This is a genomic window from Frondihabitans sp. GW821-FHT04F02, assembly GCF_059420045.1.
This window is the reverse complement of sequence record NZ_JBWKSZ010000003.1, coordinates 500785-555437: the sequence shown is the minus strand read 5'-3', so window position 1 is coordinate 555437 and position 54653 is coordinate 500785. Positions and strand designations below refer to the sequence as shown.

Below are 54653 nucleotides of genomic sequence, written 5' to 3'. Positions count from 1 at the left end.
CGACGAGCTCGCGGACTCCCTCGCCGATCTCGACGTCGCCGTCCTGCCCTACGGTCACGGCACGCACTCCGGCTGGGTCGAGCTCTGCTTCGACCTCGGAGTCTCGGTCGCAGGCCCGCCGGTCGGGCACCTCCGCGACCAGCACCCCGAGTCGTTCGCCGAGTTCGCGCGCGATGACGCCGCGGCACTCGCCGACGCCGTCGAGCGTCTCCTCGCGGACGGAGCCACGCGCCCCGGGTCGGCGTCCCGCCGCGCGCTGGTCGCACGGAGACGCGAGGATCGCGGGCGACAGCGCATCGACATCCAGCTCGCCCACCGGGCGGCCTACGAGTCGGCCGGGGCCAGCGCGTGACCCGCCCCCGGCTCCGTATCGCCGTGATGGCGCCCATCCGCTACCCGATCTCGCAGCCCCACGCCGGAGGCCTCGAGTCGTCCGTGTGGAACGAGGTGCGGATCCTCCGCGCCCGCGGACACGAGGTGATCCTCTGCGCAGTCGAAGGCTCGGACTTCCTCGAGCAGTCCCCGAGCGAGTTCGTCCTGCCCGCCCTCCACTGGGACGACCCGAGCGAAGCCACCGACACCACCTATCCGGCCGGGTACCTGGAGCGCGCCCTCCCCGCCGTGGGTCGAGCGCTCGAGTACGTCCAGCGCACTCCCGGCCGCTTCGACCTGGTCGTCAACCACTGCCTGCACGGTCTGCCGCTCGAGTGGGCCGATCGCCTCGGCGTCCCGATGGTGTCGACCCTGCACACCCCGACCCTCCCGTCGCTGCTCGAGGCGAACGCCTCGTGCTCCGAGCCGCGAAGCGCGTTCCTCGCTGTCAGCGACCACACCGCCGCCGAATGGCGGGCGGAGGGCATCGAGGCGACCGTCGTGCCGAACGGCGTCGACACCGACGTCTGGCGCCTCGGCTCAGGCGGCGGCGACTTCGTCTGGACCGGCCGCATCGTCCCCGAGAAGGGCACCCACCTCGCCCTCGAGGCCGCTCGCATCGCTGGCCGCCGTATCGTGCTCGCCGGTCGCATCGGCGACAGCGACTACTTCGAGCGTCTCGTCGAGCCGCAGCTCGGTGCCGACGCGGTCTACGCCGGAGTGCTCGGGGCGCAGGAACTGGCAGCCCTCGTCGGCCGAAGCGCCTGCGCGCTCGTCACCCCCGTCTGGCAGGAGCCGTTCGGCCTGGTCATCGCCGAAGCGCTCAGCGCCGGCACCCCCGTCGCCGCCTTCCGCACCGGCGGCATCCCCGAGGTCGTCGGGTCCATCCCCGGCACCGCCCTCGTCGACATGGGCGACGCGTCGGCGCTCGCCGCGGCGGCGACCGCGCTCGCCGACGCCACCGCGGCTCGACCCGGCGTGCGCGCGAGCATCCGGGCCGCGGCCGAGGCCCGCTTCTCGCTCCACCACCGGGTCGAGCGTCTCGAAGGCATCTACGGCGACCTCATCCACGACTTCGACCGGGCGGCGGTCCTCGCGTGACGGTCGTGGGCTGGTACGTCCACCATCACGGGGCCGGGCACCTCACCCGCTTCCTCGCCGTCCGGCCGCACCTCGACGCCGAGATCGCGGTGCTGAGCTCCCTGCCGGCACCGGCGGTCCTGCCTCCCCGGACCACGTGGACCGTCCTCCCGCGCGACGACGAGCCCAGCGTGCGTCCTGACGGAACCGTGCGGCTGCCCCAGGACTCCTCGCCGACGGCCAGCGGGCTCCTGCACTGGGCGCCGCTTCGCCACGCCGGCCACACGGCGCGTCTCGCGGCCATCGCGCAGTGCATCGCCGAGCGCGACCCCAGCGCCTTCGTCGTCGACGTCTCGGCTGAGGTCACGCTCTTCGTGCGCCTCCTGGGTGTGCCCATCGTCCTGATGACCCAGCCGGGCGAGCGGAGCGACGAGCCGCATGCGCTGGCCTTCCGGGCCGCGGAGCGCATCGTGGCGCCGTGGCCCGACGGCGTGCACCCCGCGGGGCCGCTCGACGCGGTGCGGGGGGCAGTCCGCTGGGTCGGCGGCGTGTCCCGGTACGACGGCCGCGGAGACAGCGACGTCGAGCCCGGACACGTGGTGGTTCTCGGAGCTGCCTCGGCAGGGCAGGTCGCCGCTGCGGCGGCGGCGACCCCGACGGCCCGGTGGACGACGCTCGGCGGCCCCGGCGGCGTGTGGGCGGACGAGCCGTGGGACTTCCTGCGCCGGGCGGAGATCGTGGTGTCGGCGGCCGGACAGAACAGCGTGGCCGATCTGGCTGCCGTCGGCGCCCGGGCCGTGATCGTCGCGCAGGATCGGCCCTTCGGCGAGCAGGCCGCCACCGCGCGCGCCCTCGCCTCGGCGGGGCTGGCCATCGTCGTCGACGCGTGGCCCGAGGCCGAGGACTGGCCCGCCCTGCTCGAGCGGGCCCGAGAGCTCCGGCCGGAGTGGGAGCGGTGGCAGACGGCCGGCGCCGCCCGTCGCGCGGCCGACGTCATCGCCGAGGTGGCCGAGTGAGCGCGCCGTCGCTCGACGCTCAGGCAGTCGTCGTCGTGACGATGTGCTCGGAGGCGCGGCTGCGACACGTCCGAGCGCAGCAGCGGCTGCTCGAGGAGTGGGCGCCGGAGGCCGGCCGTGTCGTGGTGTGGCTGGACGATGCCGAGGCTCCTCCCTTCGACGGCGCCATCGTCGTGCGGGTGCCCCCGGGCCAGCACGGCCTCCGTCTGGCGGCCGGTCGCAACGCCGGCGCCCGAGCGGCGATCGAGGCGGGTGGACGCGTGCTCGTGTTTCTCGACGCCGACTGCGTTCCCGGCCGATCGCTCGTGGGCTCGTACGCCGAGGCGGCCGCTCGACTGCCGGAGGCGCTCCTGGTCGGCGCCGTGACGTATCTCGCCGAGGGGGTCGGGGTCGGCGACGGCTCACGACTCGACGAGCTCACGAGGCCGCACCCGGCGCGACCGGCTCCGGCACCCGGGACGCTGTCGCGCTCCGGCGAGTACTCGCTCTTCTGGTCGCTCTCGTTCGCCGTCACCGCCGCGACCTGGGAACGCGTCGGCGGGTTCGACGAGGCGTACGAGGGCTACGGCGGAGAGGACACCGACTTCGCCTACGGCGCGAGGGACCTCGGCGTTCCGCTCGTCTGGGTGGGCGGCGCCGACGCGTACCACCAGCATCACCCGACCTCGTCGCCGCCGTGGCAGCACCTCGACGACATCCTCCGCAACGGCCGCATCTTCGCCCAGCGGTGGGGTGCCTGGCCCATGGGCGGCTGGATCGACGCGTTCGCCGACGCGGGGGCCATCGTGCCGTCGGCGTCGCGGGGCTGGGTGCGGGCCGCCGGCTGACCCTCGGTCAGAACGACTGCCGTTCGCGCTCCTGGGCGACGACGGCCTCCCGGTCGGCCAGTCCGCGGAGCCCCGCGAGCGGCTGGGCCATGCGGTGGTTGCCGGCGAGGTGGCCCTCGTTGCGGTCGAGGAAGGCCCAGTAGCCCGCGGTGTAGGGGCAGGCGTCCGGGCCGAGCCGCTTCGACGGCGTGAACCGGCAGCCGCCGCAGAAGTCGGTCATGCGGTTGATGTACGCGCCACCCGAGGCGTAGGGCTTGGTCGCGACGATCCCGCCGTCGGCGTGCTGCGACATCCCGACGACGTTCGCCGGCATCACCCACGGCGTGCCGTCGACGAACATGTCGATGAACCACCGGTTCAGCTCGGCCGGGTCGTAGCCGCGCTGGAGCGCCCAGTTGCCCAGGACCATCAGCCGCTGGATGTGATGCGCCCAGCCGTGGTGCCGGACGCCGTCGACCGCGTGGTGCAGGCAGTTCTCCTCGATCGCGTCGGGTGCCAGCTGCCAGAACGCCTCCGGCAGCGGAGTCGTCGCGTCGAGGGCGTTGCGCGTGACGGCGTAGTCCTCGCCGAGGTACCAGTAGAGATGCCACACCCAGTCGCGCCAGCCGGTGATCTGCCGGACGAATCCCTCGACGCTCGCGAGGGGAGCCGTGCCGCGGGTGTGCTCCGCGGCGACCCGCTCGACCACGGCCATCGGGTCGAGCAGACCGAGATTGAGGGGTGCGCTCAGGAGGGAGTGCGCCATGGTCCAGTCGCCGGTGAGAGTGGCGTCCTCGAACGGGCCGAAGTCGCCCAGCCGGACGTCGATGAAGTCGTCGAGCGCGGCCTCGGCCTCGGCGGCCGTGACCGCGAACCGGCGAGGGCCGTCGTCGCCGACGAGCTGCACGCTGCCATCGGCCTGCCAGGCGTCGAGATCGCGGCGAACCTCGTCGTCGATGTCGTCCTCGGTCGGCCACCACGGCTCGGGAAGCCCCAGCGTGACCGCGCCCTTCGGCGGTGCCGCTCGGTTGTCGTGGTCGTAGTTCCAGCGCCCGCCCGCCGGCTGGTCGCCCTCCATCAGCAGTCCGGTGCGCTCGCGGACGGTCCGGTAGAAGTCGTCGAGCAGGAGCCGCTTCCCGGCGCGGGCGTCGGCCCACTCGCGGAAGACCGCCTCGGAGGTGACGAACCCCCTCGACTCGAGCACGCGCGCCCCCGTCGACCGGACGAACTGCCGAGCCGCCCAGGACGGCGGGTCGACGACCTCCAGGTCGGAGCGATCGTGCAGGCCGCCCGTGGCGATCAGGGCCTCGTCGTAGTCGTCGACCCGGTGGTACTCGCAGCGGTCGCCGAGCTCGCGCGCGCGGTGCCGCAGGGCGCTGAGGAGCAGGTGGGCCTTGGCGCGATGGATGGGCCTGCCCGCGATGAGCGACTTCGCCTCGATGAGCAGGATCCTGCCGCCGTCGTCGAAGAGGGGGCCGAGCTGGCCCGAGAAGAGCCACCTCGTCATGGTGTCGTCGGGTTCCTGGGAGCGGGATGCCATGGCGTGTACGGTATGCGCTCTCTGCTGAGCGGCACGGGGTACGCGCTTCTGCCAACTGACCGGGTAACCAGGCCAGTCCGGGCGGCGATGGCCGGCGCGACCTACCGTCGACCCCACGCGGACACCCCGTGCGTGCGAACACCCAGCAGAGGAGCACCCCATGGCCCAGGCCATCGAAACCGTCGACGTGAACGTCCCCGTGTCCGTCGCCTACAACCAGTGGACCCAGTTCACCGAGTTCCCGAAGTTCCTCGACGAGGTCGAGTCGATCGACCAGGTCACCGACACCCTCACCGTCTGGCGGGTCAAGGTCGGGCCCGTCGAGAAGCAGTTCGAGGCCGAGATCACCGAGCAGCACCCCGACGAGCGCGTCGCCTGGAACTCCACCGGCGGCGAGGTCGACCACGCCGGCGTCGTCACGTTCCACAAGCTCAGCGACACCGAGACGCGCCTCACGGTGCAGATCGACTGGGAGCCCACCGGATTCCTCGAGAAGGTCGGGTCGACCCTCGGCGCGGACAACCACGCCATCAAGAAGGACCTCCAGAACTTCAAGGAGTACATCGAGTCGAAGGGCTCGGAAGACGGCGGCTGGCGCGGCGACGTCGAGGCCTGACCCCGCGCGATAGCGTGGCGGCGTGGCCTCCTTCGTCGTCCTGGTGAACGGGGTGCCCGGCGCCGGCAAGACGACGCTCTCGGCCGAGCTCGGTCGCGTGCTGGCGGTACCCGTCGTGTCGAAGGACGCCGTCAAGGAGGCGCTGGCTGACGCGGTGGACGCCGTCTTGCCGACCAGCCCCCTCGGCGCCGTCGCGTCAGACGCCATGTGGTCGATCGCGGCCCTGGTCGACGGAGCGGTCGTCATCGAGTCGTTCTGGTTCGCCGGGCGCGACGACGCGTTCCTGGCCGCAGGCCTGCGTACGGCAGGTGCCATCCGCGGCGTCGAGGTGTGGTGCGAGGCCCCGGTCGACGTGATGCGGATGCGGTTCCGGACGCGGGCCCGTCACGCCGCCCACGACGACGCCGCGCGGACTGCCGAGTGGGAGGTCTTCGCGCAGGCGGCGGCACCGCTCTCGGGCTTCCCGGTCGTCCGGGTGGCGACCGACGGGCCCGTCGACGTGGCCGCGCTTGCGGCAGCGATCGACAGCGTGAGGGGCCGGAGCGACGGCTAGACACCCTCGTCCGGCCCCTTCGCCGGCACGCGGGGTTCAGCGGCCCAGGTGCGGCTATGGCACCAGCACCCAGGCCGTCGCGTCCTGCGCCAGCGTCGGCCCGGCCGTGCCATCGCTCGACACGAGGATCTCGCCGTCGACGCCTATGGGCGACGTCCCGAAGTTCGAGACCACGCGCACCGAGCCGTTCGTGAACCCGAATCCGTCGGCGTCCCACGCGAGCGATCCCGAGCCGAGGCCGTACCGGGCTCGCAGCTCGAGGGCCGTCCGGTAGAGGGAGTACGTCGAGGAGGGGTCGTCGACCTGCTGGTCGGCGGCGAGCGGTCCGTACGAGTCGGGCTGGGGCAGCCAGACGTCGGCGCTCGGGCCGAAGCCGAACGCGGGGGCGTCCTTCACCCACGGCAGCGGGATCCGGCAGCCGTCGCGGCCTGCCTCGGCGCCGCCGGTGCGGGCGAACGTCGGGTCCTGTCGCACATCGCCGGGCAGCTGAGTGGCTTCGGGCAGGCCGAGCTCCTCGCCCTGGTAGACGTAGGCCGAGCCGGGCAGGGCGAGCATCATCAGCGTGGCGGCGCGGGCGCGGCGCAGGCCGAGGGCGGCGTCGGGCTGCTCGTCGTCGGGTGCGATGCCGTTGGGCCACGAGGTCGGGTCGGCGAGGCCGAAGCGCGACGCGTGCCGCACGACGTCGTGGTTCGAGAGCACCCAGGTCGTCGGAGCCCCGACCGACTCGTTGGCCTCGATCGACTGGTCGATCACGGCGCGGAGGCGCGCGGCATCCCAGCCGGCGACCATGTACGGGAAGTTGAAGGCCTGGTGCATCTCGTCGGGGCGCACGTAGCGGGCGAGCCGCTCGGGCGGCGACACCCAGGCCTCCGCGACGAGCAGCCGGTCGCCGTCGTACTCGTCGAGCACGGCATGCCAGCGCCGATAGACGTCGTGCACGCCCTCCTGGTCCCACATCGGGCCGGTGTCGCCGGCCGGGACCTTCTCGCGGTCGTCGATGTCGGGCAGGTTCTCGGCCTTGATCAGCGCGTGCGCGACATCGACCCGGAACCCGTCGACGCCGCGGTCGAGCCAGAAGCGCAGCACGTCGTCGAAGAAGTCGGCGACCTCGGGGTTGGTCCAGTCGAAGTCGGGCTGCTTCGTGTCGAACAGGTGGAGGTACCACGAGCCGTCGGCGATGCGCGTCCACGCCGGGCCGCCGAAGTTCGACTGCCAGTTGTTCGGCGGAAGCTCGCCCTGCGCGCCGCGGCCCTCGCGGAACACGTAGCGCGCGCGTTCCTGCGAGCCCCGCTCCGCCGCGAGTGCGGCCCTGAACCAGGCGTGCTCATCAGACGAGTGGTTCGGCACGAGGTCGACGACCACCCGGATTCCCACTTCGTGGGCAGTGCGCAGGAACTCGTCGAAGTCGTCGAGCCCGCCGAACAGGGGGTTCACGTCGCAGTAGTCGGCCACGTCGTAGCCGGCATCGGCCTGCGGAGAGACGTAGAACGGCGAGAGCCACACGGCGTCGACGCCGAGCTGCCTGAGGTAGGGGATCTTGGACGTGTAGCCCGGGAAGTCGCCGATCCCGTCGCCGTTCGAGTCGGCGAACGAGCGCGGGTAGATCTGGTAGATGACGGCGTCGCGCCACCATTCGCGAGCCGTCTGGAGCTCGGTGGCGGTGTCGGCCAGGGGGAGGGTGCTCATCGTCGAGGGTCCTTCTGTGTCGGTCAGCCTCCGACACTAGTGAGAGACAACCGGTTGCTGCAACCGGTTGCACGCCTTAACCCAATCGGGTTACATTGACCTGGCACCAAGCACAGAAGCAGATGCGATCTCAATGAGGAGAAGGTATGAAAACCAGGCGATTTGCCGCCGTGGCCGGAATCGCGGTCATCGGATTGGCGCTGGCAGGCTGTTCCGGAGGGTCTTCGGGCGGTAGCGGCGGCGGGGGAGACGCGGCGGCGGGGCAGGACAGCAGGGGCCCCATCACGTTCGTCCAGGGCAAGGACAACAGCAACATCGTGCGCCCGACCATCGCACGATGGAACAAGGCTCACCCTGATGAGAAGGTCACCTTCAAGGAGCAGTCCGATCAGGCGGACCAGCAGCACGACGACCTCGTGCAGCACTTCCAGGCGAAGGACTCCGGCTACGACGTCGTCGACGTCGACGTCGTGTGGACGGCAGAGTTCGCGGCCAAGGGCTGGCTGACACCGCTCACCGGCAAGATGAAGGTCGACACGAGCGACCTCCTGCCCTCGACCGTCGCCACTGCGACCTACAACAAGGTGCTGTACGCGGCACCGCAGTCGTCGGACGGCGGTCTGCTCTACTACCGCAGCGACCTCGTGAAGACCCCGCCGAAGACGTGGTCCGAGATGATGGGCATGTGCACCATCGCCAAGGCGAAGGACATGGGCTGCTACGCGGGCCAGTTCGCCAAGTACGAGGGCCTGACCGTCAACACGGCCGAGGCCGTCAACGGTGCCGGCGGATCGATCCTGGCCTCGGACGGCTCGACCCCCACGGTCGACACCGCCAAGGCGAAGGCCGGCCTCCAGAACCTGGTCGACGCCTTCAAAGACGGCAACATCCCCGCCGAGGCCATCACGTACCAGGAGGAGCAGGGTCGTCAGGCGTTCGAGGCCGGCAAGCTGCTGTTCCTGCGCAACTGGCCCTACGTCTACTCGCTCGCCAAGACCGACGGCTCGTCCAAGGTGAAGAACGACTTCAAGGTCGCCCCGCTTCCCGGCGTCGACGGAACCGGCGCCTCGTCGCTGGGCGGCCACAACGCCGCGATCAGCGTCTACTCGAAGCACAAGGCGACGGCGCACGACTTCCTCGAGTTCCTGGAGTCGGAGCAGACGCAGAAGTTCTTCGCCACGAAGGGCTCGCTGGCTCCGGTCATCGCGAGCCTCTACACCGATCCGACGCTCGTGAAGCAGCTGCCGTACCTCCCGACGCTGCTCACCTCGATCCAGAACGCCGTGCCCCGCCCGGTCACGCCGTTCTACCCGGCCGTGACGGCCGCCATTCAGGACAACTCCTATGCGGCCCTGAAGGGATCGAAGACGGTCGACCAGGCGATGACCGACATGCAGGCCGCCATCAAGGCAGCCGGCTGATCTCCTGATCCAGTGACGGGGCGGGAGAGTCCGACTCTCCCGCCCCGTCCCCTCCCTCTCACCTGATCCCGAAGCACCGCACTCGGCAAGGAGGCCCCGTGTCCGCTCTCACCGATCTTCCGAGCGATCTCGCTCGACCCCGCTCCACCCCGCCCCGCAAGAAGGGCGGTCTCAACGAGGCCCACGGCCGCTGGGCGTTCTACCTCATCGTCCCCACGGCGATCCTGCTGCTGATCGTGATCGGCTACCCGGTCGTCTCGGCCGTCGTCATGTCGTTCAAGAAGGACGCCGGTCTCGACGCCGCGACAGGGCTGTTCGTCTCGGGCGGGTTCGCCGGTCTCGCGAACTACGCGCACTGGCTGTTCCAGCAGTGCACCACCGCGGCCGGGACCGGAGCGTGCCCTCCCGGCACGATCGGCGCCGTCTTCTGGGAGGCCGTCGGCAACACGTTCTTCTTCACGGTCGTCACGGTCGTGCTCGAGACCGTCATCGGCGTGTGGATGGCCATCATCATGAACCGCAACTTCCGGGGCCGCGCCCTGGTGCGCGCGGCGATCCTGGTGCCGTGGGCGATCCCGACGGCGGTCACCGCGAAGCTCTGGTACTTCATCTTCGCCTACGACGGAATCCTCAACAACGTGCTCGGGACCCACATCCTGTGGACGTCGAGCGAGTGGGCGTCGAAGTTCGCCATCATCATCGCCGACACCTGGAAGACCACGCCGTTCATGGCGCTGCTCATCCTCGCCGGCCTGCAGCTCATCCCGGAGGACGTCTACGAGGCGGCCTCCATGGACGGCGCATCCACGCTGCAGCGCTTCTTCCGCATCACGCTCCCGCTGGTCCGTCCGGCGCTCATGGTCGCCGTGCTGTTCCGCGTGCTCGACGCGCTGCGCATGTACGACCTCCCGGCCATCCTCACCGGCGGAGGCGGTGGCGGCGGCAACGCGACCACGACCCTGTCGATCCTCGTCGTGCAGCAGATCCGAATAGGTTTCAACTCGGCATCAGCCCTCTCGACGATCACGTTCCTCATCGTCTTCCTCGTCGCCTTCCTGTTCGTGCGCTTCCTCGGCGCGAACGTGGTGCAGACGCAGGCGGCCCAGCAGAAGGGTGAGCTCAAATGAGCGTCGCCGTCGACCGACCCCGCAGCACCACCCGCGACCGCTCGCGCGACAACGACGTCGTCGCCGTCCGTGTGCGGAAGCACCGCGGTCCGCGGGCACGGACCCTCATCCAGGCCGCGATCATCACGATCTGGTGCCTGCTGCCGTTCTACTGGATGATCGTCACCGCCTTCCGCGACGTGGGCTACACGTTCGACACGAACCCGCTGCCGAGCCACGTCACCCTCGACAACTTCAAGACGGCCTTCTCGACCGAGCTGGGCAACCACCTCGGCCGGGCCCTCCTGAACAGCCTGTTCATCGGCGTCTGCGTCACGGCGATCGCCCTCCTGGTCGGCATCAGCGCCGCATACGCGCTGGCCCGCCTGGACTTCAAGGGCAAGTCGTTCATCGCCGGCGGCATCCTCGCCGCGTCGATGTTCCCCGGCGTCGCCCTGATCTCGCCCCTCTTCCAGCTGTTCACCGACATCCACTGGTTCGGGTCGTACCAGGCGCTCATCCTGCCGAGCATCTCGTTCGTGCTGCCGCTGACGGTCTACACGCTCACCTCGTTCTTCCGCGAGATGCCGTGGGACCTCGAGGAGGCCGCCCGGATCGACGGCTGCACGCGGATCCAGGCGTTCCGACGGATCATCCTGCCGCTCGCGGCACCGGCCGTGTTCACGACCGCGATCCTGGCGTTCATCTCGTCGTGGAACGAGTACCTGATCTCGAACCAGCTCTCGAGCGCGGCGACGCAGCCGGTCACGGTCGCCATCGCGCAGTTCGCGGGCAGCCAGCCGCACCAGGAGCCGTATACCGCCGTCATGGCGGCCGGCACCATCGTGACGATCCCGCTCGTGATCCTGGTGCTGGTCTTCCAGCGCCGCATCGTCGCCGGCCTCACCGCCGGCGGAGTGAAGGGGTAGCCATGGCACGCATGTCCCCGGCGAAGCCGACCGACGGCATCGACGGCCTCATCGGGTTCCTCGGCTTCTTCGGGGTCGTGCTGCTGGTCGCCACGGTCGTCTGCGAGCTCACGGGCAGGCCCGCCCTCGGCTGGGCCCTCGCCCTGCTCGCGGCGGTCGTCTGCATCCTCGTCGCCGTGCGGCGTCGAGCCGCTCTGCTCCGTCGTCCCGTGCGCGAGACGGCGGATCAGCTCGATCAGCAGTGACCGCTAGATTCATACCGTGAGCGGCATCCAGGAGATCGCGAGGGCGACGGGGCTGTCGAAGTCGACGGTGTCGAGAGCCCTCCGCAATCTCCCGAGCGTCGCCCCCGCGACCATCATGACCGTCCGGCGGGCGGCCGACGAGCTGGGCTACGTCCCTTCGTTGGCCGCCTCCGGCCTGGCCACCGGTCGCAACCACGCCGTCGGCGTCGTCGTGCCGGTCATCGACCGCTGGTTCTACATCCAGACGATCGAGGGCATCGACGCCGAGCTGCGGCGCGAGGGCTACGACCTCATCCTCTTCAACCTCGCGGGCCGCACCGGCAACCGCGAGCGGGTGTTCCACCGGTCGATCCTGCGCAAGCGGGTCGACGCGCTCGTGCTCCTCTCGCTCGTGTTCGACGACTCGGAGCGCGAGCAGCTCGAGCTCAGCGAGTACCCGACCGTCGTCATCGGCGGGCGTGCGCCAGGGGTGCGGCACATCGGGATCGACGACTTCGACGTGGCACAGAGGGCGACCCGGTACCTCCTCGGCCTCGGCCACCGGCGCATCGCTCACATCGGCGGTCTGGACGAGGCGGGAATGAACTTCCTGGTGCCGGGCGAGCGCCACGACGGCTACACCGAGGCGCTGAAGTCGGCGGGCCTGCCCCTCGTGACCGACTGGAGCCGCAACGGCGCGTACACCTTCGCCGGCGGGCACTCGTCGATGCGGAGCATCCTCGCCTCGGGTGACGTCCCGACCGCGGTGTTCTGCGCCTCCGACGAGATGGCCTTCGGTGCGATGCAGGCGATCCGCGAGGCCGGCCTGAGCGTGCCCGGCGACATCAGCGTCATCGGGATCGACGGCCACGTCTACGGTGAGACCCTCGGCTTGACCACCTTCGCGCAGGACCCCCGGGCCCAGGGCACCCGGGCCACCCGCGTGCTGCTGGGCGAGCTCGCCGGGCAGCCTCCTCAGCCGTGGTTCGAGCCGGAGCCCGTCACCTTCATCGATCGCGGCTCGGCCGGCCCCGTCGCCTCCTGAGAGGCCGCGGGCGCAGGAACTGCGAGACCCCGCCTAGCTCCGAGCCCCGGCCGCGTACCACGCCGCCAGCCGCGCGAACCCGTCGTCCAGTGACACCTCGGGCGTCCACTCCAGGTCGCGCCTCACCCGCCGCTGGTCGAACCAGTGCGCCGTCGAGAGCTGCTCGGCCAGGAACCGCGTCATCGGCGGCTCGTCAGCGCCGGGCCGCAGGCGCCAGGCCCGCTCGATCAGGGAGCCCGCCGCGAGGGCGACGCCCGCCGGCACGCTGCGGGTCGGCGCCGGGACGCCGGCCGCGCGGCAGATGCCGGCGAGGAGCTCCGCCACGGGCCGAGGCTCGCCGTTGGTCAGCACGTACGCGTTGCCGTGGACGGCGTCGACACGGGCGAGCGCTTGCGCGATGCCGGTGGCGGCGTTGTCGATGTAGAGCGTGTCGATGAGGGCCGTGCCGTGGTCGAGCAGCGGCAGCCGCCCGACACGGGAGCGCTCGACGATGCGGCCCACGAGCTGGGTGTCGCCGGGGCCCCAGACGAGGTGCGGGCGCACCGCGACGACGCGGAGCTCGGCGGAGTCGGCCCCGAGGGCGAGCAGCTCGGCAGCGGCCTTGGTGCGGGCGTACTCGCCGCGGGCGGCGCCGGGGTCGGCGGGCTCGGCGTCGACGCCGACGAGGGAGGAGCCGGCGTGGGCGACGGAGGGCGACGACACGAAGACGAAGCGACCGACGGCCGCGCGGCGGGCCCCCTCGACCAGAAGCCGCGTGCCGCCGACGTTGACCGTGTCGAACTCGGCGGGGTCGCCGGCCAGCGACACCTTCGCGGCGAGGTGCACGACGGCGTCGACACCGGCGAGGGCGCGCGCGACGGTCGCGGGGTCGGTGATCGTGCCCGCGAGTTCCTGCGCACCGTCGATGCCGGCCGGTCGACGCTGGAGCGTGCGCACCTCGTCGCCCCGGCGGAGGAGCTCGGTCGCCACTGATCGCCCGAGCAGGCCGGACGCCCCCGTGACGAGGACCCTCATCGGCCGCCCGCGAGCACCTCGCCCGCCCACTCGCCGAGGGCGGTCCGGTCGATCTTGGAGTTGTGGCGCACGTCGGTCGGCAGCTCCGGCACGGTCAGCACGGCGGCGACCGAGACGCCCGCGGCGCTCCGGACGACCGACGAGATCGCGGGCCCGGCGAGCCCGGCACGGGCCGCACGCGGCGTGGTCTCGACGACGGCGACCACCTGCTGCGTGCCCTGCGGGCCGGTTCCGACGACGGCGGCGCGCACGACGGCCGGCACCGACTCGATGCGCTGCTCGGCGGCGACCGGGGTGAGAGCGCCTTCGGGCGTGGTGATGACGTGGGGGAGCCTCCCCTCGACCCAGAGGCGACCCGAGGCGTCGAGGTGGCCGACATCTCCGGTGCGGTGCCAGCGCTCGCCGGCCGTGACCCCGCGACGCGAGGCCCGGTCGGTCAGCCAGAGCCGGTCGTAGTGGTCGAACAGGTGCGGCGCCGAGACGACGATCTCGCCGGTCACGCCCGCCTCGTCGGATGGCGTGCCCGTCGCGGTGCCGTCGGCGTCGAGGGCGCTGATGCGAACGCGGACGCCCGACGTCGGGGTTCCGACGCAGACGCCGTTGCCCGGCTCGAGCCCGTCGAGGCTCACGTCGGTGAGCAGCAGGCACTCCGTCATCCCGTAGGGGGTGTGCGCGCTCGCCGCGGGCATGAGCCGCTGCGCCTTCTCGAGCAGGGCGGCCGAGACCGGGGCCCCGGCCGAGAGGAAGGTCTGCACGCGGTCGAGCGCCTGCCGCCGCCCGGGCGACAGGCCGTCGGAGGTCGCGACGACGTTGGCCAGCGCCGCCGGCGAGAGGAACACCACGGTGGCGTCGATCTCGGCTGCCGCGGCGGCGACCGCGTCGGCGGTCAGCGTCTTCGGGTTCGTGACGTCCATGTCGGGCGTCACCGAGCGGGCGCCGAGCGCGGGCCCGAGCAGGGCGAACGGGGCGAACCCGGCGACGATGCCGGTCTCGGAGCCGACGTCGTACGTGTCGGCGAGCACGGAGCAGACGGCGGCGAGCTGTGCGTGGGTGTACGCGACGCCCTTCGCCGGGCCGGTCGAGCCGGAGGTGAACAGGATCGCCGCGGGGTCGCTCGCCGCCGGCATCGAGGGCATCGGGCCCGCGTCGGCCGCCCCGATCGACTGCAGCTCGGGCAGCGAGTGCTTGACGTCGAGAGCGGCGGCGGCTGCGGCAGGCAGCGCCTCGGTCGAGATCTTCTGGCCCGGCCAGCCGAACGCGCGCGCCGCCGACAGCCCCGGGAGCGCGCCGATCAGGTGCTGCGGATAGGCGCCGCGGACCGCGCGGGTCAGTCCCTTGGCCCCGAGCCCCGCATCGGCGACGACGACCACCGCGCCGATGCGCAGGCAGGCGTAGAGCACCGCCGTCAGGTCGGCGCCCGGAGGCACTAGCAGCGACACCCGGTCACCCGGGTTCACACCGGCGAGCACGAGGCCCTTGGCGAGGCGTTCCACGCGCCGGTTCAGCGAGCGCCACGACACGGTCGCGCGGGGAGGCCGGTCGGCGGCGGCCATCTCGACGACGGCCGTGGCGTCGGAGGTGCGGCGGGCGTCGAGCGGCGCGAAGAGGGTGGTGGGGGCGGCGGGGGCGAGTTCCTGCGCTTCAGGCCTCTCGGCCGTGCCGGCGAAGCGGTCGTCGAGCCAGGTGAGAGCGGCGGCGGCGAAGTCGACGTCTTCGGCGATCAGGTGGCCCGCGCCCTCGAAGCGGTGCACGTCGGCGTGCGGCAGCCGGTGCACGAGGTCGTCCAGGTAGCGGTCGCTGAAGATCGGGTCGCGGGGGCCCCAGAGCATCAGCGCAGGAACTCGCAGCCCCGCGACGGCCTCGGCGATCCGTCGGCGCTCCGGCTCGCTGACGTGGCCCGCGTCGGCGGGGATGTCGGCGACGAATCCGCCGATGCCGCCTCGGCGCCGCGCTCCGCGGTACGGCGCCCGGAAGGCGTCCTTGACGTCGACGTCGAGTGCCGGATGCGCCAGCGCGAGGGTGGTCTCGAGGAACGCCGACGTGGTCACCGTCGCGCGGCCGAGCACACCGCGACCGAGCGCGAAGCGCAGGGGCGCTGGGATCTTCGACGACTCCGGCTGGTGGATCGCCGTGTTGAGCAGCATCGATGCGGCGAGCAGGTCGGGGTGGTCGACGGCCCAGCCGAGCGAGATGATGCCGCCCCAGTCGTGGCCGAACGTCACCACGGGGCCGGAGAGGCCGAGCTCGTCGGTCAGGTCGCCGAGGTCGCCGACGCGGCGGGTGAGGTCGCGCTCGACGCCGGTGCGCTCCGAGAAGCCCATGTCGAGCTGGTCGACCGCGATGACGCGCCAGGCCGTGCCGCCGGCCAGCGCCTGGTCGGCGGCCTGGGCGACGAGGGAGCGCCAGAGGTACGACCAGGTGGGGTTGCCGTGCACGCAGAGCACCGTGCCGACCGGCTCGATGCCGTTCGCCGCGAGAACCGGCCCGCTGTCGAGGACGTGCCACGTGCGCGACGCGGCCGTCACGAGCCGAGAGAACTCCGACCGCATCCCGGGCAGGCCCGGCGGCGGCAGCTGGGCGGGAGCACTCGTCCTGGCCGCGCCCGGGAGCCGGGAGGTCACCAGGCGAGCTCGGTCATGGCCGTGTTGATGCCGGACCCGACGCCCATCAGCAGCACGCGGTCGCCGCGGTTCAGCGACTTCTGCTCGTGCGCGAGGGTGATCGGGATGGACGCCGAGCCCACGTTGCCGAGGGTCGGGTACGTGAGCGGCACGCGGTCGCGGTCGATGCCCGCCGACTTCACGAGGTCGGCGGTGTGGATGTCGGAGACCTGGTGCATGACGTAGCGGTCCATGTGCGACCAGTTCCACTCGGTCGACGCGTCGCGCCAGGCCTGCACCACGAGCTCCATGCCGTGCTTGAGCAGGCCCTTGGCGTCGGTGAACATGCCGTTGACCGTGCCGACGCAGAGGTCGTTGTACTGGCTGGCCGAGCGGGTGATCCCGCCGAGGATCCGATGGCCCTCGGGGTGCCTGTCGGCCCGGCCGAGCACCGCCGCCGCGGCGCCGCTGCCGAGGGTGAGCGACGCGAACTCGCTCATGAAGTCCTTGCGCGCGATGTCGCCGTTAAGGAGTCGGTCGACGGTGTTCGACTGCACGTCGTCGAAGTCCTCGCCATCGATGACGATTGCGTACTCGACCTGGCCGGCGTCTATCAACGTCGCGGCGAGGTTCATGCCGTTGACGAAGCCGAGGCACGCGTTGGCGATGTCGAAGTTGGTGGCGGCCGATCCGAGTCCGAGACCGTCATGCAGGTGCACGGCGACCGATGGCTCGAGGTTGCGGCGGGTGATCGACGTGTTGATCAGGAGCCCGACCTGGTCGGCGCGGATGCCGGCCTCGTCGAGGGCGCGCTTGCCGGCGATGATCGCCGCCTTCTCGAACGTCTGCGTCTCGCCCCAGTTGCGGCGCTCGAGAACCCCCGCGACCCGCTGGAGGAGACCCCTCGGAAGCTTCAGGCGCTTGAGGACCGGCTGCAGGCGGCGGTCGAGCTCATCGGACGTCGTCACGCGGTCGGCCAGTTCGCTCGTCACGGAGAGAAGAGCGACGTTCTTGTGCCGCGTGTTTGCATTTCCGTCCAACGGAACTCCCTATCCAGTTGTCGCAGGCGCTTTTGTACCCGTTCGAGTGTACGACCGCGTCGACTGGATGGATGCCGGGTGTCCCCCGGGGAGATATTCCGTTACGGGAATACTATTTCTTGGTCGTCGTCTTCTTGGGCGGCGTGAACTCGAAGTGCCAGGCCTCTCCGAAGCTGTTGCCGACCGGGTACCAGCCGTACGAGGGGCCGTACTTGTCGGCCCAGCGCTTCTGGATGCTGCCCGACTCGTTGACGTGCGAGTTGAGGTCGACCGCCAGGCCCCAGCCGTGGATGCTCGTGCCGGGCACTGCGGCGACCGAGACGTTCTTCTTCTTCGTCCAGTACTTGCCCTTGTACTCGATGCTGTTCTTGACCTTCTTCGAGTGCGCCACGTAGCGGGCGTTCCAGATCTTCACCTGCGTGCCGTAGGAGCGGTACGCCTCGGTGATCCCGAGCTCGTAGCCGAAGCGCTTCTTGAAGGCCGCGTTCATGGAGCCGTAGCCGGCCGCCGCATCGATTCGCAGGTGGCCGTTCGGAACCGCGATCATCTTCGAGAGCGGGATGTTGCCGTTGGAGTAGCCGCCCCAGGCGCCGTTGGCGTGAGCAGGAGTCGCGGACTGGCCCAGGACGATGCCGAAGGCGAGCAGGAGGCCGAGCACGATGATGACGAGCCGACGCCGCGACGAGGAGAGTGTGATCGTCGAAAAAGTCATGCCTCGAGGCTCGCATCATCCTTCAGGATGATCTCCCCCCAGAGCGGGCGGCCCCAGTACAGGGGGAGCGACGGCGTGGCGCCTTGAATCGTGGGGCCGACTGCGGGACTTGAACCCGCAACCTGCTGTTTACAAGACAGCTGCGCTACCAATTGCGCCAAGTCGGCAAGTGCCGCAAGTCTAAACGACGCCGGCGGGCCCTCGCGATGCGAGCGGCCCGCCGGAGGGCTTACGCTAGAGGCAGTTCGAAGCCTGAGGAGCCCCGTTTGTCTAACATCGTCATCGCCGTTGTCGCCATCGCGCTGTTCATCTTCGGCATCTTCTGCTTCGGCCTCGCGTTCCAGGTGCCCGAGGCGTGGCGCATGCTCACGTTCTTCGGCGGCATCATCGCCTGCACCGTCGCGCTCTTCATCCCGATGACGTTCGTCGGTCGCAGCAACCGCTCCTGGTAGGCATCGGGCCCGTGCTCGTCAGAGCCCGCCGATGAAGTCGGCCGCGTCGATCAGCTTCCGCGGCTTGCGGTCTGCCTCGTTGGAGCCGCCCACGTAGAGCCAGCCCAGCAGCTTCTCGTTCTTCGAGAGCTTGTGCGCCTTCGCGACCTTCTTGTCGCGGGTGTGCGACCCGGTGCGCCAGAACACGCCCCACCCGGCCTCGTCGAGCAGCAGGCTCAGGAGATGCGCGACGCCGGACGTGACGGACTCCTGCTCCCACTCGGGCACCTTGCTGCTTGAGCGCGGCGACGACACGACGGCGATCACGAGTGGCGCGCGCAGCAGACGCCTCGCGCCGCGGTCAGCCTTGTCGCCCCTCGCGCCGCCGGCCTTGGCCAGTGCACGGCCAACCGTCAGGCGGTCGTCGCCGCGGAGCTCGATCAGCCGCCAGGGACGAAGACCCGAGTGGTCGGCCACGGTGCCCGCCGCGGTCACGAGCTCGAGAAGCTCGGCCCGCGTCGGCGACTCGTCGTTGACGCGCGACCGCGAGCGGCGCCGCAGCGCCGCCTCGCGGACGGGCGCCGCGGTCGCTGAAGCGTGGCTCACGCCTCGTCGGCCTGGAAGTTCAGCGAGATGCTGTTCATGCAGTAGCGGTCGCCGGTCGGCGTGCCGAAGCCGTCGTCGAAGACGTGGCCCAGGTGCGACCCGCAGTTCGCGCAGCGGACCTCGGTGCGGACCATGCCGAGCGACTTGTCCTCGATGAGCTGGACCGCCTCGGGGCGGATCGACTCGTAGAACGACGGCCAGCCGCAGCCGGAGTCGAACTTCGTGCCGGCCTTGAACAGCTCGGCGTTGCAGGCGGCACAGGTGTACAGGCCGGCGCGGCTCTCGTCGAGCAGCTCGCCCGTCCAGGGGCGCTCCGTCGCAGCCTGGCGCAGCACGGCGAACTCGTCGGCGCTGAGCTCCTCGCGCCATTCGGCGTCCGACTTGGCGACCGCGTAGTTGGTGGTCTCGGCGTCCATGGGGATGCTCCTTCGTCTCGGGGCCGGCGTCTCCCGTGGCTCGGGAGTTTTCGGCCTCCCCATTCAACACTGAATGCCCGCCGATGATTCCGTGAGTCGGCCCGGCGTCGGCTGAGTGGCCCGTACGGTGTGGGGGTGAGTCTTGCCCAGCGGTTCCTGTCGTTCGCCGAGGCGTCCGAGGCGTCGGGTTCGCCCCTGTACGCGGAGTGGGCCCGCGGCGTCGCCTCCGATCCGGAGCTCCTGGCCGTCGTCGAGCGGGCACCGGCGGCCAAGCGGCAGCCGGCCCTCGTCTTCGCTGCGACGAGGTACCTGGGCGGTCCGGTCGACGCGTTCCCGGTCGTCCGGGCCTGGATGCTCCGGAATGCCGTCGCGATCGTGGCCGAGCTCGAGATCCGCTTCACGCAGACCAACGACGTCCGGCGCACCGGCCCCGTCGCGGCAGCCCTGGCGCTCGCCGGGGTCGACGGCCCGGTCACGCTCCTCGAGGTCGGAGCCTCCGCCGGACTCGGCCTCTACCCCGACCGCTACGACATCCGCGTGGGCGCCGCCCGGCTCGGCGACCCCGAGAGCCGAGTGCACGTCGCGGTCGACGTCCTCCCCGGGGCGCGGGAACCCGCCCTCCCCGCCCTCCCGCCCATCGCCGCGCGCTTCGGCCTCGACCTCGCCCCCGTCGACCCGAGGCGCCCGGGGGAGCTCCACTGGCTCGAGATGCTCCTCCCGCCCGAGCGCACCGACCGGGTCGAGCTGCTCCGCGACGCCGTCGACGTGCTCCTCGACGACCCGGCCCCGGTGATCGCAGGCGATGCGGTGCAGGAACTCCCCGACCTCGTCGCCCTCGCCCCTCCGGGCACCACGCCCGTCGTCGTCACCTCGGGCACCCTCGTCTACCTGCCCGGCGCGCGGCGGCAGGCCTTCGTCGACCTGGTCGCCGGGCTCGGCGTGCGGTGGGTGTCGTACGAGAGGTCGGGCCTCTTGACGGGGGTGGCCTCGACGGTGCCCGTTCCTGCGCCCTCTGCTTCTGACCCCGACGCGTTCGCGACCCTCGCGCTCGACGGGACGGCACTCGCCGTCGGCGACGCCCACGGCACCCGCCTGCGGTGGCTCCCTTCTGCGTCGCCCGACGCGTGTCGCCACGGTGGCGGAGCCCGGCCGACCTAGGATGTGCGGGACCGAAGGGTGAGACGATGCAGCAGGGCGAGGCACGATCGGCCGGTCTGAGCGACCGCGACCGGCGGATCCTCGACTTCGAGCAGCACGCGCCCGTCTCGCCCCCGCGCAAGGCCGCCGCGATCCGCTCGGAGCTGGGGCTCACGGCACCGCGGTACCAGCAGCTGCTCGGCTCACTCATAGAAAAACCGGGTGCACTGGCCTACGCGCCGATGCTGGTCGGGCGGCTGCTCCGTCTCCGCGACGCCCGGGACCACGCGCGCAGCACCCGGACCTTCGGGCGCTGACTTCGAACGGCACCTGCCCGAACCACGAAAAGACCTGACACGCATGGCCAAGTTCCCGACCGACCGCTTCGACGGCGTGCCCGACTCCCTGCTGCGCGTCGGCGCCCACCGCACCGGTGCGAAGCGCCACACCGGCCTCATCGTCTTCGCCTGGGCGGCCCTCGCCACCGGGATCCTGGTCGGCGCCGGCATCATCACGCTGACCGCCTTCAACGGCAGCTTCCAGTTCACCAGCGGATCGTCGAGCGCCTCGTCGGCTACGACGACGGCCACGGCGACCGCGACGTCGACTCCCAGCCCGACGGCCTCGGCGCTGACCGACCCGTCGAAGGTCGACCCCGCGAAGACCACGATCACGATCCTCAACGCGACCACCACCCCGGGGCTCGCCTCGGGCGCCGGCACGACGCTGAAGAACGCCGGCTGGACGGTCGGCAACGAGGGCAACGCGTCGTCGCAGGTGTCGACCTCGGTCGTGTACTACGACGACTCCGCGGCCGACAACGAGTCGATCGCCCTCGGCGTCGCGAAGAGCCTCGGCATCGACACCGTGCAGGCATCGACGGCCTTCCCGGGTGCGACCATCACGGTCGTGCTGGGAGCGGACTTCACCGCCTCGTCGTAGCGTCAGCACCGGGCTGTACCCCTCGATTGCGCCGCTTGTATGACGCGAAATGACGGGTGTGGTTACGTCCGTGTAAACAACCCTCGTCGGGGTACGTGAACGGCTCTCGTCTTTCATTACTATCTGGAACCAATCGGCACCCCGCGCCTGGGCTCGTGCCGTCTGCCAGACAGCTAGGGAGTACGAAAATGGCCAACGGAACCGTCAAGTGGTTTAACGCCGAGAAGGGCTACGGGTTCATCACCGTCGAGGGGGACGGACAGGATGTCTTCGTCCACTACTCGGCCATCGACATGAGCGGATACAAGGTTCTCGAAGAGGGTCAGGCCGTCGTGTTCGAGGTCGGCACCGGCAACAAGGGTCCTCAGGCGGAGGCAGTGCGCCTCGCCTGACCCGCGGAACCCTCGAGACGGCGTCGCTCCCCACCGGGAGCGGCGCCTTTTCGCTTGCTGTCGACGCGCGCGGATTCGCTTGCACTCGATAGGTGAGAGTGCCAGAATCAATTGGCACTCGTGATTATCGAGTGCCAATGGCTCACCTGTTTCACGGCACCAGCCGGGGCTACCTGCCCCACGACGTCCGGGAGGGACGAAAAACCACATGGCTAAGATCATTGCTTTTGACGAAGAGGCCCGACGCGGCCTCGAGCGCGGCCTGAACATTCTCGCCGACGCTGTGAAGGTCACGCTCGGCCCGCGCGGTCGCAACGTCGTCCTCGAGAAGAAGTGGGGCGCCCCCACGATCACGAACGACGGTGTCTCGATCGCCAAGGAGATCGAGCTCGACGACCCGTATGAGAAGATCGGCGCCGAGCTGGTCAAGGAGGTCGCCAAGAAGACCGACGACGTCGCCGGTGACGGCACGACGACGGCCACCGTCCTCGCCCAGGCTCTCGTCCGTGAGGGCCTCCGCAACGTCGCCGCCGGCGCCGACCCGATCAGCCTCAAGCGCGGCATCGAGAAGGCCGTCGCGGCCGTCTCGGCCCAGCTGCTCGAGAACGCCAAGGAGATCGAGACCAAGGACGAGATCGCTGCGACCGCGTCCATCTCGGCCGCCGACCCCACCATCGGCGCGCTCATCGCCGAGGCGATCGACAAGGTCGGCAAGGAGGGCGTCGTCACCGTCGAGGAGTCGAACACCTTCGGCACCGAGCTCGAGCTCACCGAGGGCATGCGCTTCGACAAGGGCTACCTGTCGCAGTACTTCGTCACCGACCCCGAGCGCCAGGAAGCCGTCTTCGAAGACGCCTACATCCTGATCGTCAACTCGAAGATCTCGAACATCAAGGATCTCCTTCCTGTCGTCGACAAGGTCATCCAGTCGGGCAAGCAGCTCCTCATCATCGCCGAGGACGTCGACGGAGAGGCTCTCGCGACCCTCGTCGTCAACAAGATCCGCGGCATCTTCAAGTCGGTCGCCGTCAAGGCCCCCGGCTTCGGCGACCGTCGCAAGGCGCAGCTGCAGGACATCGCGATCCTCACCGGCGGCCAGGTCATCTCGGAAGAGGTCGGCCTCAAGCTCGAGAACGCCACGCTCGACCTGCTGGGCAAGGCCCGCAAGGTCATCATCACCAAGGACGAGACGACCATCGTCGAGGGTGCTGGCGACGAAGAGATGATCGCCGGCCGCGTCAAGCAGATCCGCGCCGAGATCGAGAACACCGACAGCGACTACGACCGCGAGAAGCTCCAGGAGCGCCTCGCCAAGCTCGCCGGCGGCGTCGCTGTCATCAAGGCCGGAGCCGCCACCGAGGTGGAGCTCAAGGAGCGCAAGCACCGCATCGAAGACGCAGTGCGCAACGCGAAGGCCGCCGTCGAAGAGGGCATCGTCGCCGGTGGTGGCGTCGCCCTCATCCAGGCCGGCAAGACCGCGCTCGAGACCCTCGTGCTCGAGGGCGACGAGGCGACCGGCGCGAACATCGTCAAGGTCGCCATCGACGCTCCGCTCAAGCAGATCGCCTTCAACGCGGGCATGGAGCCCGGCGTCGTGGCCGACAAGGTCCGCAACCTGCCCGTCGGCTGGGGCCTCAACGCCGCCACCGGCGAGTACGTCGACATGCTGGCCGCCGGCATCATCGACCCCGCCAAGGTGACGCGCTCCGCTCTGCAGAACGCCGCTTCGATCGCCGGCCTCTTCCTCACCACCGAGGTCGTCGTCGCCGACAAGCCCGAGAAGGTCTCGGCTCCGGCCGGCGACCCCACGGGTGGCATGGACTTCTAAGTCCGACTGCGTCGAAGGCCGGTTCCCCCTCGGGGGAGCCGGCCTTTGTCGTTGGCGCGGGTCGGCGTCGTCGCCCAGGCAAGGATTCGCGGGGTAGACGTCCTTGTGGCGGGCGCAGGAACTAGCCGTTCTCCTTGTGGGGCGTACAGACGCGGGGAACGATCCTGTCCTACGAGCACAGCGTCCTTCGCAGAGGACCGCGCGCGCGGCTACGCGGCGGGGGCGGCGGGGAGCAGGGGCAGCGAGACGCGGAAGGTGGCGCCGCCGCCGGGGGTGTCGAACACGTCCACCTCGCCGTGGTGCGCGGCGACGATTCCCGAGACGATGGCCAGGCCGAGGCCCGAGCCGCCCGTGTCGCGGGTGCGCGACGAGTCGGCGCGCCAGAAGCGCTGGAAGATCTTCTCGCGGATCTGCGGGGGGATCCCCTCGCCGTGGTCGATGACGTCGATCGTCGCCATGCCTCGCCCGGGGTCGGCCTGCACGGCCAGCTCGATGGGCGCATCGTGGTCCGTGAACCGCATCGCGTTGCCCATGAGGTTGGTGACGACCTGGCGGATCTTGTTTTCCTCGCCGAGCACGACGGGGTTCACGACGGGGCGGCGCTCGAGGCTGAGGCGGGGACCTCTGAGCCCCGGACGGCCGGGCTCGGGAGCTGTCTCGGCGCCCGCCTCGGTGGCGCGGGCTCTGCGGCTGCGAAGGCGCGCGAGAGTGGCGCCGGCGAAGGCGATGGGGCCGGTCGCGCCGGGAGGCGACGCCGGGAAGGACGCGTCGGACCCGAACACGTACTCCTCGCCGATGGCTCCGCCGCCCGGCATCACGGGCTCGCGCACGATGACGCGGATCTCGCGGTCGGTGTTCGAGGCCATGGTGTCGAGCGCGGAGTCGCGGGCGATCGTGACCAGGTCGACGGGGCCGAGCTCGAGCGGCTTCGACTCGTCGAGGCGTGCGAGCTGCAGGAGGTCTTGCACGAGGCCGCCCATGCGGATGGCCTCCTTCTCGATGCGGTCCATCGCCTGGGCCACGTCTTCGGGCTTCGTCAGCGCGCCCATGCGGTAGAGCTCGGCGTAGCCGCGGAGCGAGACGAGGGGGGTGCGCAGCTCGTGGCTGGCATCGCCGACGAAGCGCCGCATCTGGTCGATGGTCTTCGCGCGGTCGTCGAACGAGCGGTCGATCCGCGCGAGCATCGTGTTGAGCGACCGGTTGAGACGGCCGACCTCGGTGTGGGGCGAGGTCGTGTCGAGCCGTTGGCTGAAGTCGCCGTCGGCGAAGCGCGCTGCGGTGTCTTCGACGTCGCGCAGCGGCGCGAAGGTCGACGTCACCAGGAGCCGCGTGATCGCGGCGCCGAGCACGACGACCGACAGGCCGAAGCCCAGGAAGATGTAGGTGAACCGCGAGATGGTCGAGTTGGTCGTCGCGAGGTTCTGGCCGGTGATGATCGTGGCGGAGATGGTGCCGTTCGTCGCCTGGTTCTGGAGATCGGGGTGCGACGCCGCGTACAGGCGCCACTCCTGCGTGCCGCTCTTGTTGTAGCCGTTGAAGGCAGCGTCGTGAGTCGCCGCGACCTTGCCAGTGAAGTCGGGAAGGTACGGCGCGGAGCCGAGAGGGACGAGGTCTTTGGCGTTGTCGCAGATCAGTGTTCCGTCATCAGCGACGAGCGCGATGTAGCTGGTCTTGTAGCTGCCGAACTCGGCGGTGCAGTAAGCGCTGTCCTCGCCCGTCCAGGTCGAGTAGCCGGTCGCGGCGGCCTTCAGGTCGCGATCCACCTGCCCGTAGAGATAGGTGCTCAGCACGGTCATCGTGCCGAGACCCGCGACGAGCAGCCCGAGGGTCACCAAGCAGACCGTGATCCCGGTGATCTTCGTGCGGATGGAGATCTCGCTCCACCACTGCGACAGGCGTGAGTGCATAGACGGACGAGATTAGGCGATGAGCCTGGGATTTCGGCTCAGCACGCGTCAGGCCTTGGCGGCCTTCAGCATGTAGCCGAAGCCGCGCTTCGTCTGAATGATCGGCTCGGCCGAGAACTGGTCGAGCTTGCGGCGCAGGTACGAGATGTAGCTCTCGACGATGCCGGCGTCGCCGTTGAAGTCGTACTCCCACACGTGGTCGAGGATCTGCGCCTTCGACAGCACGCGGTTGGGATTGAGCATGAGGTAGCGCAGCAGCTTGAACTCGGTGGGGCTGAGCTCGATTGCCGTGTCGCCGATGGTGACCTCGTGGGTGTCCTGGTCCATCGTGAGCTCGCCGGCGCGGATGATCGCGTCTTCGTCCTCGTTCATGGTGCGGCGCAGGATCGCCTTGATGCGCGCGACGATCTCGTCGAGGCTGAACGGCTTGGTGACGTAGTCGTCGCCGCCGACGGTGAGGCCGGTGATCTTGTCCTCGGTGTCATCCTTGGCGGTGAGGAACAGGATCGGCGACGTGTAGCCCGACGAGCGGAGGCGCTTCGTGACGCCGAAGCCGTTCATGTCGGGGAGCATGACGTCGAGGATGATCAGGTCGGGCTCTTCTTCGAGAACGGCCGAGATCGCCTGGGCTCCGTTGCCGACGGCACGGACCGCGAAGCCGGCGAAGCGCAGGCTCGTGGTCAGCAGGTCGCGGATGTTGGGCTCGTCGTCAACGATAAGGATCTTGGGGCCGTCGCTCATGCCTCTTAGTATCTGCGCGGCGCCTAAGCGTTTGCTGGGAGGGGGTGGGGCGGGGGGTGGTAGCGCGCTGGCGGCTGGCCGGGGCGACGGGTGTCGCAGTTCCTGCGCCCGCCGTGTCGGAGCCGGGCTGGACGGCTCGGGCTCAGGCGGCGAGCAGGGGGCTGTCGAGGATCGTGTAGCTGTAGCCCTGCTCGGCGAGGAAGCGCTGACGGTTCTGGGCGAAGTCCTGGTCGACGGTGTCGCGGCTCACGAGCGTGTAGAAGCTGGCGGGGATGCCCGACTTCTTGGGTCGGAGCAGACGGCCGAGGCGCTGCGCCTCTTCTTGGCGGGAGCCGTACGAGCCGGAGACCTGGATCGCGACCGTCGCCTCGGGGAGGTCGACCGAGAAGTTGGCGACCTTCGACACGACGAGCACCTTCACCTCGCCGTCGCGGAACGCCTGGAAGAGCCGCTGACGCTCGTCGACCGGGGTCGCGCCGGTGAGCTTCGGGGCGTCGAGGGTCTCGGCCAGCTCGTCGATCTGGTCGAGGTACTGGCCGATCACGAGGATCTGCTCGCCCTCGTGCCGCTTCACGAGCTCCTTGACGACGTCGAGCTTGATCGGCGCCGTCGCCGCGAGGCGGTAGCGCTCGTCGTCGGCCGAGGCCGCGTACTCGAGCCGGGCCTCCTGGGGCAGGTCGACGCGCACCTCGTAGCAGCTGGCGGGGGAGATGTAGCCCTGGGCCTCGATCTCCTTCCACGGGGCGTCGAAGCGCTTCGGTCCGATGAGGCTGAACACGTCGCCCTCGCGGCCGTCCTCGCGCACGAGCGTTGCGGTGAGGCCGAGGCGACGGCGGGCCTGGAGCTCGGCGGTCAGCTTGAACACGGGCGCGGGCAGCAGGTGCACCTCGTCGTAGACGACGAGGCCCCAGTCGTTGGCGTCGAGGAGGGAGAGGTGGGTGTACTTGCCGGCCCGTCGCGCGGTGAGGATCTGGTAGGTCGCGATGGTGACCGGCTTGATCTCCTTCACGGCGCCGGAATACTCGCCGATCTCGTCTTCGGTGAGCGTGGTGCGCTTGAGCAGCTCGTCGCGCCACTGCCGGGCGCTGACGGTGTTCGTCACCAGGATCAGCGTGTTCGTCTTGGCCTGCGCCATGGCACCCGCGCCGACGAGGGTCTTGCCGGCGCCGCAGGGGAGCACGACGACGCCCGAGCCGCCCTCGAAGAAGTTGTCGACGGCCTTCTGCTGGTAGTCGCGGAGGTTCCAGTCGGCGGTGTCGAGGTCGATCGCGTGCGGCGTGCCCGGGGTGTAGCCCGCGTGATCTTCGGCCGGCCAGCCGAGCTTGATGAGCTGCTGCTTGACCTCGCCGCGTGCCCAGGGCAGGAGCTCCCACAAGTCGTCGGCCCGCTTGACGCCGAGCAGCTCGCCGATCTTCTTGGAGCGGGTGACCTCGTTGAGCACGGCCTTGTCGGTGCCGCGCAGGAGCAGCTGGTCGCCGTCGCGCTCGATCACGATGCGGCCGTAGCGACCCACCGTCTCGGAGATGTCGACCGTGACGCTCTGCGGCACCGGGAACTTCGAGTACCGGTTGAGCGTCTCGAGCATGTCGTCGGACGAGTGGCCGGCGGCCCGGGCGTTCCACAGGCCGAGGCGCGTGATCCGGTACGTGTGCACGTGCTCGGGGGCGCGCTCGAGCTCGGCGAAGACGGAGAGGTCGTGCCGGGCGTCCTCGGCATCGGGGTGAGCGACTTCGAGGAGCACGGTGCGGTCGCTCTGGACGATGAGGGGGCCTGTCACAAAGAATCAGTCTATGCAGGGCTGCTCCGCGCCAGCCGGGTGGGGGTACGTGTTCGCGGTGGGCGTCTCTGTGGCCCGCTCGGGCTCGCCCCGGGCCCGCCGCTAGTCGTGATCGGGCGTGGCGACGCCGACGATGCTCGACAGCGGCAGCGTCCGCTCGATGTCCGACTTGCGGTCGCGCCCCCGGAGGCGTCCGCCGCCGACGCCGGTCGGCTCGATCTGCAGGTCGGTGGTCGTGCCGTCGGGCATCGCGACCGACACGACGACGGTCATGCGGCTCTTCACGGCGGCGTCGAGCTGCCGGGCGATCCAGGCGCGCTCGGTGTCGTCGTCTGTGGCCGTCGCGGTCACGCGCTCGACCAGGCCGTCCAGAGGATCCGGCGACGGAGCCGACGCAGGTCGACGACCACGTCGCCGAGCCGGGGGCCGGACGGGATCGCCCGCCGCATCCTCGATCAGCACGGGGTACCGCTCGTCGCTCAGGGCCCAGTACACGGTCTCGGCGCTGAACCGGCACAGCATGCGGTGCGCGTCGACACGGATGAGCCCGAGCGGGTGCAGCGCCTGGTCGACCGAGACGGTGTCGAGCAGGGCGGCGTCGTCGCTCCGGAGCCGGCTCACGGCGCCGATGCGCCGGGCCACCTCGTCGAGCTCGGACGGCTCGAGGTCGTGCGCCCGGTACCGGCCGTGTCGCTGCGCGGTCTCGGTGATGAGGTAGTCGACCGGCTGCGGCATCCCCGTCGAAGACAGGGAGCGCAGGAACTCGCGCACCCCGTCGGCCGACTCGCCCTCCGTGAGCGCCTGCCGGATCCGCGCCTCGCTGATCCGGTACGTCGCCGCGAGCCCGGCGCTCTCGACGTCGGCGATCGTGCGGAGCCGCGCGTCGAGCGCGGGCGCCAGCGGGCCCGGCGCGACGACCGTGAGATCGTGCTGGAGGTAGACGTTCTCGATCGGCTCGGGCAGGAGCGCGCGCACGACGTCGGTCGCCGCCTCGAGGCCGTCGCCGAGGAGTGCGACCGCGGCGCTCGTCGGGCGCGAGTCGACGGTGAGCCCGAACAGCGCCGCCGAGCGCGCGAACGCCTCGAGCCGCTCGGTCACCCAGGCGCCGCCCGCCGGGAAGTACCAGGCGCTGAACGTGCGGAGCGGCTCGCCCCACGACGTCGAGCTGCGCTGGTCGAGCACGGTGCGGATCTCGCCCGGCAGCGCGCCCAGCCACGCGGCCACGAGCGCCGCCCAGCGGTCGGCCCACTCGGCGAGCAGCCAGTCGTCGGCGCGGGAGGTGGGGGCCCAGCCGTCCGGCCCCACGTCGACCAGGCCGGCGGAGCGCGCGGCGTCGAGGAGAGGGGCGACGTCGTCGACGTCGATGCGGGCGGCCTCGGCCAGGCGCCGCGTCTCCGGCAGCGCCAGACCGCCGCGCGCCAGCTGGCGCGCCGGGCTCTCGGACACCGCGCGCACGATCTCGGCGACCTCGACGACCACGGCGAAGAGGCGCTCGGCGCTCGCTGCGTCCTGCGCCGACCGGTCGACGTCGTCGACGGCCTCGAGGACGACCGGGGGAAGCGTCTCGGCCAGGGCCGGGAGCGACAGCGCGGGGTCGTCGTCGAGCGCCTCGATGACGGGCTCGTACGTGGTGATGACGCCGTCGCGGTCGAGCACGAGGAAGAGCCGCGTGAGCCGCTCGAGGGCGCGCTCGACGTCGGGCGGCGCCGTGGTGAAGGCGGGGTGGGCGGTGGCGGGGAGTTCCTGCGCCCGAGTGGGATGGGCGGCCGCGCGGAGCACCAGGAGCGCGACGCGGTCGAGCCGGGTGACGACCTCGCGCACCGACGGGCGGTCGAGCAGGACGTCGGCGAGATCGAACGCGTCTTTCACTGCGTTGGGGCGTGAGACCTGTCGCTCGCTCAGGCGCTCGGCGAGCTCGGAGCTCGGAAGGCGGCGGAGCTCGCCCGCGAGGTCGAGGGCGCTAGCCACGAGGCGCCTCTGCCTCGCCGTGGCGGCCGCGGATCAGCGTGAGGTCTCTCGGTTCTCTCGGCTGCGGCGCACCAGGCTGACGATGACGTACGAGATCAGCAGGAGCACTGCGATGGGGAACGCGAGGGCGGGGAGCACGGTGACCGTGGGCCAGATGCCGCTGTCGCGGTTGCCGATGCCGGCGGCGGCGCCGATCAGGATGATGGCGATGCAGACGACGCCCAGGCCGGCCACCGAGATGGCGGCGTACGACAGCACGCGCTCGACGCGGCGGATGCCGGTCGCAGCGTCGGCGGAGAGAGTCTTGGTAGCCACAGGCCCCAGCGTAGTCGGGGCGGCCCTGGCTGTGGCCCCGTATGCTGTAGGTCGCCCGCAAGGGCGCCCCGCAACCAAGGAGTTCAGTCATGCCCACCGGCAAGGTCAAGTTCTACGACGACGAGAAAGGCTTCGGCTTCATCTCCGGCGATGACGGCCAAGAGGTCTTCCTCCACGCGTCGGCCCTGCCCGCAGGCACGACCGGGGTGAAGGCCGGAGCCCGCCTCGAGTACGGCATCGCCGACGGCAAGAAGGGCGCGCAGGCGCTCTCGGTCCACGTGCTCGAGAAGGCCCCGAGCCTCGTCGAGCGCAACCGCCGCTCGGCCGAAGACATGGCGGTCATCGTCGAGGACCTCGTGAAGATGCTCGACGGCGTCGGCAACCGACTCCGCCGCGGCCGCTATCCCGAGAACGGCCCGCAGGTCGCCGCCGTGCTCCGCAAGATCGCGGACCAGCTCGATGCCTGAGGCGTTCGACTCGGCACGGGCCGACGACTACTACTCGCTCGCCCGCACGGCGCTGCTCGAGATCACGCGCGACGACACGATCGGCGAGCCGTTCGAGATCGTCGACGAGGGCGAGGGCGTCTCGACGGTCCGCTTCGAGAACACACTCCCCGGCTACCCGGGCTGGCTCTGGACCGTCAGCATCGCCGAGCTCGACGGCGAGGCGCCGAACGTGCTCGAGACCGAGCTGATTCCGACTGGCGACGCGCTCCTCGCACCCGACTGGGTGCCGTGGGTGGAGCGCCTCGCCGAGTACGAGGCCTCGCAGGAGGCTGCGGCCCACGCCGACGAGTCAGGTGAGGACGGCTCCGACGACTCCGACGACGACGACTCCGACGAGTCGGATGACTCAGGCGACGACGACGATCCCGACGACGATGACTTCGACGACGAAGACGACGACGAGTCGGACGACGAGGACGAGTCGGACGACGAGGACGAGTCGGACGACGAAGAAGAGAACGAGGACGGCGATGACCTCGCCCCTCGCGAGGAGTTCGACGGCATCGACGTCGAGGAGGCGGCTGAGGCCGCCGGCTTCGACCCGGCTGCGACCTCCGACGAGAAGTAGCCCCGACTCGGCGCATTCCCGAGGAGATCGGCGCGCCGACGGCGCCGGATCGGCATGCGCTGGCGGGATCCCGCGCCGGGCTCCTCGAGATCGGGAGGAGCCCGGGGCGGAGCACGCCTCGTGACGGCTAGAGCGCGCCGACCACGAACTCGATCGACTTGATCAGCTGACGCACGTCGTCGGGCTCGATGGCCGTGAACGTCGCTACGCGGAGCTGGTTGCGGCCGAGCTTGCGGTACGGCTCGGTGTCGACGATGCCGTTGGCGCGCAGTGCCGTGGCGACGGCGGCTGCGTCGATCGCGTCGTCGAAGTCGATCGTCGCGACGACCTGCGAGCGGTGGTCGGGGTCGACGACGAACGGCGTCGCGTAGTCGGAGGCGGTCGCCCAGTCGTACAGCGCCCCGGAGGACTCCCTGGTGCGGGCGTCGGCCCAGGCGAGCCCGCCGTTCTCGAGGATCCACCGCGTCTGGTCTTCGAGGAGGAGCAGGGTCGCGAGCGCCGGGGTGTTGAGGGTCTGGTTGAGACGCGAGTTGTCGACCGCGTTCTTCAGGCTCAGGAACTCGGGGATGTAGCGGTCGGTCGCGGCGATGCGCTCGATGCGCTCGATTGCCGCCGGCGACATGAGGGCGAACCACAGCCCGCCATCGGAGGCGAAGTTCTTCTGCGGCGCGAAGTAGTAGACGTCGGCTTCGGCCGCGTCGAACGCCGCTCCGCCCGCCGCACTGGTCGCGTCGATGACCGTGAGCGCCCCGGCGTCGCCGGCCACGCGCGTGACGGGAGCCATGACGCCGGTGGAGGTCTCGTTGTGCGGCCAGGCGTAGACGTCGACGCCCTCGACGACCTCGACCTCGGCGCGCGAGCCGCCGGCCGCGGTGATCACGTGCGGGGCCTCGAGCCAGGGGGCGCCGGCCGCCTTGGCGAACTTGGAGCCGAACTCCCCGAACGAGAGGTTCTCGGCGCGCTTCTCGATCAGGCCGAACGACGCGGCGTCCCAGAAGGCGGTCGAGCCGCCGTCGCCGAGGACGACCTCGTAGCCGTCCGGCAGGTCGAACAGGGTGCCGAGGTCGGCGCGGACGCGGCCGACGAGGTCTTTCACGGGAGCCTGGCGGTGCGAGGTGCCCAGGATCGACGCCCCGGAGGTCACGAGGTGCTCGAGCTGGGCTCCGCGGATCTTCGAGGGGCCGCAGCCGAATCGGCCGTCGGTGGGAAGGAGGTCGCGAGGAATCTGGATGTCCGCCATGCGAACGATGGTATCGATCGCAGGGTACCGGTCGGCCACCCTCAGACGACCCCCAGGTGATCCGGCCCTAAGGCGGGGGCCGGTAGGATCGGGTCCACGCGCGCGGACACCGGGGGCCCGGTGCCAGCAACGACCAGGAGGCACCGTTGACCGATCTCGTCGACACCACTGAGATGTACCTTCGCACGATCCTGGATCTCGAAGAGGAGAACATCGTGCCTCTTCGCGCCCGGATCTCGGAGAGGCTCGGTCACTCCGGCCCCACCGTCTCGCAGACCGTCGCCCGCATGGAGCGCGACGGCCTCGTCATCGTCTCGGGCGACCGCCACCTCGAGCTGACCACTGCCGGTCGCACGAAGGCGACCCATGTGATCCGCAAGCACCGCCTCGCCGAGCGCCTGCTCGCCGACGTGATCGGACTCGACTGGGCTCTCGTCCACGAAGAGGCCTGCCGGTGGGAGCACGTGATGAGCGAGCAGGTGGAGCGCCGTCTGCTCGACATGCTCGACCACCCGACCGAGTCGCCCTACGGCAACCCGATCCCGGGCCTCGACGAGCTCGGCGACTCGCCCGCCGGCCGCTTCATGGACGGCGTGATCTCGATCGTCGACGTGGCCTCGCAGAATCCCAGCGGAAAGTCAGGAACGATTCGTCGCCTTGCCGAGCCCGTGCAGTTCGAGCCGGACTTCCTCCAGCAGCTCCACGACAACGGGGTACAACCTGGCAAGACCGCCACGGTGTCGCAGGCAGGCACGTATGTGCGGGTTCAGGTGGAGGGGTACGACGACGCCATCGAGCTGTCCAGCGACGTCGCGGCGCACATCTACCTGGCTATCTGAAATCCACAAGGTCCCTTTACCTTTTCGTTACAAATGTCCTCCTTCAGGATGACACGGAGGTCGTACTCGGGTACGCTCGCCAAGTCCAAACAACCAGGAAGCCGGTTGCCGGGCCCGTGGCGAGACGTCTCGATTCCCATCTCTCGCCGTGAGTCGTTGATCCAACGAACGGATGGGTCGTGAGGCCCGGTCGCAGCTACAGCTGTGGCCGATTCACGTCGAGGCGCAGGAGATTCCCCCTCTTGAGCACTGGCATCACTACGACACCGCGCACGACGAGCTTCGTCGCCAGCCGGTCGACCCCTCGCACCGACCCGATCCGCACCGGCCCCGTCACGACGGTCACGGCGGACGCAGTCGTGGCTCCGGTCACCCGCCGCGCCGCTCGCGCCGCCGACAAGGCCCAGGCCAAGGCCGCCGCGTCGAGGCACTCCGTGAAGCGCACCGTCGCCAGCGTCGGCGCCCTGACCCTCGTCGCCGGTCTTCTGGGCACGATGGCGCTTCCCGCCTTCGCTCACACCCCCGGCGACAGCGACTCCTCGTCGGCCAGCACCGCGGCTGTCAACGCCGTGCGCGCCAACGGCTCGCAGTCCGTCTCCGTCGCCTCCGGCGTCAAGAACGCCAGCCTCTCGCGCGACGGCTACACGACCACCGTCCCGGTCGCTCCCGTCGTGCAGACGACCACGACTACGACGGCGACCACCCTCTCGACCACCGAGACCGCCGCCTCGACGGCCCAGCGCGCCTCGTTCGCCGCCAGCACCGCCTACACCGGCAAGACGGCCGCCGACTACCTGGCCTCGCCGTCGCACCCCGCGTTCTCGCTCGCCGCCGTCTACCAGACCGCGCTGCAGTACCAGGGCACCCCCTACGTCTTCGGCGGTGCGACGCCCTCCGGCTTCGACTGCTCCGGCTTCGTCATGTACGTCTACGCCCAGTACGGCATCTCGCTGGCCCACTCGGTGCCCGCGCAGTCTGCGGCTGGCACGATCATCTCCGAGGCCGATGCCGAGCCCGGCGACGTCGTCGTGCTCAACAACGGCAGCCACGACGGCTTCTACGCCGGCAACGGCATGATCCTCGACGCCCCCAAGCCCGGCGGTGTGGTGAGTGTCCGCCCGCTGTGGACCACCGACGTCCACTTCGTGCGATTCGGCATCAAGTAGGTCTTGCCGCATCGGCCCCTCTCCCGCGGGAGAGGGGCCGTTCGCGGTTAACACCCTGTAAACCGTTCTCGCCAGTGCTTTGCACCCGGCGGGACGTGTCGTAATGTGAGCGCAACGCAGATCGACGATCCACCAGGAGAGACCGCATGTCGCACCGAGCAGCCACTCGCACCATGGGTGCGCTGCTCAGCTGTGCCATACGGACCACGCGCCGAGGCCTGCACCATTCCGGTGTGCGCTTCGGCGCCCACGACTGAGCACCGCCACTGTGTGGCGGTGCTTTTTTCGTGGGCACCCCTGATGAATCGCTGAACCGCGCGAGATCGAATGCCTGGAAGCCGTCCAGGCCGTTTCGAAAGGGAACCAATGCGCACTCTTGTCCTGAACGCCGGTTACGAGCCTCTCGCTGTCGTGTCGTTCCGACGGGCCCTCGTGCTCGTCATGAGTCACAAGGCCACTGTCCTGGCCGCCGATGCCGATAATCCCGTGCACGGCGCCCGGTTCGAGTACGACCGGCCCTCCGTCATCGTCCTGACGCGGTACGTGCGCCTGCCGCACACGCGGCTCATCCCGGTCTCGCGTCGCGGCGTCCTCCGCCGTGACGCGCACCGCTGCGCCTACTGCGGCAAGGCGGCGACGACGATCGACCACGTGCAGCCCCGTTCGCGCGGCGGCGTCGACTCGTGGGAGAACCTCGTCGCCTGCTGCCTGCGCTGCAACAACCTCAAGAGCAACCGCACCCCGCTCGAGATGGGCTGGAGCCTGCGGTTCGTGCCGAAGGCGCCGCACGGCGTCGGCTGGGTGGTGCGCGGGGTAGAGCAGCCCCAGGCCGTCTGGGACGAGTACCTGACGGCGGCTTAGCCCTGCGGGGTGTCGACGCGGGTCAGGCGGCGGGCGGGCCCAGCGGGGCGGGGCCGAGCTCGTCGAGCAGACGCTGCATCGCGACGTAGGCCTTGTTGCGGTAGGCGACGAGTTCCTGCGCCCCGTCTTCGGTGTTGTCGAAGTAGCCGCCGCCCGATTTCGTGCCGAACCGGCCCTGCTCGACGAGCGCGTCGAGCCGCGGGGGAGTGGCGAAGCGCTCGGGGAAGTCGGTCTGCATCGACTCGTAGCAGAAGCGGTAGACGTCGAGTCCGGCCATGTCGGCGATGGCGAACGGCCCGAAGAACGGCAGCCGGAAGCCGAACGTGGTGCGCACGACGGTGTCGATGTCTTCGGCCGAGGCCACGCCTTCTTCGACGAGCTGGTTCGCTTCGCTGAACAGGGCGTACTGCAGGCGGTTGAGCACGAAGCCGGTGCGGTCGCCGATGCGGGCGGTCTGCTTGCCGGTGGCGCGCACGATGGTCTCAGCGGTGGCGATCGCCTGCTCGGTCGTCGTCGGGTGCGCGATCAGCTCGACGCCGGGGATGAACGGCGCCGGGTTCGAGAAGTGGATCCCGAGAAAGCGCTCCGGGTTGGTGACATGACCCGCGAGCTCGGTGATCGAGATCGTCGACGTGTTGCTGCCGATCAGTGCATCGGGTCGCGCGGCTGCGCTGATCCGGGCGAGCGTCGCACCCTTCAGCTCGATCTTCTCGGGCACGGCTTCTTCGATGAAGTCGGCGTCTGCGACGGCCTCCTCGATGCTCGCAGCGGCCCTCAGTCTCGGGCGCAGGAACTCGACGGCCCCGTCGCGCATCAACCCGTCGCGCTCGAAGTCGCCGGCCTCCCGCAGCAGCCGCTCGAGGTTGGACTCGGCGATCTCGGCTGACACGTCGGCGAGCACCACGTTCGCGCCGCTCAAGGCGAGCACCTGCGCGATGCCGCCGCCCATGTATCCGGATCCCACCACTGCGTACTCGGTCATCGGTTCTCCTTCTTCAGGGCCTTGAGCAGGCCTCGCAGGTACTTCTCGTTGGTTGCGCTGACGCTCAGGCCGTCTCCGCCGTAGTGCTCGCAGCAGAATGCGCCCGTGTAGCCGGAGGCCAGTGCGATCTTGATTGCCTCGCGGTAGCTGATGATGCCGAACTCCATCGGCGCAGGGCTGGCCACGTAGATCTCGTTCGCGCGGTCTTCGTCGCGGTAGTAGTTCTTGACGTGCCAGTAGTTCGCGTGGGGGAGCGTCTTCTCCAGGGCCTCGCGCCAGTCCTCGATCGGGCGGTGCAGGCGCACGAGGTTGCCGAGGTCGGGGTTGAGGCCGCAGTTCGGGCGGTCGATGTCGGTCTTGAGCCGGACCGCGGAGTCGGCGGTGCCGAGGTACGTGTCCTCGTACATCTCGAGAGAGAGCTCGATGTTCAGGTCTGCGGCGTGGTCGGCGAGTTCCTGAATCCGGGTCACTGCTTTGCGCCAGGTGTCGGCGTCGTCAGGGTCTTTGTGGCCGTCGACGGTCCAGAACCAGAGCTGCTGCTTCTGCGCCTCGGTGAGCGCCTGGTGAAGGCCGATGCTGACGGTGCCGACACCGAGGGCCGCGGCCGCATCGATGGTGCGGTGGGTGAAGGCGAGATTGTCTTGCCAGTTCTCGGCGTCGATGACACTGCGGCGGACCAGGCTGATCGCCGGCGTCGCAAGACCTGCGCTGGCCGCCTCGTGCTTCAGTGCGTCGAGCTGCTCGGCGCTCAGGTCGCCGACGCGGAGCCAGCCGTCGGTCAGGTCGACTGCCGTGAAGCCGGCCGCGCGCACCTCGTCGAACACCTCCCGCCAGGCTTCCGGCGGGTCGTCTTGAACGGTGGTGCCGTCGCGCTTCTGGTTGGGGAACTGCAGGAGCATCGCGGCGATGGGCCAGGTCTCGGCGGTGAGAGGCATGGGTGCACGCTATTCCCCTGCGGGTGTGCGCGCTCACATGTGACGGCTCTGTAGCCGGGCGTGACGTTCGGTAGGCTTGACGGGTCAGCCTCTGTAGCTCAATGGAAGAGCAGTTCCGTCCTAAGGAAAGGGTTGGGGGTTCGAGTCCCTCCAGGGGCACTGTCTTACGGGCGCGCGTCTCGATCGCTCAGTCGTCGGGGTGAAGGCTCGTGTCTGCCGGCCCGGTCTGCCAACTGGTGAAATGGACAGTGAAGCCGGCTCGCGTCGGAGCGCAGCACATCGGCCCCGCGGTGACAGCGGCCTTAGGATCCAGAGGTGCCACGCGCACGAGCCGCCACGGCTCCTCGTCCGCACGGGCACGGATCGTCAGAGCGTCGCCGGAACGGCTGGCGCGGATGGTGACGAGCTTGCCCTGCCAGCCGGGCACCGTGGAGAGCGACCAGTCGGAGACACCGCGCGTCACGACCGCACCGAGGCTGTTCTGACCGTCGCTTCGTTCCACGCCGGCCTTGATCCAGGAAGTGTCGTCGACCTTGACGAAGACGCCGGCCTGGTCGAACTGGGCCGAGAAGTCGAGGCGGAACGACACCTCCATCGCGGTGCCCGGGGCGAACGGGGCGAGCAGGGCGTGCTCGGTGTCGTGCACGAACCCGTAGGACGTGATGCGCCAGGCATCACTCTCCTCGACGGCGGTCACGCGCATCCCGTCGCCAGTGATCTCCACGTTCACGGGCGAATTCGTCCAGGTACCCGAGGTCCAGTCGATGACGTTCATGGCACTGACTTTAGGGTGCGTGGGACGACCGGCGCTCCCGGTGCGGCGGTGCGAGCGTCTCGAGCGCAGACGCAGAACCGACGCGGCAGGAAGGACCGCGGCAAGCATCGCGGGGTAGCCGCTGACAGCCCCGTACCCGACTGACGCGAATGGGTCGAGCCGCTGCGACGCAGACGACCAGCTGATCTGCTGCAGCACCGCGAACAGCAGAGTCGCGCTGGATTTGAGGCCGGGCGCTGAGTAGCGTCAGTTCTGAGATGAGTGGAGTCCGGGAAGCGAAGAAGGCCGAGCGACGGCGCGAGATCCTCGAGTCCGCGGCGGAGGCCTTCACCGAGATGGGCTACCGGGGCACGACGATCGCGGGCATTGCCGACCGCATGGGTGCCCCGAAGTCGGCGATCGGCTATCACCACTTCGAGAGCAAGCACGAGATCGCAGTCGAGATCGTCGAGTACGCCCGATCCCGGTGGTGGTCTCTCATCGAGGTCGTCTCCGCTGGATCCGGGACGGGCCTCGAAAAGCTCTTGACGCTCCTCCTGTCGGCGGCCGTCGATGCTCGGAACAACGTTCTCGCTTCTGCGGCCGTCCGCCTCGCGGCCGACCAGCGGGTCAACGGATTCGCGCTGCCGCCGTCGGAGTTCAGCTGGAGGGGCATCGCCCACGACTTCGTCTGGCAAAGCCTGGAGTCCGGCGAGCTGCCCCGTGAGCACCCCGTCGAGAAGGTCGTCAGCGTCGTGCTGACGGGCAGCTACGGGGTGTTCGTGTCTGAGAATCAGGGCTTCGAGGACGTGCGTACCGACGAGCACCTGCGAGAGGTGTGGAGAACGATCCTTCCGTCTCTCGGGGTCAGAGACGCCGACAGCCTCGTCGATGGGCTCCAAGTGATCGCCATTGCGGAGTCGGCGCCCGGCGTCGCTCAATCGAAGCCGCGCACTGGCGGCGAGCAGGCCTCCTCGGAGGCATGAGACTCTCTCGGTACCACTCCGGCAGTCGATGGCGTCGCGCGCCTCAGGCCGTCTCGAGAGTGGCCCCCGGGGCGTCCCGGGGACCACGACCGCGACGACCGCCATCGGATCAGTGACACCGGTCGCCGCGGGTCCGCCCGGGAACCACCCTGGGCGCACTCACGGTAGTTCACGCGGCCCCTCGCGCGCTAGATTCGAAAGACGATCGTCTTATGAATTTCACGTCCCTCCGTCTGCGGCCCGCTGGCTTCCCGCTGGTTCGGCGGGCGCGTGCGGTCCTCTACGCTTTCCACCGTGACGACTGACGCGCAGACTCGTGACGCCCGATCGTCGAGGGCGGCGGTGGTCTTCAATCCTGCCAAAGTCAACACGCAGCGGCTTCGCGACCAGGTCGCTGCGCGCGAGAAGAGCCTGGGGTGGGGGCCGTCGACGTGGCACGAGACCTCGGCCGCGGATGACGGGCGCGGGGCGGCGCAGGACGCAGCCGCGCACCACCCCGACGTGGTCCTGGTCGCCGGCGGTGACGGTACCCTCCGTGTCGCGGCGGAGGAACTCGCACCCACGGGTATTCCGATTGCGCTGATCCCGGTCGGCACAGGCAACCTGTTCGCCCGGAACCTGCATCTGCCCTTGAACAACCTGCCGCTGGCGGTCCGGACCGCTTTCGAGGGAACAGACCGACGGGTCGACATCGGTGAGGCGACCCTGACGCTGGAGGACGGCGGCGTGCAGATCCATGCGTTCCTGGTGATGGCAGGGGTCGGGTTGGATGCCAATATGGCCGCCAACACGAACGCGCGGGTGAAGAAGCGGCTCGGGTGGGTGGCGTACTCGGACCCGATCGCGCGGTCGGTGTTCGGCAACCACCAGTTCACCCTGCGCTATCGCCTCGATGACCAGCCGGAGCAGGAGATGAAGGCGCACACCGTCATCGTCGGCAACTGCGGCACCCTGACAGCGGGACTGCTGCTGCTTCCGGACGCCGTCATAGACGACGGGATCTTGAACGCCGTCGCATTCCGACCCAAGGGCGGCGCCGGCTGGACCAAGATCGGCTACGGACTCGCGCTCAACAGGTTCTTCCACCGCACGCGCTTCGGACGGGTGCTCGATCTCTTCTTGCCGACGTCACGGACCCTCCGGTACACGTCGGGGCGGCGTCTGACGGTGAGGTTCGACGTTCCCGAGCAGATCCAGCTGGACGGCGACCCGTTCGGAAAGGTGAGCGGGGCCGTTCTCGAGGTCCGCCACCGGGGCCTCGCGATCCGCACCCCGTAGTCGGGCAGCGCATGACGCGCCGACGGGGTGCGGATCGCAGTGCGCCTTACTTCGCCGGCGCGGTGTCGATGCCGTAGACGGCGAACTCGTTGATCGAATAGCCGTGGTTCGACGACGCCGTGTCGCCGACGACACGGACGTACCGCGCCGTCGCCCCGACGGGGATCGACTGGTTGCGCTTGGTGACGTCGGTGTTCTGATAGATCTCGGTCCAGGTGGCGTTGTTCGTCGAGATCTGCACGCGCTCCGACTTCGCGTAGTCGTAGGCCCAGCGCAGCTCGACGCGGTCGAGGGAGTACTTCTTGCCCAGGTCGATCTTTATCCACTGCTTCGTGGGCGTCGGCTGGCTCCACCAGCTCGTGCCGAGCTTCCCGTCATTGACGAAATGCGCGGCCATCGTGGCATTCAGCTCGGACGACGCCGTCGCCGTCTTGTTCAGCGAGAGGCGGACGGGTGCCGGGGCGGCAGTTGCGGGTAGCGCGGCCCCGATCGTTGCGAGAGCGAGCCCGGCGAGGGCTGCGGTGGCGAGGGCGGTGCGGTGGCGGTTGAGCATGTCACTCCTAGTGGTTCGGTTGTGCTCAGCCTAGGAAGACCCTCTGACGTCAGCGTCCGCCTGCCGATGTATCCCCAGGAACACCCGTGAGCCCCCGGCCTCGTCCTTTTCATCCTCGCGATGTAATAACGCAGGAACTGCCTCGCCCCGCTGACGCCGGCGCACGTGCTTGCGATCGAGAGCCACCAGACGCTCTCGCGTCGCCGAAGCCGACGGCGGAACGAGACCCCCGTTGCGACAAGCACCGCCAGGTCGACGAGCCCCTCCACGATCGCTGTGACGTTGACGTATGAGTAGTCGCAGACGTTCGGATCGGAGGTGCGGATAACGCAGATGTTGAGCAGAGAGAAGGCCGCGCCCAGAGTGTCTGTCGTCAGGAAGAGCAAGACCAGACTCACGGTGACGGTCACCCCAGAGCCCACGGCGAAGATCAGCCAGGAGACCCAGCGGGTCGTGACTCTCGCCGCCGCGGGCGAGACGCGCCGCAAGACTGACTGGGATCTGCGCCCCGGTCCTAGCGGATCACGACCTGCCAAGCGCTGTCCTGATTTGCATCAAAGGCGTTGAATGTCACCTTCTCGACCTGGGTGCGCCCCGCCCGGGAGAGGTGAAGACGCTGCAACCCTTCGGCGCAGGAGAGTGACGAATAGACCTTGTTGGTGCTGAGGCTGCCGGCGACGGTCGTCAGCGTTCCGCTCATGGTGCCGCTGCCAAAGCAGGAGAAGTCGAAGCCGCCAATGTCGGTCGGTGTGGCATAGGTGATCGTGATCCCCTCATCCGTACCGGGTTCTGGATCCTGGGTCGTGATACCTGCAGACAGAGCACCGAGGCTCCCCCCGCCCCGAGCGACGGCCTCCTGCTGCGCGGTCCATTTGTCGAGGGCGGCTTGGTCGAGAGCGGGTTCTGCCGAGCACCCCGCCAGGAGGAGAACGCACGCTGCGGCAGAAATAAGCAGAGGGCAGGAAAAACGCACGGGCCCACTTTAGATGTCGGCACAGCTCGGCAAGGCGGCGACATTGGCGCACGTCGATTCGCTCCAGCCTCCGGGGCCGAAGGAGTCGTACGCGGTGGTCGATGCGACATCGACGCCCGAACGCGTCGCTCGAGCAAAAGTCGGGATCGGGTCGCCCTCGGTCGTGCGCGCGATCCACGTCAGGAAAGCCGCATCGCCCGCCCTCCTCGCGTCGGCCAGGCACTCGAGATTCTTCTCGGGAAGCGTGCGCCTCGAATCCAGTTCGGCCTCGCCGCAATCGATCCCGGTCGGTGTCCTGACCCACGCGGGGGCACCGGAGAGCTGGCGTGCCGATGCGACGGGGTCTGCGGGTTCGCGGCTGCACGCTGAGAGAATGGGCAAAATCGCGAGCGCGACTACAGCAGTGGCGGCGGTGAGGTGCTTCTTCACGAAGCAAGCATGGTTGAGACGCTCTCCGTCCGAGGTCTCGTTCGCGTAACACCTGATTCGGGCGGGCTCCTCGACAGGAGTTCCGGAAAGCGGGATCGGCGTTGCGCGCGGAGTACCGTGACCGAATGCGCATCTTCCTCACTTTCGCCGCTGCCGGCGTGGTACTAGCGGCTGGCCTGGTTCTTCAGTTCGCCATGGGAGGCGGTCCCGGTGTTCAGATCGTGGGCCAGGTGATGTTCTTCGTCGGGCTCGGAATCGCACTCTGGGGTGTGGACCTCATCCGGCGCTCGCGGCAGCGTTCCTGAGCGGGTCGTTCAGGGCAGGGTCTGTCGCTTGAGTGATCGGGATGACTTCCGGTAGTTGACGAGCGAGTACCCGAGGACGATGCCTCCGATGACGGCCACGACGAGTCCGATAATCGTCTGTCCGGAGCCTCCGGCGATCACACAGACGATGCAGGATCTGCGCCGCTGAACGGAGCACCCGCCTACCCTGGATCACATGACACCGACCCGCCGACGAGGCCTCTCGTACGAGTTCGTCGGAGACCTCTGGCGCTGGGAGGCTCGACGTGAGCTCTGGACGTTCGTGTCGCTCCCGCTCGATGCGAGTGACGAGATCGCGGCGATCGCCGGCGATCAGGCTGGCGGTTGGGGATCGCTCCGGGTCGACGCGCGCGTCGGTGCCACCGATTTCCGGACCTCGATCTTTCCGGGCGGTGAGGGCAGCGGCTACATGCTGCCCGTCAAGCGCGCTGTGCGGGAGGCCGAAGCGCTCGAGCTGGGCGCGCCCGTCTCGGCCACGGTCACGCTGATCGACTTCTAGGCCGCGATTCGACGGCCACCGACGGGCACGAGCGTCCCGACGCGAACCCGCTCGAGCATCGCGATCCCGACGGCAAGCAACGGTCCTAGCGAGCCGCCCCGAGGCCGGCGCCGCGACCGTTGCCAAGCCGTTACCCGGCCGATCGCGAGATCATGGTTAGCTCTCGACTCGAGGGGGGCGTCATGGGGTTCATTGCACGCACGATCTTCGTCATGGGAGCGACCATCGCGGTGGTCGTGACGGCCGGGTGCGGCGTTGTGACGAGCAGCGGCGCTGGATCGTGCGCGGCGAAGAAGATCGTTCTCGGTGACACCTCGCCGCACCCCGGCGCACGGCTGAGCGTCCGCGTCGACTGGATGACCGAGACGTGCGAAGACACCGGCGGCGTCAATCGCTCCGCGCGAGACATGCGCGTCACCATCACGCCGTCGAGCGGCAGTGATTACGCCCTCGGGACGATCGCGTCGACTTCAGGGCCGCGCTTCACAGCCGAGGGCGATTACGTGCTGCCCGATGACTTTCCTCTCGGCACGGCGACTCTAACCGTGGCGTCTCCCGTCGGGGACGAAGCCACCGCCACACGCGAAGTCGTCGTCACCGCCGAGTGACGTGGCTCCGCGTGAAGGCTAGGCGCCCGCCCCGCTCAGCTCCGCCCGCACGACGCCCGCCCCCGCCGCCAGCGCACTCATCTTCTCGAGCGAGACATCGCGCGCGAACGGGGCCATGCCGCAGTTCGTGCTGGGAATCAGCTTGTCGGCATCGACGAACTGCAGCGCTCGCCGCAGGGTGTCGGCCACCTCTTCAGGCGTCTCGACCTGGTCGCTCGCGACGTCGATCGCCCCGAGCATGACCTTCTTGCCGCGCAGCAGCTCGATCAGGTCCATGGGCACGTGCGAGTGGTGGCTCTCGAGCGAGACGACGTCGATCGAGGACTGCTGCAGCAGCGGGAACGACGTCTCGTACTGCCGCCACTCCGGCCCGAGGGTCGACTTCCAGTCGTTGTTCGCCTTGATCCCGTAGCCGTAGCAGATGTGGACGACCGTCTCGGCCTTCAACCCCTCGGCTGCCCGCTCGAGCGCCGCGATGCCCCAGTCGTGCACCTCATCGTGGAACACGTTGAACGCCGGCTCGTCGAACTGGATGACGTCGACCCCAGCCGCCTCGAGTTCCTGCGCTTCCTGATTGAGGATCGTCGCGAACTCCCACGCCAGCTTCTCGCGGCTCTTGTAGTGGCGGTCGTAGAGGGTGTCGATCATCGTCATCGGTCCCGGCAGCGCCCACTTGATCGGCTGATCCGTCTGCTGGCGCAGGAACTTCGCATCGTCGACGAACACGCCCTTCTCGCGACTCACCTCTCCGACGACGGTCGGAACGCTCGCGTCGTAGCGGTCGCGGATCCGCACGGTCTCGCGCTGCTCGAAGTCGACGCCGCTGAGGTGCTCGATGAAGGTGGTGACGAAGTGCTGGCGAGTCTGCTCGCCGTCGCTGATGATGTCGATGCCGCGGCGCAGCTGCTCGTGCGCGGCGATGCGGAGCGCGTCGAGCTTGCCCTCGGCCAGCGCGCTGCCCTCGAGGTTCCAGGGCGACCAGAGCTTCTCGGGCTCCGAGAGCCACGACGGCTTCGGGAGGCTGCCGACAAGGGCGGTGGGGAGCAGGGTGTTCACGTTCGGCGATCCTTCGGTGGGCAGGGCGGTCATCGGGCGGGGGTGGAGAAGTCGGCGGCCCAGCGCTCCAGCACGTCGCTGTGCGGCTTCACGAAGTGCTCTTCGGTGAACCTGCCCTGCGTGACCGCGAGCTGGTTGCGCTCGACGCGGTCGTACGAGATCTCGGTGCGCGAGTAGTCCTGCTGCTCAAGGCTCGGCCGGTAGACGGCAGGGGCAGCCGAGTTCGCGTTGTAGATCTCGGGCCGGTAGATCTTCTGGAACGTCTCCATCGTGCTGATCGTGCCGACGAGCTGCAGGGTGGAGAAGTCGTTCAGCAGATCGCCGCGGTGGTAGAACGCCAGCGGCGCGACTGCTCCCGGGGGCATGAAGTACCGCACGTTCAGGCCCATCCGGCCGAAGTACTCGTCGGTCATGGAGTAGTCGTCCTGGCGGTACTCGACGCCGAGCACCGGGTGCGAGTTCGCGGTGCGGGTGTAGGTCTTGCTCGTCGAGACGCTGATGCAGATGACCGGCGTCATCGGGTAGCGCTCCCGGTACACGGGGGAGTCGAGGAAGTGCTGGAACAGCTTGCCGTGCAGCACGCCGAAGTCGTCGGGGACGGTGAACTCGGTCGCACTCTTGTTGACAGCCGGGAGCCGAACGCTGAAGTCGAAGTCGCGGACGAACGACGAGAAGTTGTTGCCGACGATGCCCTGGTGGCGCACTCCGGTCTGCCGGTCGACGATGTGGATGTCGAGCACCTCGAGCAGCGGGAACACCTGGTCCTCGCCGGCGGCGGCGAACTGGAGCTCGACCGACACGATGTCGAGCTCGACGGTGTAGCGGTCGCCGGAGGGGTTGTCCCAGTGCGCGAGGTCGTTGAAGCGGCGGTCGATCATCGTCAGAGCGTTGCGGAGGTTCTGCTGACGGTGCTCGCCGCGGGCCAGGTTAGCGAAGTTCGTCGTGGCCCGCGAGCTCTCGGACGGCGCGTAGTCGTCGTCGAAGCGGGTGGTGGTGATGCTGAAGGTGAACTCGTTCGCCATGAGCGGCCAATCCGGAAGCTGTCGGCCGGGGGTGGCCTCGTGAATGTCGGTAGACCCATGGTGCAGGCATTCGTCGGGTATCAGGTAATTCGGCGCCGCTATGGTTTGCTATAGCCTTTGCCTATGGCAAGGCGTACGAGCGGCATCACCCTGCAGCAGCTCCAGTACTTCATCGAGGTCGCGTCAGAGGAATCGATCACAGCGGCGGCCGACGTCCTGTACGTCGCCCAGCCGACCATGTCGGCGGCGATGAAAGATCTCGAGGCGCGGGTGGGCCGGGCCCTTCTGGTGCGGAGCGCGCGCGGCGTAACTCTGACGACCGATGGGGCGGAGTTCCTGGGCTATGCCAGACAGGTCGTCGAGCAGGTCGCTCTGCTCGAGCAGCGCTATCTGGGCAGGCCGCCGCAGCGCCGCCTGCTCGGGGTGTCGGCCCAGCACTACTCGTTCGCCGTCGACGCGTTCGTGCAGATGGTCAAGGGCACCGAGGCTCCCGAGTACGAGTTCTCGCTCCGAGAGACCCGAACGTTCGACATCATCGAAGACGTGCGGACGCTCCGCAGCGAGCTCGGGATCCTCTATCGCAACGACTTCAACCGCAACGTCATCGACAAGCTGCTGCGCGACTCGGGGCTGGTCTTCCACCCGCTGTTCGCCGCCGAGCCGCACATCTTCGTCTCGCGCAAGAACCCGCTGGCATCGCAGGATCGCGCGACCCTCGCCGACCTCGCCGATCTGCCGCGCCTGACCTTCGACCAGGGCTCGAACAACTCCTTCTACTTCGCCGAGGAGATCCTGTCGACGCTGTCGAGCAAGCGCGAGATCCGGGTCTCCGACCGCGCGACGATCTTCAACCTCATGATCGGCCTCAACGGCTACACGATCTCGACCGGCATCGTCAGCGACGACCTCGACCCCGAGATCGTGGCCGTGCCGCTCGACGTCGACGAGCGCATCGTGATCGGGTGGATCGGGCACTCCGCGATCCCGCTGACCGAGCTGGCGCTGCGGTACCTCGTGGAGGTGCGGGCCGTCGTCGCGGGGTTCGGGGTGGCGCTGCTGGGGTAGGGCGTCGTCCTTAACAAAGGACACCCCTTCGCTAGTCAAGGATCGGGCGCAGGAATTGCGTCGCGCAATAGGAGAACCACCTCTTCGGCGCACCCCCACAAGGACGACCCCGCCCCGAGTCCTTGCGAACCCGCGTAGTCGATGGTCCGCAGTCGTCCGAGCCGCGCTGCTTGCGTCGGCGGATCGCGGGCCGTTCGACTGAAGACGACCACTGGTCGAGCCTTCGTCGTGGCCTCTCGCGATCCTGCAACGGCCGATAAAGCCTGTCGGGCGCTATCGAGTCGCGAGCCGCACCTCCGTGTCGGTTGACCGAGCTGGCGCTGCGGTACCTCGCGGAGGTGCGAACCGCCGCAGGCGCCGCCGCCGACATGTACGGCCCCTACACGAACGAGCGGCTGCTCGGCCGCGCGCTGCAGGGCAAGCGCGACGGCGTCGTCGTGGCGACGAAGTTCGGCAACGTGACCGACCCCGAGGTCCGCAAGAACCGGCCCATCGACGGGAGGCCCGACTACGTGAAGAAGTCGGTCGAGGGGTCGCTCGAGCGCCTCGGAATCGACTACATCGACCTCTACTACCAGCACCGCGTCGACACCCGCGTGCCGATCGAGGACACCGTCGGCGCCATGGCCGAGCTCGTCGCGGAAGGCAAGGTGCGTCACCTGGGACTCTCCGAGGCGGCGCCGGCGACGATCCGACGCGCTCACGCGGTGCACCCGATCACGGCGCTGCAGACCGAGTACTCCCTGTGGTCGCGCGAGCCCGAGGACGAGATCCTGCCCACGGTCCGCGAGCTCGGAATCGGCTTCGTGCCGTACTCGCCGCTCGGCCGGGGCTTCCTGACGGGGCGCATCCGCACCGTCGACGACCTCGACGACGACGACTTCCGCCGCTTCAACCCGCGCTTCCAGGGCGACAACCTGCAGGGCAGCATCGCCATCGTCGAGGCCGTCGACACGATCGCGCAGGATCACGGGGCCGCCCCGGGCCAGATCGCCCTCGCGCGGCTCCTCTCGAAGGGCACCGACATCGCCCCCATCCCCGGCACGAAGCGCCTGCCCTACCACCTTCGGGCGGTGAGGGGTCGCTGGTTGCTCAGGGCGGTCTCCGCGACGACAACCAGCGACCCCTCACCGGTTGTGGGGGCGGGGGGCGCACGCCTGGGGTCGAGCTAGGCGAGAGGGCTGGACCGCGAATCAGGTGCGGTCCAGCCCCGCCTACGCGAGGTTGACGGGGTCTGGGCCAACGACTCGTCCGACGCGGATGGCATCGGGAGACACCGATCAGATTACGTCGAGGATTTCCGACTCGTCCAGCGTCCATAAGGGCGCTATGCGTTTTCCGGCCAGGCGGCGGGGCTCCTGAACTCCCAGGCGATTAACCGGAGGAGGGCTACCACTTCCCCAAGCGGAGGATTACTATCGTTTATGTCGCCGCAATCGAGTGGCGGCGATCGACGAAAGGAATCCGCATGCAGAAGCGCACCCTCGGCACCCAGGGGCTCGAGGCCGCCGCCATCGGCTACGGCGCGATGGGAATCACCTCCGCTTACGGGGCCGCCGACGAGGCTGGCGGCATCGCAGCGATTCGCCGAGCTCACGACCTGGGCGTCACGATGTTCGACACTGCGGAGCTCTACGGCATGGGCACCGGCTCGAACGAGGAGATCGTCGGCCGCGCCATCGCGCCGTTCCGCGACGAGGTCGTCGTCGCCACCAAGTTCGGCTGGGTCATGCCGCTCAACCCGGAGAAGCTCTACGACAGCCGCCCCGCGAACATCCGGAAGGTCGCCGAGAACAGCCTGAAGTACCTCGGAGTGGACGTGCTCGACGTCTTCTACCAGCACCGCGTCGACCCCGACGTGCCGATCGAGGACGTCGCGGGAACCGTCGCCGAGCTCGTCGCGGAGGGCAAGGTGAAGTACTTCGGCCTCTCGGAGGCTGCTCCCGACACCATCCGACGCGCGCACGCCGTGCACCCGGTCTCGGTGCTCCAGAGCGAGTTCTCGATCTTCGAGCGCGCCACGGCGGCCGAGGTGCTGCCCACGGTGCGAGAGCTCGGCATCGGTTTCGTGGCGTACTCGCCGCTCGGCCGCGGGTTCCTGACCGGCGACGTGCGCCCCGCGTCGGAGTACGCCGCCGACGACATGCGCAGCACCGATCCGCGCTGGCAGCCCGGCGACTACGAGAAGAACCTCGCCGCGATCGACGCTCTTCGCGACCTCGCCTCGTCGAAGGACGCCACCGTCACGCAGCTCGCGCTCGCGTGGCTGCTCGCCCAGGGCGACGACATCGTGCCGATCCCGGGAACGCGGAGCGTCGCGCGCGTCGAGGAGAACTCCGCCGCGGCCGACCTCGCACTCACCCAGGCCGACCTCGCTCGAATCGACGAGATCGTCCCCGACGGCGCCTTCGGGGCGCGCTACGTCGACTTCGTGATGCCGGTCGGCTGAGGCTCTGCTCGCTCGCCCTACTCTGAGAGGGTGACCATCGCCGAGCTCGAGCAGTTCCGCGCACCGCGGCCCCGACGGGCCGACGGCGCGCGGAACTTCGACGCCATCGTGCTGGCCGCCCGGGCCGCGTTCCGCCGCGACGGCGCCGACGTCGCGCTCGAGGCGATCGCGGATGCCGCCGGGGTGGGGATCGCCACGCTGTACCGCAACTTCCCGACCCGCGAGTCGCTGATCCAGCACCTCTACATCGACGAGATCGAGTCGATCGTGGCCGACGCCCAGGCGGTCGAGGGACTCGAGCCGTGGCCCGCGCTCCTGGCCTGGATGCATCGCTTCGCCGACCGCATCGGCGCCAAGAACGCGCTGGCGACGACCCTCGACCCGAGCGGCGACGTGTACGAGGCCTGCACTCGCACGATCATCGCGACCGCCCTGCCGATCGTCGAGCGGGCCCGGGCGGCCGGCGAGCTCGACCCGGGCATCAGCGAATCCGACCTCACCCGCGGTGTCTACGGCATCGCGACGATGCCCGTCGACAGCGAGACGCAGCGGCACCGAGTGCTCGACGCGCTGATGGCGGGCATGCGGCGGGGCTGACGTATCCGGCTGACGAACCCGAAAGTGAGTACCGTCGAACATCCTGCCGTTCGAAGGAGAGCTCATGAAAGTCGTCATCACCGGATCCCGTGGCAAAGTCGGCCGAGCGACGGTGGAAGCATTCGTCGCGGCAGGCCATGACGTGCTGGGCGTCGACCTCGTCCGCCCCGTCTTCGACGCCGGCGTGGTCGTGCCGGGGCGCTATGTGATGGCCGACCTCACCGACGCCGGCGCGGCCTACTCCGTCGTGGCCGGGGCCGACGTCGTCGTGCACGTCGCCGCCATCCCGCAGCCGACGGCGCACCCGCCGCACGTGGTGCTCCAGACCAACGTGATGTCGACCTTCAACCTCGTCGAGGCGGCCGTCCGCTTCGGGGTGAAGCGGTTCGTCAACGTCTCCAGCGAGAGCATCGTCGGCAACTTCTTCCCCGAGCGTCCGTTCCTCCCCGACTACGTGCCGGTCGACGAGGAGCACCCGCTCTACCCGCAGGACCCCTACGCGCTCTCCAAGCTGTTCGGCGAGCAGATGATGGACGCCGCCGTCCGCCGCTCCGATCTGCGAGCGATCTCGATCCGTCCGAGCACGGTGCACAACGCCGACAACTACGAGTCGAACCTCGGACCACAGGTCCGCGAGGCGTCGAGCACGAGCGCCAACTTCGGCAGCTACATCGACGCCGACGACCTCGCCGACGCCCTGCTGCTGGCGGCCGAGTCGGAGCTTCCCGGGCACGAGGTGTTCTACATCGCGGCGCCCGACAACGCGGGTGGTCACGACTTCGCGCAGTTCCTGCGCCAGAACCACGGCGAGAGCATCGAACTGCGGTCGCTCTCTCGAGTGGACGCCTCGGGGATCGACACGTCGAAGGCGCGACGCCTGCTGGGCTGGGAGGCGAAGAGGTCGTGGCGGGACTACCTCAACGCCGACGGGCGCTCTCTCGAGAAGGCGCCTGCGTCGGACTAGCCTGCATCGGACTAGCCAGGGACCCGCATCGACCGGTGCACCGCCTCGAGGTGGCTGCGCATGGCCAGCTCGGCCGCGTCGGCGTCGTGATCGGAGACGGCGCGGACGATCGCTGCGTGGCCGCGGATGCACTCGGCTCGCGTCTCGACCGTCGTGTGGGCGAGCAGGCGAGTCTCGCGCGTGCGCTCGGAGGCGAGGCCGCTGATGCCGACCATGAAGTTGTTCCGGGTGACACGGGCGAGCGTGTAGTGGAAGTCGACGTCGAGATCGAGTGACGCCTCGGGGGCGAGGTGCTCGCTGCTGCGGCCGAGGATCGACTCGAGCTGGAGCACGTCGGCCGCGGTCGCCCGCTCGGCTGCGAGACGCGCGACGCCGGGCTCGACGAGGTTCTCGACCTCGATGACGTGCTGGATCCGGTCTTCGATCGGGTGCAGGCGCTCCTGGACGGCCAGCGACTCCATGTCGAGGGGCAGGACGCGCGACGCCTTGCCGTGGTGGCGCTCGATGAGGTGCTTGCCCTCGAGCTCCTGAAGCGCGTCGCGCAGAGAGGTTCGGGAGACGCCCAGCGACACCGCCATCTCGCGCTCGGCCGGCAGGACCGAGCCCGGGGGGTAGGTGTCGTTGAGGATCTGCTGCTCGAGGTGCGCGGCGAGCTCGGAGCCGAGCGGCCGCGATCGACGCCGGAACTCGACGAGCTCATCGTTACTCATGCCGAACGCGCCTCTCCGTGGTTGCCGACAACTCTATGGGGCCGAGCGTACAACCCGGGTGGACGCGCAACTGGTTTGTTTCGGGCATGTTAGGGGTGCGTGAAAACCGCGAGAAATGGCGGTTTTAACCGTCGAATCCTCATTACAGTCGCAACACGTCCACTGGTCCAACCAGTTGAGCCAGGTGAATTCGGACGACACCCCGACAGAGGATCGACATGGTTGCTCTTGCTCCTCCCCGCTCCCGCCCCGCACCCGGGCGCGCCATCCGCCTCGGCCGCGCCGTCCGCGGCCCCGTGCTCCGCATCATCGGGGCGTTCGTCGTGATCGTCGCGATCGTGTCGATCACGTTCCTGGTGTCACGCGTCTTCACGGCGGATCCGATCAACCTGTTCGTCGGCGACTCGGCCACCGAGGCCACCCGTCAGCAGGCTCGCGCTCAGCTCGGCCTCGATGCCCCGCTGATCGTGCAGTACCTCCGCTTCCTCGGCGGTCTCGCCACCGGCAACTTCGGCACGTCGTACCTCTCGGGTGAGGCTGTCGGCCCGGAGCTCTTCGGCCGGCTTCCCGCGACGGTCGAGCTCGGCCTCTACGCCGTGATCGTCGGCCTCGTGTTCGGCATCATCGTCGGGGTCGCCGCGGCCGTCTTCCGCGGGACCGTCCTCGACGCCGTGCTCCGCTTCTTCACGACCGGCACTCTCGCCCTCCCGCAGTTCTGGATCGGCCTCATGCTGCTCTGGATCTTCTTCGTCAACCTGCACCTGCTGCCCGGGCCGACCGGCCGCCTGCCGATCGGCATGGAGTCGCCGCCGACGATCACCGGCCTCTACGTTCCCGATGCGCTCCTGCGCGGCGACTTCGCGACGGCGATGGCCGCGGTCAAGCAGCTCGTCCTGCCCGTGATCACCCTCTCGGTCGGCAGCTTCGGCCCGGTCGCCCGGCAGGTCCGGTCGGCGATGGTCGAGTCGCTCGACTCCGAGTACGTGCGCACGGCCAAGGCCATGGGCATCTCGCGGCCGCGCATCTGGTTCGGCTACGCGCTCAAGCCCGGACTCCTCTCCGTGCTGACGATCGGCGCCGGCCTCATCGGCTGGACGCTCGCCGGATCGGTCCTGGTCGAGGGCATCTTCGGCTGGCCCGGAATCGGGCAGCTCGCCATCACGGCCATCCAGTCGTCCGACTACCCCGTCATCCAGGGCTTCGTGCTCTACGTGGCGACCCTGTACGTCGTGATCTGGGCACTGCTCGAACTCGTCTACGTCCGTGTCGACCCCCGGAGGAGCGCATGACCGCCCCGACCATCGGCCTCCCACGGCTGATCAGACCCTCGCGAACCCGCCTCGGCGCCGCCGGCAGATCGTGGGCCCTGTGGACCGGTGCCTCGCTCCTGGCCCTGCTGATCCTGACCGCCATCGTGGCGACCTTCTGGACGCCCTACCCGCCCACCGCCTCGGGCGTCGGCCTCCTCCAGGACGCCCCGAGCCTCGCCCACCCGTTCGGCACCGACGGCCTCGGCAGCGACGTGCTCTCGCGCACCATGGCCGCCGCCAAGACTGACGTCAGCATCACCGTGCTCGTCGTGCTCATGGCCCTCGTCGTCGGCACCGTCTGGGGCAGCCTCGCCGGCTTCTTCGGCGGCGCGTTCGACTACATCACCATGCGGATCCTCGAGCTGCTCAACTCGTTCCCGTCGCTCCTGCTGGCGGTCCTGGTGATCGCGGTCGCAGGATCCGGCATCGCCAACGTCATCTTCGTCGTCGCCGTGCTGCCCCTGCCCGACTACGTCCGCCTCGCCCGCGCCGAGATCCGCTCGAAGAAGGAGTACCAGTTCGCCGAGGCCGCCCGCCTCGTCGGGCGCGGTCCGTTCGGAGTCCTCTTCGCCCACCTCGTGCCGAACAGCCTCCGGCCGCTCCTCACCTACGCGTCGGTCAACGCCTCCTACGTCGCCTCGACGGTCGGCGCGCTGGGCTTCCTCGGCCTGGGCATCCAGCCGGGCTCGGCCGAGTGGGGCTCGATGATCGCCCAGGGGCAGGATGCCATCCTCTCCGGCCAGTGGTGGATCTCGGGGTTCCCGGGCCTCGCGATCTTCCTGCTCGCGGCCGCCTTCCATCTCATCTCGGACGCCATCGCCGATCTCCGCGACCAGGGGAGCGCCGCATGAGCGCCGCACTGCTCGAGGTCGACGGCTTCACCGGCGGGTTTGAGAACCAGCCCGGCCGCATCGACCCGGTGCTCCACGGCGTCAGCTTCTCGGTGCCGGCGGGGTCGTCCACGGCGATCGTGGGGGAATCAGGATCCGGCAAGTCCATCACCGCCCTGTCGATCATGGGCCTCGCACCCGGTCGCTTCCGCCGCACCGCAGGATCCATCCGCTACGCCGGACAGGACCTCACCGCCATGACCGAGCCCGAGCTCCGCAGCATCCGCGGCCGCGAGATCAGCATCGTCTTCCAGGATGCCCGCAGCTCGCTCAACCCGGTCTTCACCGTCGGCACGCAGATCGCCGACGTCTGCCGGACCAACCGAGGGGTCACCCGCCGCGAGGCTCGGAAGCTCACGCTCGAGATGCTCGACCTGGTGCGCGTGCCGGAGTCGCGGCGCCGCATGGACCAGTACCCGCACGAGTTCTCGGGCGGAATGGCCCAGCGCGCGATGCTCGCCATGGCGCTCATCAGCCAGCCGAAGCTGCTGATCCTCGACGAGCCGACCACCGGCCTCGACGTGACGATCCAGGCCGACGTGCTCGACCTCATCGTCGACATCAAGGCCGAGACCGGCATGACGACCTGCCTCATCACCCACGATCTTGGTGTCGTCGCCGAGACGTGCGACCGCGTCGTCGTCATGCGCGGCGGCGAGGTCAAGGAGATCGGCTCGTGCGAGCAGATCATCAACGCCCCGACCGACCCCTACACGCAGCAGCTCGTCGCCGACAGCAGGATGGTGGAGAACCGATGACGCCCACGAAGCAGGCCCCCTCGGCCGAGCGGGCGCCCATCGCGCTCGATGTCTCATCGCTCCGCAAGGAGTACCGCGTCCGCGGGGCCGGCCGCCACGTCACCCT

59 protein-coding genes and 2 tRNA genes (2 of these 61 only partly in view) are annotated in these 54653 nt (G+C 69.5%); 37 read left to right on the top strand and 24 right to left on the bottom strand.

Annotation, left to right across the window (positions count from 1 at the left end; translation table 11 throughout):
* The 4 genes in view from AC07TY_RS11440 to AC07TY_RS11425 are tightly spaced (each overlapping or abutting the next) and all read left to right on the top strand, a layout consistent with a single transcriptional unit that may run on beyond the window.
* Window positions 1-352: the end of a glycosyltransferase gene (locus AC07TY_RS11440; protein WP_494785422.1), read on the top strand. Its footprint begins 758 nt before the window's first position; 352 of the gene's 1110 nt are visible here — the last part of the coding sequence; the start codon falls outside the window, past its left edge; its stop codon occupies window positions 350-352.
* A complete protein-coding gene (locus AC07TY_RS11435) occupies window positions 349-1473 on the top strand; it encodes a glycosyltransferase (protein ID WP_494785421.1) in 1125 nt (374 codons plus the stop codon). Before AC07TY_RS11440 ends, AC07TY_RS11435 begins: the two co-directional genes overlap by 4 nt.
* Window positions 1470-2468, top strand: a complete 999-nt coding sequence (locus tag AC07TY_RS11430) for a glycosyltransferase (RefSeq protein WP_494785420.1) — start codon at window positions 1470-1472, stop codon at window positions 2466-2468. The genes AC07TY_RS11435 and AC07TY_RS11430 overlap by 4 nt, the downstream gene beginning before the upstream one ends.
* Window positions 2465-3295: a glycosyltransferase family 2 protein gene (locus AC07TY_RS11425; protein WP_494785419.1), complete on the top strand. Its 831-nt coding sequence runs from the start codon at window positions 2465-2467 to the stop codon at window positions 3293-3295. The genes AC07TY_RS11430 and AC07TY_RS11425 overlap by 4 nt, the downstream gene beginning before the upstream one ends.
* Before the next feature lie 7 nt (window positions 3296-3302).
* Here AC07TY_RS11425 and AC07TY_RS11420 read toward each other — a convergent pair whose 3' ends face one another.
* Window positions 3303-4814, bottom strand: coding sequence for a cryptochrome/photolyase family protein (locus tag AC07TY_RS11420; RefSeq protein ID WP_494785418.1), 1512 nt, complete (start codon window positions 4812-4814; stop codon window positions 3303-3305).
* 160 nt (window positions 4815-4974) lie between these two features.
* Between AC07TY_RS11420 and AC07TY_RS11415 the strand changes: the two genes are divergently transcribed.
* Both AC07TY_RS11415 and AC07TY_RS11410 read left to right on the top strand, forming a co-directional pair.
* Complete coding sequence (locus AC07TY_RS11415; RefSeq protein ID WP_488625502.1) at window positions 4975-5430, top strand: SRPBCC family protein; 456 nt, start codon at window positions 4975-4977, stop codon at window positions 5428-5430.
* Window positions 5431-5452: 22 nt separating this feature from the next.
* Window positions 5453-5983, top strand: a complete 531-nt coding sequence (locus AC07TY_RS11410) for a P-loop nucleotide/nucleoside kinase family protein (RefSeq protein WP_494785417.1) — start codon at window positions 5453-5455, stop codon at window positions 5981-5983.
* 54 nt (window positions 5984-6037) lie between these two features.
* Here the strand turns inward: AC07TY_RS11410 and AC07TY_RS11405 are convergent, their stop codons facing one another.
* Window positions 6038-7669, bottom strand: coding sequence for a glycoside hydrolase family 13 protein (locus AC07TY_RS11405; RefSeq protein WP_488625504.1), 1632 nt, complete (start codon window positions 7667-7669; stop codon window positions 6038-6040).
* A gap of 146 nt (window positions 7670-7815) precedes the next feature.
* Between AC07TY_RS11405 and AC07TY_RS11400 the strand changes: the two genes are divergently transcribed.
* The 5 genes from AC07TY_RS11400 (at window position 7816) to AC07TY_RS11380 (ending at window position 12394) form a co-directional block, all read left to right on the top strand.
* A complete protein-coding gene (locus tag AC07TY_RS11400; RefSeq protein ID WP_123506473.1) occupies window positions 7816-9090 on the top strand; it encodes an ABC transporter substrate-binding protein in 1275 nt (424 codons plus the stop codon).
* A 98-nt stretch (window positions 9091-9188) separates the two neighbouring features.
* The gene (locus AC07TY_RS11395; RefSeq protein WP_370454098.1) at window positions 9189-10217 is read left to right on the top strand and encodes a carbohydrate ABC transporter permease; all 1029 of its coding nucleotides are present in this window, start codon (window positions 9189-9191) and stop codon (window positions 10215-10217) included.
* Entirely contained in the window at window positions 10214-11125 is a 912-nt protein-coding gene (locus AC07TY_RS11390; protein WP_123506472.1) for a carbohydrate ABC transporter permease, read from the top strand. Before AC07TY_RS11395 ends, AC07TY_RS11390 begins: the two co-directional genes overlap by 4 nt.
* 2 nt (window positions 11126-11127) lie before the next feature.
* Window positions 11128-11370: a hypothetical protein gene (locus tag AC07TY_RS11385; protein WP_494785416.1), complete on the top strand. Its 243-nt coding sequence runs from the start codon at window positions 11128-11130 to the stop codon at window positions 11368-11370.
* Between the two features lie 16 nt (window positions 11371-11386).
* The gene (locus AC07TY_RS11380; RefSeq protein WP_494785415.1) at window positions 11387-12394 is read left to right on the top strand and encodes a LacI family DNA-binding transcriptional regulator; all 1008 of its coding nucleotides are present in this window, start codon (window positions 11387-11389) and stop codon (window positions 12392-12394) included.
* A gap of 33 nt (window positions 12395-12427) precedes the next feature.
* Here AC07TY_RS11380 and AC07TY_RS11375 read toward each other — a convergent pair whose 3' ends face one another.
* The 5 genes from AC07TY_RS11375 to AC07TY_RS11355 all read right to left on the bottom strand — a co-directional run bounded on the left by AC07TY_RS11375 (window position 12428) and on the right by AC07TY_RS11355 (window position 17927).
* The gene (locus AC07TY_RS11375; protein ID WP_494785414.1) at window positions 12428-13408 is read right to left on the bottom strand and encodes an NAD-dependent epimerase/dehydratase family protein; all 981 of its coding nucleotides are present in this window, start codon (window positions 13406-13408) and stop codon (window positions 12428-12430) included.
* On the bottom strand, window positions 13405-15957 hold the full coding sequence (locus AC07TY_RS11370; RefSeq protein WP_494785438.1) for an alpha/beta fold hydrolase: 2553 nt from the start codon (window positions 15955-15957) through the stop codon (window positions 13405-13407). Before AC07TY_RS11370 ends, AC07TY_RS11375 begins: the two co-directional genes overlap by 4 nt.
* Window positions 15958-16025: 68 nt before the next feature.
* Window positions 16026-17048 (bottom strand): 3-oxoacyl-ACP synthase III, encoded by a 1023-nt coding sequence (locus AC07TY_RS11365; protein WP_123506467.1) that lies wholly within the window; start codon window positions 17046-17048, stop codon window positions 16026-16028.
* 112 nt (window positions 17049-17160) lie between these two features.
* Entirely contained in the window at window positions 17161-17760 is a 600-nt protein-coding gene (locus AC07TY_RS11360) for a M15 family metallopeptidase (protein ID WP_123506466.1), read from the bottom strand.
* A gap of 91 nt (window positions 17761-17851) precedes the next feature.
* Window positions 17852-17927 (bottom strand) — tRNA-Thr (locus tag AC07TY_RS11355).
* A 99-nt stretch (window positions 17928-18026) separates the two neighbouring features.
* On the opposite strand from AC07TY_RS11355, the gene AC07TY_RS11350 reads away from it, so the two are divergent.
* Window positions 18027-18212, top strand: a complete 186-nt coding sequence (locus tag AC07TY_RS11350) for a hypothetical protein (protein WP_123506465.1) — start codon at window positions 18027-18029, stop codon at window positions 18210-18212.
* A gap of 18 nt (window positions 18213-18230) precedes the next feature.
* Here the strand turns inward: AC07TY_RS11350 and AC07TY_RS11345 are convergent, their stop codons facing one another.
* Together AC07TY_RS11345 and msrB are read right to left on the bottom strand one after the other, a co-directional pair.
* A complete protein-coding gene (locus AC07TY_RS11345; protein WP_494785413.1) occupies window positions 18231-18797 on the bottom strand; it encodes a nitroreductase family protein in 567 nt (188 codons plus the stop codon).
* Window positions 18794-19213, bottom strand: a complete 420-nt coding sequence (gene msrB / locus AC07TY_RS11340) for a peptide-methionine (R)-S-oxide reductase MsrB (RefSeq protein WP_123506463.1) — start codon at window positions 19211-19213, stop codon at window positions 18794-18796. Before msrB ends, AC07TY_RS11345 begins: the two co-directional genes overlap by 4 nt.
* A gap of 135 nt (window positions 19214-19348) precedes the next feature.
* Here msrB and AC07TY_RS11335 point away from each other — a divergent pair, with 135 nt between their 5' ends.
* The 5 genes from AC07TY_RS11335 to groL all read left to right on the top strand — a co-directional run bounded on the left by AC07TY_RS11335 (window position 19349) and on the right by groL (window position 23512).
* Entirely contained in the window at window positions 19349-20371 is a 1023-nt protein-coding gene (locus tag AC07TY_RS11335; RefSeq protein WP_494785412.1) for a DUF2332 family protein, read from the top strand.
* A 26-nt stretch (window positions 20372-20397) separates the two neighbouring features.
* On the top strand, window positions 20398-20667 hold the full coding sequence (locus tag AC07TY_RS11330; RefSeq protein WP_123506461.1) for a DUF3263 domain-containing protein: 270 nt from the start codon (window positions 20398-20400) through the stop codon (window positions 20665-20667).
* Between the two features lie 43 nt (window positions 20668-20710).
* Window positions 20711-21292 carry a LytR C-terminal domain-containing protein gene (locus AC07TY_RS11325; protein ID WP_488625512.1) on the top strand — a complete coding sequence of 194 codons (582 nt, stop codon included), beginning with the start codon at window positions 20711-20713 and terminating at the stop codon, window positions 21290-21292.
* Window positions 21293-21480: 188 nt separating this feature from the next.
* A complete protein-coding gene (locus tag AC07TY_RS11320) occupies window positions 21481-21684 on the top strand; it encodes a cold-shock protein (protein ID WP_055963817.1) in 204 nt (67 codons plus the stop codon).
* A gap of 208 nt (window positions 21685-21892) precedes the next feature.
* Window positions 21893-23512 carry a chaperonin GroEL gene (gene groL / locus AC07TY_RS11315; protein WP_123506459.1) on the top strand — a complete coding sequence of 540 codons (1620 nt, stop codon included), beginning with the start codon at window positions 21893-21895 and terminating at the stop codon, window positions 23510-23512.
* 209 nt (window positions 23513-23721) lie between these two features.
* Here groL and AC07TY_RS11310 read toward each other — a convergent pair whose 3' ends face one another.
* The 5 genes from AC07TY_RS11310 to AC07TY_RS11290 form a co-directional block, all read right to left on the bottom strand.
* Window positions 23722-25419 carry a sensor histidine kinase gene (locus AC07TY_RS11310; RefSeq protein ID WP_494785411.1) on the bottom strand — a complete coding sequence of 566 codons (1698 nt, stop codon included), beginning with the start codon at window positions 25417-25419 and terminating at the stop codon, window positions 23722-23724.
* A 48-nt stretch (window positions 25420-25467) separates the two neighbouring features.
* Complete coding sequence (locus tag AC07TY_RS11305; RefSeq protein WP_056056979.1) at window positions 25468-26160, bottom strand: response regulator transcription factor; 693 nt, start codon at window positions 26158-26160, stop codon at window positions 25468-25470.
* Window positions 26161-26302: 142 nt separating this feature from the next.
* Window positions 26303-27937, bottom strand: a complete 1635-nt coding sequence (locus AC07TY_RS11300) for a DNA repair helicase XPB (RefSeq protein ID WP_123506457.1) — start codon at window positions 27935-27937, stop codon at window positions 26303-26305.
* 102 nt (window positions 27938-28039) lie between these two features.
* On the bottom strand, window positions 28040-29905 hold the full coding sequence (locus AC07TY_RS11295) for a helicase-associated domain-containing protein (protein ID WP_494785410.1): 1866 nt from the start codon (window positions 29903-29905) through the stop codon (window positions 28040-28042).
* A 33-nt stretch (window positions 29906-29938) separates the two neighbouring features.
* A complete protein-coding gene (locus AC07TY_RS11290) occupies window positions 29939-30220 on the bottom strand; it encodes a hypothetical protein (RefSeq protein WP_494785409.1) in 282 nt (93 codons plus the stop codon).
* Window positions 30221-30309: 89 nt separating this feature from the next.
* Between AC07TY_RS11290 and AC07TY_RS11285 the strand changes: the two genes are divergently transcribed.
* Together AC07TY_RS11285 and AC07TY_RS11280 are read left to right on the top strand one after the other, a co-directional pair.
* Entirely contained in the window at window positions 30310-30687 is a 378-nt protein-coding gene (locus tag AC07TY_RS11285) for a cold-shock protein (protein ID WP_123506454.1), read from the top strand.
* Window positions 30680-31297, top strand: coding sequence for a DUF3027 domain-containing protein (locus AC07TY_RS11280; RefSeq protein ID WP_494785408.1), 618 nt, complete (start codon window positions 30680-30682; stop codon window positions 31295-31297). The genes AC07TY_RS11285 and AC07TY_RS11280 overlap by 8 nt, the downstream gene beginning before the upstream one ends.
* Window positions 31298-31424: 127 nt before the next feature.
* Here AC07TY_RS11280 and serC read toward each other — a convergent pair whose 3' ends face one another.
* Window positions 31425-32537 carry a phosphoserine transaminase gene (gene serC, locus AC07TY_RS11275; protein WP_494785407.1) on the bottom strand — a complete coding sequence of 371 codons (1113 nt, stop codon included), beginning with the start codon at window positions 32535-32537 and terminating at the stop codon, window positions 31425-31427.
* Window positions 32538-32683: 146 nt separating this feature from the next.
* Between serC and AC07TY_RS11270 the strand changes: the two genes are divergently transcribed.
* From AC07TY_RS11270 to AC07TY_RS11260, 3 genes are all read left to right on the top strand, one after another.
* Window positions 32684-33376 carry an iron-dependent transcriptional repressor DtxR gene (locus AC07TY_RS11270; protein ID WP_123506452.1) on the top strand — a complete coding sequence of 231 codons (693 nt, stop codon included), beginning with the start codon at window positions 32684-32686 and terminating at the stop codon, window positions 33374-33376.
* 242 nt (window positions 33377-33618) lie between these two features.
* Window positions 33619-34542 carry a C40 family peptidase gene (locus AC07TY_RS11265; RefSeq protein ID WP_494785406.1) on the top strand — a complete coding sequence of 308 codons (924 nt, stop codon included), beginning with the start codon at window positions 33619-33621 and terminating at the stop codon, window positions 34540-34542.
* Between the two features lie 366 nt (window positions 34543-34908).
* A complete protein-coding gene (locus tag AC07TY_RS11260) occupies window positions 34909-35403 on the top strand; it encodes an HNH endonuclease (protein WP_488625520.1) in 495 nt (164 codons plus the stop codon).
* A 22-nt stretch (window positions 35404-35425) separates the two neighbouring features.
* Here the strand turns inward: AC07TY_RS11260 and AC07TY_RS11255 are convergent, their stop codons facing one another.
* Both AC07TY_RS11255 and AC07TY_RS11250 read right to left on the bottom strand, forming a co-directional pair.
* The gene (locus AC07TY_RS11255; protein ID WP_123506449.1) at window positions 35426-36385 is read right to left on the bottom strand and encodes a 3-hydroxyacyl-CoA dehydrogenase family protein; all 960 of its coding nucleotides are present in this window, start codon (window positions 36383-36385) and stop codon (window positions 35426-35428) included.
* Complete coding sequence (locus AC07TY_RS11250) at window positions 36382-37320, bottom strand: sugar phosphate isomerase/epimerase family protein (protein WP_494785405.1); 939 nt, start codon at window positions 37318-37320, stop codon at window positions 36382-36384. The genes AC07TY_RS11255 and AC07TY_RS11250 overlap by 4 nt, the downstream gene beginning before the upstream one ends.
* A gap of 87 nt (window positions 37321-37407) precedes the next feature.
* Here AC07TY_RS11250 and AC07TY_RS11245 point away from each other — a divergent pair.
* A tRNA-Arg gene (locus tag AC07TY_RS11245) sits at window positions 37408-37479 on the top strand.
* A 28-nt stretch (window positions 37480-37507) separates the two neighbouring features.
* On the opposite strand, the gene AC07TY_RS11240 is transcribed toward AC07TY_RS11245, so the two are convergent.
* A complete protein-coding gene (locus AC07TY_RS11240; RefSeq protein WP_494785404.1) occupies window positions 37508-38095 on the bottom strand; it encodes a DUF1349 domain-containing protein in 588 nt (195 codons plus the stop codon).
* A 257-nt stretch (window positions 38096-38352) separates the two neighbouring features.
* Here AC07TY_RS11240 and AC07TY_RS11235 point away from each other — a divergent pair, with 257 nt between their 5' ends.
* Together AC07TY_RS11235 and AC07TY_RS11230 are read left to right on the top strand one after the other, a co-directional pair.
* The gene (locus tag AC07TY_RS11235) at window positions 38353-39060 is read left to right on the top strand and encodes a TetR family transcriptional regulator (protein WP_494785403.1); all 708 of its coding nucleotides are present in this window, start codon (window positions 38353-38355) and stop codon (window positions 39058-39060) included.
* A 294-nt stretch (window positions 39061-39354) separates the two neighbouring features.
* Window positions 39355-40338 carry a diacylglycerol/lipid kinase family protein gene (locus tag AC07TY_RS11230; RefSeq protein ID WP_494785402.1) on the top strand — a complete coding sequence of 328 codons (984 nt, stop codon included), beginning with the start codon at window positions 39355-39357 and terminating at the stop codon, window positions 40336-40338.
* Between the two features lie 46 nt (window positions 40339-40384).
* On the opposite strand, the gene AC07TY_RS11225 is transcribed toward AC07TY_RS11230, so the two are convergent.
* From AC07TY_RS11225 to AC07TY_RS11215, 3 genes are all read right to left on the bottom strand, one after another.
* Complete coding sequence (locus AC07TY_RS11225) at window positions 40385-40891, bottom strand: discoidin domain-containing protein (protein ID WP_494785401.1); 507 nt, start codon at window positions 40889-40891, stop codon at window positions 40385-40387.
* Window positions 40892-41405: 514 nt separating this feature from the next.
* On the bottom strand, window positions 41406-41864 hold the full coding sequence (locus AC07TY_RS11220; protein ID WP_494785400.1) for a hypothetical protein: 459 nt from the start codon (window positions 41862-41864) through the stop codon (window positions 41406-41408).
* Window positions 41865-41873: 9 nt separating this feature from the next.
* On the bottom strand, window positions 41874-42293 hold the full coding sequence (locus AC07TY_RS11215) for a hypothetical protein (RefSeq protein WP_123506441.1): 420 nt from the start codon (window positions 42291-42293) through the stop codon (window positions 41874-41876).
* Window positions 42294-42418: 125 nt separating this feature from the next.
* On the opposite strand from AC07TY_RS11215, the gene AC07TY_RS11210 reads away from it, so the two are divergent.
* The 3 genes from AC07TY_RS11210 to AC07TY_RS11200 all read left to right on the top strand — a co-directional run bounded on the left by AC07TY_RS11210 (window position 42419) and on the right by AC07TY_RS11200 (window position 43726).
* The gene (locus AC07TY_RS11210) at window positions 42419-42598 is read left to right on the top strand and encodes a hypothetical protein (protein ID WP_494785399.1); all 180 of its coding nucleotides are present in this window, start codon (window positions 42419-42421) and stop codon (window positions 42596-42598) included.
* Between the two features lie 196 nt (window positions 42599-42794).
* Window positions 42795-43118, top strand: a complete 324-nt coding sequence (locus AC07TY_RS11205) for a DUF1905 domain-containing protein (protein WP_494785398.1) — start codon at window positions 42795-42797, stop codon at window positions 43116-43118.
* 182 nt (window positions 43119-43300) lie between these two features.
* On the top strand, window positions 43301-43726 hold the full coding sequence (locus tag AC07TY_RS11200) for a hypothetical protein (protein ID WP_494785397.1): 426 nt from the start codon (window positions 43301-43303) through the stop codon (window positions 43724-43726).
* Between the two features lie 18 nt (window positions 43727-43744).
* Here AC07TY_RS11200 and AC07TY_RS11195 read toward each other — a convergent pair whose 3' ends face one another.
* Both AC07TY_RS11195 and AC07TY_RS11190 read right to left on the bottom strand, forming a co-directional pair.
* Window positions 43745-44782 carry a methionine synthase gene (locus tag AC07TY_RS11195; protein WP_494785396.1) on the bottom strand — a complete coding sequence of 346 codons (1038 nt, stop codon included), beginning with the start codon at window positions 44780-44782 and terminating at the stop codon, window positions 43745-43747.
* 29 nt (window positions 44783-44811) lie between these two features.
* Window positions 44812-45804, bottom strand: coding sequence for a DUF1852 domain-containing protein (locus AC07TY_RS11190; RefSeq protein WP_494785395.1), 993 nt, complete (start codon window positions 45802-45804; stop codon window positions 44812-44814).
* Window positions 45805-45927: 123 nt separating this feature from the next.
* On the opposite strand from AC07TY_RS11190, the gene AC07TY_RS11185 reads away from it, so the two are divergent.
* From AC07TY_RS11185 to AC07TY_RS11165, 5 genes are all read left to right on the top strand, one after another.
* A complete protein-coding gene (locus tag AC07TY_RS11185) occupies window positions 45928-46869 on the top strand; it encodes a LysR family transcriptional regulator (protein WP_494785394.1) in 942 nt (313 codons plus the stop codon).
* A gap of 368 nt (window positions 46870-47237) precedes the next feature.
* Window positions 47238-48041 (top strand): aldo/keto reductase, encoded by an 804-nt coding sequence (locus AC07TY_RS11180; protein WP_494785437.1) that lies wholly within the window; start codon window positions 47238-47240, stop codon window positions 48039-48041.
* Between the two features lie 296 nt (window positions 48042-48337).
* Complete coding sequence (locus AC07TY_RS11175) at window positions 48338-49318, top strand: aldo/keto reductase (RefSeq protein ID WP_494785393.1); 981 nt, start codon at window positions 48338-48340, stop codon at window positions 49316-49318.
* A 30-nt stretch (window positions 49319-49348) separates the two neighbouring features.
* Window positions 49349-49915 carry a TetR/AcrR family transcriptional regulator gene (locus tag AC07TY_RS11170; RefSeq protein ID WP_123506433.1) on the top strand — a complete coding sequence of 189 codons (567 nt, stop codon included), beginning with the start codon at window positions 49349-49351 and terminating at the stop codon, window positions 49913-49915.
* Window positions 49916-49979: 64 nt separating this feature from the next.
* Window positions 49980-50879, top strand: coding sequence for an NAD-dependent epimerase/dehydratase family protein (locus AC07TY_RS11165; RefSeq protein ID WP_494785392.1), 900 nt, complete (start codon window positions 49980-49982; stop codon window positions 50877-50879).
* An 11-nt stretch (window positions 50880-50890) separates the two neighbouring features.
* On the opposite strand, the gene AC07TY_RS11160 is transcribed toward AC07TY_RS11165, so the two are convergent.
* Window positions 50891-51589, bottom strand: coding sequence for a FadR/GntR family transcriptional regulator (locus AC07TY_RS11160; protein ID WP_488625534.1), 699 nt, complete (start codon window positions 51587-51589; stop codon window positions 50891-50893).
* A gap of 218 nt (window positions 51590-51807) precedes the next feature.
* Here AC07TY_RS11160 and AC07TY_RS11155 point away from each other — a divergent pair, with 218 nt between their 5' ends.
* The 4 genes in view from AC07TY_RS11155 to AC07TY_RS11140 are tightly spaced (each overlapping or abutting the next) and all read left to right on the top strand, a layout consistent with a single transcriptional unit that may run on beyond the window.
* Window positions 51808-52878, top strand: coding sequence for an ABC transporter permease (locus AC07TY_RS11155; protein WP_494785391.1), 1071 nt, complete (start codon window positions 51808-51810; stop codon window positions 52876-52878).
* On the top strand, window positions 52875-53750 hold the full coding sequence (locus AC07TY_RS11150; RefSeq protein WP_123506429.1) for an ABC transporter permease: 876 nt from the start codon (window positions 52875-52877) through the stop codon (window positions 53748-53750). The genes AC07TY_RS11155 and AC07TY_RS11150 overlap by 4 nt, the downstream gene beginning before the upstream one ends.
* The gene (locus tag AC07TY_RS11145; RefSeq protein WP_123506428.1) at window positions 53747-54547 is read left to right on the top strand and encodes an ABC transporter ATP-binding protein; all 801 of its coding nucleotides are present in this window, start codon (window positions 53747-53749) and stop codon (window positions 54545-54547) included. Before AC07TY_RS11150 ends, AC07TY_RS11145 begins: the two co-directional genes overlap by 4 nt.
* Window positions 54544-54653, top strand: partial view of an ABC transporter ATP-binding protein gene (locus tag AC07TY_RS11140; RefSeq protein ID WP_494785390.1) — the 5' end (the start) only. It continues 919 nt past the right edge of the window; the window shows 110 of its 1029 coding nt (coding positions 1-110); the start codon lies at window positions 54544-54546; its stop codon lies beyond the right edge, outside the window. Before AC07TY_RS11145 ends, AC07TY_RS11140 begins: the two co-directional genes overlap by 4 nt.

Excerpts from the sequence above, each read along its gene's own strand:
- AC07TY_RS11390 (WP_123506472.1), top strand. The coding sequence starts at position 10,214 with ATGAGCGTCGCCGTCGACCGACCCCGCAGCACCACCCGCGACCGCTCG.
- AC07TY_RS11400 (WP_123506473.1), top strand. The coding sequence starts at position 7,816 with ATGAAAACCAGGCGATTTGCCGCCGTGGCCGGAATCGCGGTCATCGGA.
- AC07TY_RS11255 (WP_123506449.1), bottom strand. The coding sequence starts at position 36,385 with ATGACCGAGTACGCAGTGGTGGGATCCGGATACATGGGCGGCGGCATC.
- AC07TY_RS11250 (WP_494785405.1), bottom strand. The coding sequence starts at position 37,320 with ATGCCTCTCACCGCCGAGACCTGGCCCATCGCCGCGATGCTCCTGCAG.
- AC07TY_RS11405 (WP_488625504.1), bottom strand. The coding sequence starts at position 7,669 with ATGAGCACCCTCCCCCTGGCCGACACCGCCACCGAGCTCCAGACGGCT.
- AC07TY_RS11360 (WP_123506466.1), bottom strand. The coding sequence starts at position 17,760 with ATGACTTTTTCGACGATCACACTCTCCTCGTCGCGGCGTCGGCTCGTC.
- AC07TY_RS11175 (WP_494785393.1), top strand. The coding sequence starts at position 48,338 with ATGCAGAAGCGCACCCTCGGCACCCAGGGGCTCGAGGCCGCCGCCATC.
- AC07TY_RS11155 (WP_494785391.1), top strand. The coding sequence starts at position 51,808 with ATGGTTGCTCTTGCTCCTCCCCGCTCCCGCCCCGCACCCGGGCGCGCC.
- AC07TY_RS11385 (WP_494785416.1), top strand. The coding sequence starts at position 11,128 with ATGGCACGCATGTCCCCGGCGAAGCCGACCGACGGCATCGACGGCCTC.
- AC07TY_RS11165 (WP_494785392.1), top strand. The coding sequence starts at position 49,980 with ATGAAAGTCGTCATCACCGGATCCCGTGGCAAAGTCGGCCGAGCGACG.
- AC07TY_RS11320 (WP_055963817.1), top strand. The coding sequence starts at position 21,481 with ATGGCCAACGGAACCGTCAAGTGGTTTAACGCCGAGAAGGGCTACGGG.
- AC07TY_RS11285 (WP_123506454.1), top strand. The coding sequence starts at position 30,310 with ATGCCCACCGGCAAGGTCAAGTTCTACGACGACGAGAAAGGCTTCGGC.
- AC07TY_RS11235 (WP_494785403.1), top strand. The coding sequence starts at position 38,353 with ATGAGTGGAGTCCGGGAAGCGAAGAAGGCCGAGCGACGGCGCGAGATC.
- AC07TY_RS11280 (WP_494785408.1), top strand. The coding sequence starts at position 30,680 with ATGCCTGAGGCGTTCGACTCGGCACGGGCCGACGACTACTACTCGCTC.
- AC07TY_RS11200 (WP_494785397.1), top strand. The coding sequence starts at position 43,301 with ATGGGGTTCATTGCACGCACGATCTTCGTCATGGGAGCGACCATCGCG.
- AC07TY_RS11260 (WP_488625520.1), top strand. The coding sequence starts at position 34,909 with ATGCGCACTCTTGTCCTGAACGCCGGTTACGAGCCTCTCGCTGTCGTG.
- AC07TY_RS11305 (WP_056056979.1), bottom strand. The coding sequence starts at position 26,160 with ATGAGCGACGGCCCCAAGATCCTTATCGTTGACGACGAGCCCAACATC.
- AC07TY_RS11330 (WP_123506461.1), top strand. The coding sequence starts at position 20,398 with ATGCAGCAGGGCGAGGCACGATCGGCCGGTCTGAGCGACCGCGACCGG.
- AC07TY_RS11160 (WP_488625534.1), bottom strand. The coding sequence starts at position 51,589 with ATGAGTAACGATGAGCTCGTCGAGTTCCGGCGTCGATCGCGGCCGCTC.
- AC07TY_RS11145 (WP_123506428.1), top strand. The coding sequence starts at position 53,747 with ATGAGCGCCGCACTGCTCGAGGTCGACGGCTTCACCGGCGGGTTTGAG.
- AC07TY_RS11210 (WP_494785399.1), top strand. The coding sequence starts at position 42,419 with ATGCGCATCTTCCTCACTTTCGCCGCTGCCGGCGTGGTACTAGCGGCT.
- groL (WP_123506459.1), top strand. The coding sequence starts at position 21,893 with ATGGCTAAGATCATTGCTTTTGACGAAGAGGCCCGACGCGGCCTCGAG.
- serC (WP_494785407.1), bottom strand. The coding sequence starts at position 32,537 with ATGGCGGACATCCAGATTCCTCGCGACCTCCTTCCCACCGACGGCCGA.
- AC07TY_RS11325 (WP_488625512.1), top strand. The coding sequence starts at position 20,711 with ATGGCCAAGTTCCCGACCGACCGCTTCGACGGCGTGCCCGACTCCCTG.
- AC07TY_RS11205 (WP_494785398.1), top strand. The coding sequence starts at position 42,795 with ATGACACCGACCCGCCGACGAGGCCTCTCGTACGAGTTCGTCGGAGAC.
- AC07TY_RS11225 (WP_494785401.1), bottom strand. The coding sequence starts at position 40,891 with ATGCTCAACCGCCACCGCACCGCCCTCGCCACCGCAGCCCTCGCCGGG.
- AC07TY_RS11375 (WP_494785414.1), bottom strand. The coding sequence starts at position 13,408 with ATGAGGGTCCTCGTCACGGGGGCGTCCGGCCTGCTCGGGCGATCAGTG.
- AC07TY_RS11150 (WP_123506429.1), top strand. The coding sequence starts at position 52,875 with ATGACCGCCCCGACCATCGGCCTCCCACGGCTGATCAGACCCTCGCGA.
- AC07TY_RS11420 (WP_494785418.1), bottom strand. The coding sequence starts at position 4,814 with ATGGCATCCCGCTCCCAGGAACCCGACGACACCATGACGAGGTGGCTC.
- msrB (WP_123506463.1), bottom strand. The coding sequence starts at position 19,213 with ATGGACGCCGAGACCACCAACTACGCGGTCGCCAAGTCGGACGCCGAA.
- AC07TY_RS11310 (WP_494785411.1), bottom strand. The coding sequence starts at position 25,419 with ATGCACTCACGCCTGTCGCAGTGGTGGAGCGAGATCTCCATCCGCACG.
- AC07TY_RS11180 (WP_494785437.1), top strand. The coding sequence starts at position 47,238 with ATGTACGGCCCCTACACGAACGAGCGGCTGCTCGGCCGCGCGCTGCAG.
- AC07TY_RS11240 (WP_494785404.1), bottom strand. The coding sequence starts at position 38,095 with ATGAACGTCATCGACTGGACCTCGGGTACCTGGACGAATTCGCCCGTG.
- AC07TY_RS11370 (WP_494785438.1), bottom strand. The coding sequence starts at position 15,957 with ATGCGGTCGGAGTTCTCTCGGCTCGTGACGGCCGCGTCGCGCACGTGG.
- AC07TY_RS11190 (WP_494785395.1), bottom strand. The coding sequence starts at position 45,804 with ATGGCGAACGAGTTCACCTTCAGCATCACCACCACCCGCTTCGACGAC.
- AC07TY_RS11415 (WP_488625502.1), top strand. The coding sequence starts at position 4,975 with ATGGCCCAGGCCATCGAAACCGTCGACGTGAACGTCCCCGTGTCCGTC.
- AC07TY_RS11185 (WP_494785394.1), top strand. The coding sequence starts at position 45,928 with ATGGCAAGGCGTACGAGCGGCATCACCCTGCAGCAGCTCCAGTACTTC.